Origin of the sequence: Streptomyces sp. NRRL F-5126, from assembly GCF_000721265.1 — a bacterium.
Lineage (GTDB): Bacteria > Actinomycetota > Actinomycetes > Streptomycetales > Streptomycetaceae > Streptomyces.
Genome location: NZ_JOFZ01000011.1, coordinates 171,640 through 226,176, shown reverse-complemented (window position 1 = coordinate 226,176; position 54,537 = coordinate 171,640). Strand labels below are relative to the sequence as shown.

59 protein-coding genes, 1 tRNA gene and 1 riboswitch (2 of these 61 cut by a window edge) are annotated in these 54,537 nt (G+C 72.0%); of the genes, 38 read left to right on the top strand and 22 right to left on the bottom strand.

Features of this window, described 5'->3' with window-relative positions:
• Together IH48_RS0124390 and IH48_RS0124385 are read left to right on the top strand one after the other, a co-directional pair.
• Positions 1–131, top strand: the 3' portion of a protein-coding gene (locus tag IH48_RS0124390) for an acetyltransferase (protein ID WP_030908560.1). Its footprint begins 655 nt before the window's first position; only the last 131 of its 786 coding nucleotides appear in the window; the start codon falls outside the window, past its left edge; the stop codon is at positions 129–131.
• A gap of 65 nt (positions 132–196) precedes the next feature.
• Positions 197–709, top strand: a complete 513-nt coding sequence (locus IH48_RS0124385) for a peptidylprolyl isomerase (protein ID WP_199809999.1) — start codon at positions 197–199, stop codon at positions 707–709.
• Positions 710–817: 108 nt separating this feature from the next.
• On the opposite strand, the gene IH48_RS0124380 is transcribed toward IH48_RS0124385, so the two are convergent.
• On the bottom strand, positions 818–1,030 hold the full coding sequence (locus IH48_RS0124380) for a DUF397 domain-containing protein (protein ID WP_030908555.1): 213 nt from the start codon (positions 1,028–1,030) through the stop codon (positions 818–820).
• A complete protein-coding gene (locus IH48_RS0124375; protein WP_030908553.1) occupies positions 1,012–1,854 on the bottom strand; it encodes a helix-turn-helix domain-containing protein in 843 nt (280 codons plus the stop codon). Before IH48_RS0124375 ends, IH48_RS0124380 begins: the two co-directional genes overlap by 19 nt.
• Before the next feature lie 208 nt (positions 1,855–2,062).
• On the opposite strand from IH48_RS0124375, the gene IH48_RS0124370 reads away from it, so the two are divergent.
• Both IH48_RS0124370 and IH48_RS35230 read left to right on the top strand, forming a co-directional pair.
• Entirely contained in the window at positions 2,063–2,347 is a 285-nt protein-coding gene (locus IH48_RS0124370) for a hypothetical protein (RefSeq protein ID WP_030908550.1), read from the top strand.
• A gap of 62 nt (positions 2,348–2,409) precedes the next feature.
• Positions 2,410–2,634 carry a DUF6480 family protein gene (locus IH48_RS35230; RefSeq protein ID WP_078850008.1) on the top strand — a complete coding sequence of 75 codons (225 nt, stop codon included), beginning with the start codon at positions 2,410–2,412 and terminating at the stop codon, positions 2,632–2,634.
• A gap of 25 nt (positions 2,635–2,659) precedes the next feature.
• Here the strand turns inward: IH48_RS35230 and IH48_RS0124360 are convergent, their stop codons facing one another.
• The gene (locus IH48_RS0124360; protein WP_030908547.1) at positions 2,660–3,427 is read right to left on the bottom strand and encodes a CDP-alcohol phosphatidyltransferase family protein; all 768 of its coding nucleotides are present in this window, start codon (positions 3,425–3,427) and stop codon (positions 2,660–2,662) included.
• A gap of 123 nt (positions 3,428–3,550) precedes the next feature.
• Positions 3,551–4,042, bottom strand: coding sequence for an SsgA family sporulation/cell division regulator (locus tag IH48_RS0124355; protein ID WP_030908544.1), 492 nt, complete (start codon positions 4,040–4,042; stop codon positions 3,551–3,553).
• Between the two features lie 318 nt (positions 4,043–4,360).
• Between IH48_RS0124355 and IH48_RS0124350 the strand changes: the two genes are divergently transcribed.
• Together IH48_RS0124350 and IH48_RS0124345 are read left to right on the top strand one after the other, a co-directional pair.
• Complete coding sequence (locus tag IH48_RS0124350) at positions 4,361–5,920, top strand: RDD family protein (RefSeq protein WP_030908541.1); 1,560 nt, start codon at positions 4,361–4,363, stop codon at positions 5,918–5,920.
• A 90-nt stretch (positions 5,921–6,010) separates the two neighbouring features.
• Positions 6,011–6,835, top strand: coding sequence for an RDD family protein (locus IH48_RS0124345; RefSeq protein WP_030908537.1), 825 nt, complete (start codon positions 6,011–6,013; stop codon positions 6,833–6,835).
• A 67-nt stretch (positions 6,836–6,902) separates the two neighbouring features.
• Here the strand turns inward: IH48_RS0124345 and IH48_RS0124340 are convergent, their stop codons facing one another.
• Complete coding sequence (locus IH48_RS0124340) at positions 6,903–7,247, bottom strand: hypothetical protein (protein ID WP_030908534.1); 345 nt, start codon at positions 7,245–7,247, stop codon at positions 6,903–6,905.
• Between the two features lie 487 nt (positions 7,248–7,734).
• Here IH48_RS0124340 and IH48_RS0124335 point away from each other — a divergent pair, with 487 nt between their 5' ends.
• Both IH48_RS0124335 and IH48_RS0124330 read left to right on the top strand, forming a co-directional pair.
• Complete coding sequence (locus tag IH48_RS0124335) at positions 7,735–10,158, top strand: immune inhibitor A domain-containing protein (RefSeq protein ID WP_030908531.1); 2,424 nt, start codon at positions 7,735–7,737, stop codon at positions 10,156–10,158.
• Positions 10,159–10,292: 134 nt separating this feature from the next.
• Positions 10,293–10,709 carry a hypothetical protein gene (locus IH48_RS0124330; RefSeq protein WP_234434367.1) on the top strand — a complete coding sequence of 139 codons (417 nt, stop codon included), beginning with the start codon at positions 10,293–10,295 and terminating at the stop codon, positions 10,707–10,709.
• Positions 10,710–11,281: 572 nt separating this feature from the next.
• Here IH48_RS0124330 and IH48_RS0124325 read toward each other — a convergent pair.
• Both IH48_RS0124325 and IH48_RS0124320 read right to left on the bottom strand, forming a co-directional pair.
• Positions 11,282–11,878 (bottom strand): isochorismatase family protein, encoded by a 597-nt coding sequence (locus IH48_RS0124325; protein WP_030908525.1) that lies wholly within the window; start codon positions 11,876–11,878, stop codon positions 11,282–11,284.
• Between the two features lie 72 nt (positions 11,879–11,950).
• Entirely contained in the window at positions 11,951–13,273 is a 1,323-nt protein-coding gene (locus IH48_RS0124320) for a nicotinate phosphoribosyltransferase (protein WP_030908522.1), read from the bottom strand.
• A 225-nt stretch (positions 13,274–13,498) separates the two neighbouring features.
• On the opposite strand from IH48_RS0124320, the gene clpS reads away from it, so the two are divergent.
• The 6 genes from clpS to IH48_RS0124290 all read left to right on the top strand — a co-directional run bounded on the left by clpS (position 13,499) and on the right by IH48_RS0124290 (position 16,517).
• Positions 13,499–13,804, top strand: coding sequence for an ATP-dependent Clp protease adapter ClpS (gene clpS / locus IH48_RS0124315; protein ID WP_030908519.1), 306 nt, complete (start codon positions 13,499–13,501; stop codon positions 13,802–13,804).
• The gene (locus tag IH48_RS0124310) at positions 13,804–14,436 is read left to right on the top strand and encodes a DUF2017 domain-containing protein (RefSeq protein ID WP_030908516.1); all 633 of its coding nucleotides are present in this window, start codon (positions 13,804–13,806) and stop codon (positions 14,434–14,436) included. The genes clpS and IH48_RS0124310 overlap by 1 nt, the downstream gene beginning before the upstream one ends.
• A 34-nt stretch (positions 14,437–14,470) precedes the next feature.
• Positions 14,471–14,884, top strand: coding sequence for a Mov34/MPN/PAD-1 family protein (locus tag IH48_RS0124305; RefSeq protein ID WP_030908513.1), 414 nt, complete (start codon positions 14,471–14,473; stop codon positions 14,882–14,884).
• Between the two features lie 100 nt (positions 14,885–14,984).
• Complete coding sequence (locus tag IH48_RS37510; protein WP_324604327.1) at positions 14,985–15,101, top strand: putative leader peptide; 117 nt, start codon at positions 14,985–14,987, stop codon at positions 15,099–15,101.
• Positions 15,102–15,264: 163 nt separating this feature from the next.
• Positions 15,265–15,567, top strand: a complete 303-nt coding sequence (locus tag IH48_RS0124295) for a MoaD/ThiS family protein (RefSeq protein WP_030908510.1) — start codon at positions 15,265–15,267, stop codon at positions 15,565–15,567.
• On the top strand, positions 15,567–16,517 hold the full coding sequence (locus IH48_RS0124290; protein ID WP_030908507.1) for a PLP-dependent cysteine synthase family protein: 951 nt from the start codon (positions 15,567–15,569) through the stop codon (positions 16,515–16,517). Before IH48_RS0124295 ends, IH48_RS0124290 begins: the two co-directional genes overlap by 1 nt.
• Before the next feature lie 23 nt (positions 16,518–16,540).
• On the opposite strand, the gene IH48_RS0124285 is transcribed toward IH48_RS0124290, so the two are convergent.
• Positions 16,541–17,005: a type II toxin-antitoxin system PemK/MazF family toxin gene (locus tag IH48_RS0124285; RefSeq protein WP_030908504.1), complete on the bottom strand. Its 465-nt coding sequence runs from the start codon at positions 17,003–17,005 to the stop codon at positions 16,541–16,543.
• Positions 17,006–17,238: 233 nt separating this feature from the next.
• Here IH48_RS0124285 and IH48_RS0124280 point away from each other — a divergent pair, with 233 nt between their 5' ends.
• On the top strand, positions 17,239–17,991 hold the full coding sequence (locus IH48_RS0124280; RefSeq protein WP_030908501.1) for an MBL fold metallo-hydrolase: 753 nt from the start codon (positions 17,239–17,241) through the stop codon (positions 17,989–17,991).
• Positions 17,992–18,052: 61 nt separating this feature from the next.
• Here the strand turns inward: IH48_RS0124280 and IH48_RS0124275 are convergent, their stop codons facing one another.
• Positions 18,053–19,354 (bottom strand): PTS transporter subunit EIIC, encoded by a 1,302-nt coding sequence (locus IH48_RS0124275; RefSeq protein ID WP_030908498.1) that lies wholly within the window; start codon positions 19,352–19,354, stop codon positions 18,053–18,055.
• A gap of 266 nt (positions 19,355–19,620) precedes the next feature.
• Positions 19,621–20,967, bottom strand: a complete 1,347-nt coding sequence (locus IH48_RS0124270; protein WP_030908494.1) for a PTS transporter subunit EIIC — start codon at positions 20,965–20,967, stop codon at positions 19,621–19,623.
• Positions 20,968–21,201: 234 nt separating this feature from the next.
• Here IH48_RS0124270 and IH48_RS0124265 point away from each other — a divergent pair, with 234 nt between their 5' ends.
• From IH48_RS0124265 to rdgB, 3 genes are all read left to right on the top strand, one after another.
• A complete protein-coding gene (locus tag IH48_RS0124265) occupies positions 21,202–21,438 on the top strand; it encodes a glucose PTS transporter subunit EIIB (RefSeq protein WP_030908491.1) in 237 nt (78 codons plus the stop codon).
• A gap of 98 nt (positions 21,439–21,536) precedes the next feature.
• Complete coding sequence (rph, locus tag IH48_RS0124260; RefSeq protein ID WP_030908488.1) at positions 21,537–22,274, top strand: ribonuclease PH; 738 nt, start codon at positions 21,537–21,539, stop codon at positions 22,272–22,274.
• A 135-nt stretch (positions 22,275–22,409) separates the two neighbouring features.
• Positions 22,410–23,012 (top strand): RdgB/HAM1 family non-canonical purine NTP pyrophosphatase, encoded by a 603-nt coding sequence (gene rdgB / locus IH48_RS0124255; RefSeq protein ID WP_030908485.1) that lies wholly within the window; start codon positions 22,410–22,412, stop codon positions 23,010–23,012.
• A gap of 56 nt (positions 23,013–23,068) precedes the next feature.
• Here rdgB and IH48_RS0124250 read toward each other — a convergent pair.
• The 4 genes from IH48_RS0124250 to bcp form a co-directional block, all read right to left on the bottom strand.
• Positions 23,069–23,143, bottom strand: a tRNA-Leu gene (locus IH48_RS0124250).
• Positions 23,144–23,188: 45 nt separating this feature from the next.
• Positions 23,189–24,496 carry an HNH endonuclease gene (locus IH48_RS37505; protein WP_324604326.1) on the bottom strand — a complete coding sequence of 436 codons (1,308 nt, stop codon included), beginning with the start codon at positions 24,494–24,496 and terminating at the stop codon, positions 23,189–23,191.
• Between the two features lie 537 nt (positions 24,497–25,033).
• The gene (gene proP, locus IH48_RS0124235; protein ID WP_030908479.1) at positions 25,034–26,536 is read right to left on the bottom strand and encodes a glycine betaine/L-proline transporter ProP; all 1,503 of its coding nucleotides are present in this window, start codon (positions 26,534–26,536) and stop codon (positions 25,034–25,036) included.
• 116 nt (positions 26,537–26,652) lie between these two features.
• Complete coding sequence (gene bcp / locus IH48_RS0124230; RefSeq protein ID WP_030908476.1) at positions 26,653–27,120, bottom strand: thioredoxin-dependent thiol peroxidase; 468 nt, start codon at positions 27,118–27,120, stop codon at positions 26,653–26,655.
• A 171-nt stretch (positions 27,121–27,291) separates the two neighbouring features.
• Here bcp and IH48_RS0124225 point away from each other — a divergent pair, with 171 nt between their 5' ends.
• From IH48_RS0124225 to IH48_RS0124215, 3 genes are all read left to right on the top strand, one after another.
• Positions 27,292–27,645 carry a DUF3618 domain-containing protein gene (locus tag IH48_RS0124225; protein ID WP_051840485.1) on the top strand — a complete coding sequence of 118 codons (354 nt, stop codon included), beginning with the start codon at positions 27,292–27,294 and terminating at the stop codon, positions 27,643–27,645.
• Between the two features lie 84 nt (positions 27,646–27,729).
• A complete protein-coding gene (locus tag IH48_RS0124220) occupies positions 27,730–28,068 on the top strand; it encodes a GroES family chaperonin (protein WP_030908470.1) in 339 nt (112 codons plus the stop codon).
• A 101-nt stretch (positions 28,069–28,169) separates the two neighbouring features.
• A riboswitch (guanidine-III (ykkC-III) riboswitch) is annotated at positions 28,170–28,248 on the top strand.
• Between the two features lie 32 nt (positions 28,249–28,280).
• A complete protein-coding gene (locus IH48_RS0124215) occupies positions 28,281–28,604 on the top strand; it encodes a DMT family transporter (protein ID WP_030908467.1) in 324 nt (107 codons plus the stop codon).
• A gap of 27 nt (positions 28,605–28,631) precedes the next feature.
• Here IH48_RS0124215 and IH48_RS0124210 read toward each other — a convergent pair whose 3' ends face one another.
• Entirely contained in the window at positions 28,632–31,019 is a 2,388-nt protein-coding gene (locus IH48_RS0124210) for a transglycosylase domain-containing protein (RefSeq protein WP_051840482.1), read from the bottom strand.
• Between the two features lie 236 nt (positions 31,020–31,255).
• Between IH48_RS0124210 and IH48_RS0124205 the strand changes: the two genes are divergently transcribed.
• The 4 genes from IH48_RS0124205 (at position 31,256) to IH48_RS0124190 (ending at position 34,928) form a co-directional block, all read left to right on the top strand.
• Complete coding sequence (locus IH48_RS0124205) at positions 31,256–32,056, top strand: ABC transporter permease (protein ID WP_030908461.1); 801 nt, start codon at positions 31,256–31,258, stop codon at positions 32,054–32,056.
• Positions 32,049–32,891 carry an ABC transporter permease gene (locus tag IH48_RS0124200; protein ID WP_030908458.1) on the top strand — a complete coding sequence of 281 codons (843 nt, stop codon included), beginning with the start codon at positions 32,049–32,051 and terminating at the stop codon, positions 32,889–32,891. Before IH48_RS0124205 ends, IH48_RS0124200 begins: the two co-directional genes overlap by 8 nt.
• Before the next feature lie 64 nt (positions 32,892–32,955).
• Entirely contained in the window at positions 32,956–34,014 is a 1,059-nt protein-coding gene (locus tag IH48_RS0124195; protein WP_078850005.1) for an ABC transporter ATP-binding protein, read from the top strand.
• A gap of 32 nt (positions 34,015–34,046) precedes the next feature.
• Complete coding sequence (locus IH48_RS0124190) at positions 34,047–34,928, top strand: DUF1707 SHOCT-like domain-containing protein (protein ID WP_030908452.1); 882 nt, start codon at positions 34,047–34,049, stop codon at positions 34,926–34,928.
• Positions 34,929–35,505: 577 nt separating this feature from the next.
• On the opposite strand, the gene IH48_RS0124185 is transcribed toward IH48_RS0124190, so the two are convergent.
• Positions 35,506–36,903: an SGNH/GDSL hydrolase family protein gene (locus IH48_RS0124185; protein ID WP_030908449.1), complete on the bottom strand. Its 1,398-nt coding sequence runs from the start codon at positions 36,901–36,903 to the stop codon at positions 35,506–35,508.
• Positions 36,904–37,315: 412 nt separating this feature from the next.
• On the opposite strand from IH48_RS0124185, the gene IH48_RS0124180 reads away from it, so the two are divergent.
• Entirely contained in the window at positions 37,316–38,527 is a 1,212-nt protein-coding gene (locus IH48_RS0124180) for a DUF445 domain-containing protein (protein WP_051840533.1), read from the top strand.
• A gap of 56 nt (positions 38,528–38,583) precedes the next feature.
• On the opposite strand, the gene IH48_RS0124175 is transcribed toward IH48_RS0124180, so the two are convergent.
• The 3 genes from IH48_RS0124175 to IH48_RS0124165 all read right to left on the bottom strand — a co-directional run bounded on the left by IH48_RS0124175 (position 38,584) and on the right by IH48_RS0124165 (position 40,760).
• A complete protein-coding gene (locus tag IH48_RS0124175; RefSeq protein WP_234434378.1) occupies positions 38,584–38,901 on the bottom strand; it encodes a hypothetical protein in 318 nt (105 codons plus the stop codon).
• 85 nt (positions 38,902–38,986) lie between these two features.
• Positions 38,987–39,742 (bottom strand): histidine phosphatase family protein, encoded by a 756-nt coding sequence (locus tag IH48_RS0124170; RefSeq protein ID WP_051840480.1) that lies wholly within the window; start codon positions 39,740–39,742, stop codon positions 38,987–38,989.
• Positions 39,743–39,746: 4 nt separating this feature from the next.
• Complete coding sequence (locus IH48_RS0124165; protein WP_030908438.1) at positions 39,747–40,760, bottom strand: SEC-C domain-containing protein; 1,014 nt, start codon at positions 40,758–40,760, stop codon at positions 39,747–39,749.
• Between the two features lie 115 nt (positions 40,761–40,875).
• On the opposite strand from IH48_RS0124165, the gene IH48_RS0124160 reads away from it, so the two are divergent.
• The 3 genes from IH48_RS0124160 (at position 40,876) to IH48_RS0124150 (ending at position 43,559) form a co-directional block, all read left to right on the top strand.
• A complete protein-coding gene (locus IH48_RS0124160; RefSeq protein ID WP_030908436.1) occupies positions 40,876–41,094 on the top strand; it encodes a DUF3311 domain-containing protein in 219 nt (72 codons plus the stop codon).
• Positions 41,091–42,602, top strand: a complete 1,512-nt coding sequence (locus IH48_RS0124155) for a sodium:solute symporter family protein (protein ID WP_030908433.1) — start codon at positions 41,091–41,093, stop codon at positions 42,600–42,602. Before IH48_RS0124160 ends, IH48_RS0124155 begins: the two co-directional genes overlap by 4 nt.
• Positions 42,603–42,701: 99 nt before the next feature.
• The gene (locus IH48_RS0124150; protein WP_030908429.1) at positions 42,702–43,559 is read left to right on the top strand and encodes a fumarylacetoacetate hydrolase family protein; all 858 of its coding nucleotides are present in this window, start codon (positions 42,702–42,704) and stop codon (positions 43,557–43,559) included.
• Here the strand turns inward: IH48_RS0124150 and IH48_RS0124145 are convergent.
• On the bottom strand, positions 43,546–44,646 hold the full coding sequence (locus IH48_RS0124145) for a Gfo/Idh/MocA family oxidoreductase (RefSeq protein ID WP_030908426.1): 1,101 nt from the start codon (positions 44,644–44,646) through the stop codon (positions 43,546–43,548). The two genes, IH48_RS0124150 and IH48_RS0124145, sit on opposite strands and share 14 nt — an antisense overlap.
• Positions 44,647–44,726: 80 nt before the next feature.
• On the opposite strand from IH48_RS0124145, the gene IH48_RS0124140 reads away from it, so the two are divergent.
• From IH48_RS0124140 to IH48_RS0124130, 3 genes are all read left to right on the top strand, one after another.
• The gene (locus tag IH48_RS0124140; protein WP_030908424.1) at positions 44,727–45,506 is read left to right on the top strand and encodes a GntR family transcriptional regulator; all 780 of its coding nucleotides are present in this window, start codon (positions 44,727–44,729) and stop codon (positions 45,504–45,506) included.
• Positions 45,507–45,644: 138 nt separating this feature from the next.
• Positions 45,645–46,775 (top strand): TIGR03364 family FAD-dependent oxidoreductase, encoded by a 1,131-nt coding sequence (locus IH48_RS0124135; protein WP_030908421.1) that lies wholly within the window; start codon positions 45,645–45,647, stop codon positions 46,773–46,775.
• Positions 46,769–47,503, top strand: coding sequence for an HAD family hydrolase (locus IH48_RS0124130; protein WP_051840478.1), 735 nt, complete (start codon positions 46,769–46,771; stop codon positions 47,501–47,503). Before IH48_RS0124135 ends, IH48_RS0124130 begins: the two co-directional genes overlap by 7 nt.
• A gap of 28 nt (positions 47,504–47,531) precedes the next feature.
• Here the strand turns inward: IH48_RS0124130 and IH48_RS0124125 are convergent, their stop codons facing one another.
• Positions 47,532–48,113 carry a TetR/AcrR family transcriptional regulator gene (locus IH48_RS0124125; RefSeq protein ID WP_107059358.1) on the bottom strand — a complete coding sequence of 194 codons (582 nt, stop codon included), beginning with the start codon at positions 48,111–48,113 and terminating at the stop codon, positions 47,532–47,534.
• Between the two features lie 198 nt (positions 48,114–48,311).
• Here IH48_RS0124125 and IH48_RS0124120 point away from each other — a divergent pair, with 198 nt between their 5' ends.
• A complete protein-coding gene (locus IH48_RS0124120; RefSeq protein WP_030908412.1) occupies positions 48,312–49,541 on the top strand; it encodes a cytochrome P450 in 1,230 nt (409 codons plus the stop codon).
• Between the two features lie 5 nt (positions 49,542–49,546).
• On the top strand, positions 49,547–49,777 hold the full coding sequence (locus IH48_RS0124115) for a ferredoxin (RefSeq protein WP_030908410.1): 231 nt from the start codon (positions 49,547–49,549) through the stop codon (positions 49,775–49,777).
• A 42-nt stretch (positions 49,778–49,819) separates the two neighbouring features.
• Here IH48_RS0124115 and IH48_RS0124110 read toward each other — a convergent pair whose 3' ends face one another.
• On the bottom strand, positions 49,820–50,599 hold the full coding sequence (locus IH48_RS0124110; RefSeq protein ID WP_030908407.1) for an HAD-IIA family hydrolase: 780 nt from the start codon (positions 50,597–50,599) through the stop codon (positions 49,820–49,822).
• 210 nt (positions 50,600–50,809) lie between these two features.
• Between IH48_RS0124110 and IH48_RS0124105 the strand changes: the two genes are divergently transcribed.
• From IH48_RS0124105 to IH48_RS0124085, 4 genes are all read left to right on the top strand, one after another.
• Positions 50,810–51,412, top strand: a complete 603-nt coding sequence (locus IH48_RS0124105; RefSeq protein ID WP_037843094.1) for a hypothetical protein — start codon at positions 50,810–50,812, stop codon at positions 51,410–51,412.
• 10 nt (positions 51,413–51,422) lie between these two features.
• A complete protein-coding gene (locus tag IH48_RS0124100; RefSeq protein WP_051840474.1) occupies positions 51,423–52,127 on the top strand; it encodes a class F sortase in 705 nt (234 codons plus the stop codon).
• A 384-nt stretch (positions 52,128–52,511) separates the two neighbouring features.
• Positions 52,512–53,909: a peptidoglycan-binding protein gene (locus tag IH48_RS0124095; RefSeq protein ID WP_030908399.1), complete on the top strand. Its 1,398-nt coding sequence runs from the start codon at positions 52,512–52,514 to the stop codon at positions 53,907–53,909.
• A gap of 18 nt (positions 53,910–53,927) precedes the next feature.
• Positions 53,928–54,537, top strand: the start of a protein-coding gene (locus tag IH48_RS0124085; protein ID WP_234434366.1) for an SPFH domain-containing protein. 1,346 nt of this gene lie beyond the right edge of the window; only the first 610 of its 1,956 coding nucleotides appear in the window; its start codon is at positions 53,928–53,930; its stop codon lies beyond the right edge, outside the window.

Here is a 54,537-nt window from a genome sequence, read left to right as displayed (position 1 = left end):
GGGCCCGGCTCGCCGCTGCCCGCGACGTCCCCTACGTCTACGTCGACGCCTCGGCCGACAGCGCCCCGATCCTCACCCGCCTCGGCCTGCACGCGGTCACCACGACGACCCCGTACGTCTGGTCGCCCTGAGCTCAGGCGGAGGCGGGGTGTCGAGACGATCATTGCTCCATCGGGGTGGCACAATTCCGCGCATGATGAATCCCCGTGTTTACTTCGACATGACCGTAGGCGATGTGGCCGCAGGCCGGATCACGTTCGAGCTGTTCGCCGACGTAGTACCCAAGACGGCGGAGAACTTCCGCGCCCTCTGCACCGGCGAGAGGGGCGTCGGGAAGTCCGGCAAGCCCCTCCATTTCGAGGGGAGTAAGTTCCATCGGGTTATTCCCCAGTTCATGTGCCAGGGCGGGGACTTCACCCGGGGCGATGGCACGGGCGGCGAGAGCATCTACGGGGGGAAGTTCGCAGACGAGAACTTCGACCTCAAGCACGACGTGCCGGGCATCCTGTCGATGGCCAACGCCGGCCGGAACACCAACGGCTCCCAGTTCTTCATCTGCACCGTGCCGACGCCATGGCTGGACGGCAAGCACGTCGTGTTCGGCAAGGTCATCGACAACATGGAGCTGGTCAAGACCATCGAGTCGGTCGGCTCGCAGAACGGCAAGACCACCAAGGACGTGGTGATCAGTGCCTGCGGACAGCTCTGACAGGTCAGCTCGAAAGGTCCCCGGCCTCCCGGTATGACGCCGTGATGACAGCCCCGCCGGGGATCCTTGGATCCCCGGCGGGGCCACCGGCGACGCCTGAGGCGGAGTTCAGACGGAGGCGGGCGCGTCCCCCTTGAGCGCGGTGACGAACGCCGTCCAGGCACGCCGGGGGAGAAGGAGCGCCGGGCCGTGGGGGTTCTTGCTGTCGCGGACGGGGAGGACGGCGGGGAGGTTGGTCGCGATCTCGACGCACTCGCCGCCGTCGCTGTTGCTGTACGAGCTCTTGCGCCAGGCAGCACTGGTCAGGTCGATGGACCGCATGGTTCTTCCTCCATCATCCGCACTATGAGCTTCACCGACTCGGTCGGAGACAGCGCCAGGTCACGCACGGCATCATAACGTCGTTGCAGGCGCTCAACAGCGGCCGATTCGCTGACCAGTTCGCCCCTGTGGTCGTTTTCGACGTACGCCACGGTCTCACCGTCGGCCATGCGCAGGAACATCACCGCCGTGTTGCGCAGGCCATGCAGTCCCACCTCCTCCGGGACCACCTGAAGCGTCACGTTCGTCTGCTCCGCAGCCCGTGACAGATGCTCCAGCTGCATCCGCTGCTCGGTGGCGTCCTTCAACCGGGTCCGGAGGACTGCCCCCGACAGGATGGTGCGGAAGTGCGGTGCGCGCTTGCCCTTCAGCAACTCGGCCCGACGTGTGCGCGCCTCGACCTGGCGTGCCAGGTCCTCGCCCTCTGCTCCGCCGCTGGCCAGAAGCTCGGTCGCGTACCCCGCGGTTTGGAGCAGGCCCGGCAGGACGCCAGGGGCGTAGTGCCACAGGCTCACCGCCTCCGCCTCCAGCGTCATGTACCGCCGGTACTGCTCCTTGAACTGCGTCGGGTCGCCGATCGCCAGCTCCCACAGCGTCAGCAGGAAGCCCGGTGTTCCGTAGTGCTGGTCGAGCGCCTCGACCACCTCAGGGCCGCCCAGCGTCTCGCCGCTCTCCATCTTGCCGAACAGCGACCAGTCCCAGCCCAGCACCTCGCCGAGCCTGCGCAGGCTGTCGCCCTGCCGCCCCCGTAACGTCCTCAGCTCCTCCGCGAACCGCTGACGCGGCTGCTGGCTCCTGCCCGTGACCACTCGCCTGTGCGGCATCGCGCCGGCCTCCCTCGCCGTCCGGTGGAAAGTGTGGAATTTCCCGTGCGGTGCGGCGGAAGCACAGTCTCCGGTGGGCTTCTGAGACCTGTTTCGGCTACATGCTGATACCGCTCGCACTACGCACGGTAGTTACATCCAGCGCCGGGCGGAAGGGAATTCACCAGATATGACGAAACGTCAGGATGAAGGTGTACGTACGGCGGCGGTGAGCCGGCCCGTCGTGCGTGACGAGGCGACCGGGCGCGTGGGGGAGTTGATGTTCCTGGGTGAGTGGGACGATTCCGATGCCCGGCCGCCTCGCAGCCGTCGGCTCGCGTTCATCCGGCCGCTGGGCGGCGGGTGCGAGTGGTGCACCGCGCCCGAGTGCGTCACCGAGCTTCCCGCGTACGAGCGTCCCGACGCGGGCGGTCAGTACTGCGCGCACCGCGCCATCGGGCAGCGCGACGGGAAGACGCACTGCCGGGACTGCGCGGCGCAGATCTACCTGTGAAGGCTGAGTGCGCCGTGGCCGCGCGGTGGGATGGAAACCGTGCGATGGGTACCCGGCCCGCCATGACTGCTTCGAACCCGTATCCAGAACCGCGCACCACGTCCGTACGCGCGCCCGCCGTCGGTGTGCCGCCCGGTGAGACGCCCCCTGGCGAGGACAGCATGTCCGAGGCCGGGCCTCGTCACGTACAGCCACCGGGATGGGCCACGGGTCCGCTCGTGACCATGCTCGTGTGCGGCCTGCTGCTGGCCCTCGCCCTCGGCTTCTCCTTCTGGTACGACGTGTGAGGAGGCCGCCCCGGCGGGGGCGGCGTCAGCGCAGGCGGGACGAGTTCATGATCGACGCGAGGTGTGCCACCACCATCACCCAGCTCACCGCCGCGATCGCCGCGACCGCTATGCGCGTGGGCTCCGTGCTGTTGATCGCCGCGTCCACGATCGCCACCGCGAGCAGCAGCAGCGACGCCTCGATGCCGTTGGTGATGCGGTGGATCTTGAACGCGGAGGCGATCCGGCGGGCGAACGCGATGGACTGTGCGCGCGGCGCCGTCGACTCCTCGCTCGCCACCGGGAGGCCGCGGCGCGCACGCGCCACGTCCACCAGGTCCGTCGAGGCCTTCAGCAGCACGATGCCGAGCGCCGCCGCAAGACCGACGGACACCCACAGCAGCGAGCCGCCGCGTGCGGCCCTGAATCCGGCGCCCACCAGGAGCGCCGCGTCCGCCAGGTAGGCGCCCAGGCGGTCGACGTAGATGCCGACCGCGCTGTTCTGGCCCTTCCAGCGCGCCACTTCGCCGTCCACGCAGTCGAAGAGCAGGAACAGCTGGAAGAGGATGGCCGCGAGCAGTGCGCCCCACAGGCCGGGAATGAGCAGCGCGACGCCCGCGAGGATTCCGCAGACCACCATCGTCCAGGTCAGGGCGTTGGGTGTGACGCGCGTGCGCACCAGCTGCCGCGTGGCGTGCAGGGACAGCGTGCGCATGTACATGCGGCCGGCCCAGTGCTCGCCGTTGCGGCTCGCGAGTTTCGCGTTCGGCTGGCAGACCTCGCGCAGTTCCGCCAGTGCCGGTGCAGTCGTCATCCCGGTGTTCCCTCTCGCCCTCCGCCGACCCGTGTCGCCGCAAGGGTAGATGACCTCCCGGTGTCCTCCTGCGGCCGCCTGTCGTTGACCGCGGGAGCTGAGTAACCAGCCCCTCGCGGCGCGTCACTCGCCGGCGTCGTGGCAGTCGGTACCGTCCGACGGCCACGGGTCCCGCAGCCACAGTTCGTCCGCCGGTGTGGGCGCGAGCAGCGCCGCCAGGCCGTCGTCGATCCCGAGCCCGGCGGACTCGGTGCCGGGCGGCGCGACCCGCAGCGTGCGCTCCAGCCACCCGTAGACGTCGTCGAGTGCCGCCTGGAGCAGCGCGTCCCCGTCCGGTGAGGTCAGCGCCAGGCAGATGAGGCCCTGCCCTTCGACGCGCGTGGGCCAGATCCGCACGTCGCCGTGGCCGCACGGCCGGAACACCCCCTCCACCAGCAGCTCGCGCGCGAACGTCCAGTGGACCGGGTTCGCCGAGTGGATGTGGAAGGCGATGTGGACCGCGTACGGATCCGACGTCCGGTAGGTCAGCCTGGCCGGCACGGCGACGCTGTGCTCGGGCGACAGGACCAGGTCGACGTCGAGCTCGTGTTCCACGACGGTGTTCGCCTTGGTCATGGTGTCCGTCCTCTCCCTCGTTCGGCCCCGGGACTGGTTGTCCGGGCGCCGTACTGGGGGAGAGCGGGGAACCACGCGGTCATGACGCGACTTTCCCCATGATTTTTTGGGTCCCACGCGAACGGGTGGATATACGAACGAATGCGCGACTCGCCTGGGTGTGCCCTGCGTGCTCGCGACATGGGCTCTGGTGACGTTGTGTGACAAACCCGTGACCGGAAAGTGGCGCAAACGAGAGGACCGGCCCTCGGGCGGCCGGTGTTCTGATAGATGTGATGCCTCGAAACAAGGCTCTTGAGGAGATACGGGACCACGGTGATGAGCGCCCCGACATCGGCAGCCGACGGCGGCGGCCCCGCGGCCGGCTACTACCCGGACCCATCGATCCCGGGCTACGTCCGGTACTGGAACGGCGCCGCCTGGGTGCCGGGCAGCAGCAGGCCCGCGCCGCCCGGGACGGTGGCCGCGGCAGCGTCCGAGGCGACCGCGCCCGCGGGCACCGCTCCCGCGCCCGGTGCCGGCCCCGTGCCGCAGGCGGCCGAGGAGACCGGACCGGTCTTCTTCGACGAGGACCCTTCCGCGGGAGTCGCGGACGGCCCCGACGCGGGCCCCGGCCAGGAGCCGGCGTCCGCGTGGGCGGCGGACACCGCGCGCCAGTCCGGCTTCGGCGGTGACCAGGACCACCGTGTCTCCTGGGGTGCCGGAGGCCCCCAAGGCCCCGGAGGGCCCGAGGGCGCCGCCTCGCCGTCCGACGCCTCCGCGCTGTCGGCAGCCCCCGCCACCGGCCTGACCGGCGCCGCGCCGCTGCCGTCCCGCACCGTCGACGAGGGCGGACGCCACGGCGCGCCGCCCGCGGACCGGGCCCCCGTCGACTCCACCGCGGCGATGCGCGCCCTGGCGGCGGCGCGTCGCGCCAAGGACGGGGACGGCAACGACGCTGCCCGGCCGGCCGGCGACGCGCCGGGCGTGCCAGGCCAGGCGCAGGGCGAGCTGCCCGCGCGAGCCGCACGCGCCGCCCTGCCGGGCGGCACGCAGGCAGCGACCTCGGCGCCCGCGTCTCCGGTGGCCGCGCCCCCGCCCGCCGATGCCCGCGTGGCAGGCGCCGACACCGTCCAGGGCCAGGCGGCACCCGCCCCGTCCGGGTACGCGCCGCCCCCGCAGCGGACGCTCCCGGCCCAGCCGGGCGCCGCGCCGCAGGACCCGGCGGCCGCCGCGCCGCCCTGGGCGCAGCAGGTGCACCGGCTCGCGCAGGGCCCGACGGCGGCCGCGGCGCAGGCGGGGCCCGCGGCAGGTGCGCCGGGCGCTCTCGCTGGTGGCGAGCCGCCCGTCGTGCCGTGGAAGCCGCCGACGGAGGATCCGTTCCAGGCCGCGGCCCGCGCCCAGGCGAGCGCCCGCCCCGCGGGGCTCGGCCGGCGGCTGCTGGCCCGGGTCATCGACACCATCGTCGTCGGCGCGGTCGTCGGCGCCGCCGCCGCACCCCTCGCGCTGCGGGCCCGTACACACATCGACGACAAGATCGAGGCGGCGCGGCAGAGCGGACGCCTGGTCACGGTGTACCTGATCGACGGGACCACGGGCGGCTACCTCGCGGTCGTGCTGGCCGCGCTGCTGGTCGTCGGGGTGCTGTACGAGGCGCTGCCGACCGCCAGGTGGGGGCGCACGCTCGGCAAGAAGGCCTGCGGCCTGAAGGTCCTGGACCTCGAGTCGTTCGAGCCCCCCGGGTTCGGCAGGGCGCTCGCGCGCTGGCTGCTCTACGGGGTCCTCGGGGCAGTCGTCGTCGGTGTGCTGAACGTCGTGTGGTGCCTGTTCGACCGGCCGTGGCGGCAGTGCTGGCACGACAAGGCGGCGCACACGTTCGTCGCGCGCCGAGCGGGCTGAGCCGCCGGCCTCTGAGCGGCCGGGTCCCCGCGTTCGCCCGAACGGCGCCGACCGTTGGCGGTGCTCCGTCACGCGCGGTGCACTGCCCCCATGAGCAACGATGAGCCGTCGTCCGGTCAGCCGCCCGAGGAAGACCCCTTCCTGAAGAGGCCGAGGCCTCCCCGGCAGCCGCCGCCCGGGGATTCGGTCCCGCCGCCGGGCGCGGGCGCTCCTGGCGAGGAGGGCCCGGGCGGGAGCGCGGGGAGCGGGCAGCCGCCGCCGTACGGCCAGCCCCCGCCGCCCGGCGCGGGGCCGGGAGAGGGCCCGTACGGCGGGGATCCGTACGGCGGCGGGCCACAGGGCCCCGGCGGTCCGTACGGCGGCGACCCGTACGGCGGAGGCGGCCGGTACGGTGGCGGTCCCTACAGCGGCGACCCGTTCCGTGGCGGCGAACCGCTCGCGGGCATGCCGCCACTCGCGCCGTTCGGCACCCGGCTCGCGGCCCGGATCATCGACGCCCTCATCATCGCGATCCCGCTGGCTGTCATCTCGATCGCCGTCAACGGCTTCGACTTCTCGACGTCGAACGGCCAGAGCGAGGCGGACGCCATCGGCGATCAGTTCAGCACGGGGCAGCAGTGGCTGTGGGCGCTCATCTCGCTGATCGCGTACATCGGCTACGACACCTGGATGACGCACACGCGTGGGCAGACGCTCGGGAAGCGGTGGCTCAAGCTGCGGGTGGGAATGCTGGCCGACGGCTCCCGCCCGAGCGTCGGGGCCTCGCTGGCGCGGGCGGTCGTGCTGTGGCTGCCGGCGCTGGTGTGCTGCTTCTGCGTGTGGTGGATCATCATCGCCATCACGATCGTCGCCGGCCGCCCGTACAAGCAGGGGCTGCACGACAAGGCGGGGAAGACGGTCGTCGTCCAGGCATGAGCGGGCCGCCGTCCTGAGCGGGCCGCCGTCCTGAGCGGGCCGCGTCCCGAGGGCCCGCCGGCCCCGGTCAGCGCCCCAGCGAGTGCTGCTCCACGCGTGCGGCGCGGGTCCGTGCGCCCGCATGGGGCCGGCGCGCGCGGGCGCCCGCCGGCGGTGCGGCCATGGCGGACTCCGCGGCCGTCTCCGCGAGGGCCGCCACGGCGGACGCGGACGCGGCCGCCTCGCGGGCCGCCCGCGCACGGTGCGGCATCGGCACCGTCAGGGCCACCAGCAGGCCCAGCCCGAGGGCCACGACGCCGATCACCACCACGCCCGCGCCCCTCGGGACACCGGTCAGCAGGAGCATGGCGAGGGCTGAGCAGATGACGGTGGCTGAACCATAGGCGAGCTGTGCGGCGTTCGGACGCGGCATGGCGTTTCCGTCCCTCGGAACATGTGCCGGCGCCTCGGGGTGCGGCCGGCGATCGACGGTGCAGGACATCGGCTTCTGGACGGTGCTGAGGTCAGGGTGGATGCGCGCGGGTCGCACGTGTCGGGCGACTCTACGACGGTGAATGCCCCGAGGGACGTGCGGTAAGCGTGACCTCACCCACGGTGCCGATGCACGGGGGGCGCACAGGTTCATGCGGACGCCCGCAAGTCCGTGCGGTGCGCCCGCCGCTCGGCGCGGGGCCCGCCCTGTGGCGCCGAAGACCAACGGATGATCAGCCGATCTTCCGCTTTCCTTAGCGGAATCGTCGTGAACAAGTCAAGACTGTCATTTTTTCGTCAACTCCGGTCCAATGGCGCCACTTGAACCGCGTACAGAACGCGCACAGGTCGCGTAAAGGCGCGCACCGGCCGAACGGACGCCCACAAGGACGGTCCTCAGGCGCGGGCGCGGGGGAGGACACCAGCGAGTGATCAGGACAGGACGGGCGAGACGTGCGGCGGCGGTGATCGTGGCGGTCGCCGCGACCGCGGCGACGGCCTCCGCCTTCAGCACGGCGCAGGCGCAGGAGAACCCCGCGGCGGGGTCGCGTTCGGGTGCCGCCCAGGTGCAGCGACGCGACCCGGCGCCGCAGGCGGGCGATGTCGAGCACAACCTGCCGGGCCCCTTCACCAAGGAGCAGACGAAGGAGCGCAAGGCGGCGCTCGACCAGGTGCTCTCCGGGCACCGCAAGGCCGTCGAGCGCGGCGGCTCCAGCGTGGTGAAGCTCGGCGGCGGCAAGTACGTCGAGCTCGGCAGGGAGAAGACCGACCGGATCTTCACGATCCTCGTCGAGTTCGGCGACAAGGTCGACAACACGACGAAGTACGACCCGGACGGCCCGGGCCCGAAGCCGCCCGTGACGCAGTACGGCGGCAACCCGGGACCGTCGCACAACCAGATAGCCGAGCCGAACCGCAAGGTCGACAACTCCACCGCCTGGCAGGCCGACTACAACCAGCAGCACTTCCAGGACCTGTACTTCGGCACGGGCAAGGACAAGACCGGCAAGCAGCGGGAATCGCTGAAGACGTACTACGAGAAGCAGTCCTCCGGCCGCTACTCCGTCGACGGCGAGGTCACCGACTGGGTCAAGATCCCGTACAACGAGGCCCGTTACGGCTCGGACTACTGCGGCAGCACCACCTGCCCGTCCGTCTGGGACGCGGTGCGCGACGGCGTCAACGCCTGGGTGGCGGACCAGAAGGCCAAGGGCGAGTCGAGCGCCGAGATCAAGGCGGACCTGGCGCAGTACGACAAGTGGGACCGCTACGACTACGACAACGACGGCAACTTCAACGAGCCCGACGGCTACATCGACCACTTCCAGATCGTGCACGCCGGAGAGGACGAGTCCGCCGGCGGCGGCGTCCAGGCCGACAACGCGATCTGGGCGCACCGCTGGTACGCGTACGGCTCGGACGCGGGCGCCACGGGCCCCGCGGACAACAAGGCGGGCGGCACGCAGATCGGCGACACCGGCATGTGGGTCGGCGACTACACGATGCAGCCGGAGAACGGCGGACTCGGCGTCTTCGCCCACGAGTACGGCCACGACCTCGGCCTGCCCGACAACTACGACACCGCGGGCGGCGACAACTCGACCGCCTTCTGGGACCTGATGTCCTCGGGCTCGTGGCTCGGCACCGGCAAGAACGCGATCGGCGACATGCCGGGCGACATGACCGCGTGGGACAAGCTGCAGCTCGGCTGGCTCAACTACGCGCAGGCCAAGGCCGCGACGAGGTCCACGGTGAGGCTCGGGGTCTCGGAGTACAACACGAAGAGGCCGCAGGCCCTGGTGGTGAACCTGCCGAAGAAGGAGAAGACCACGACCGTCGTGGAGCCCGCGCAGGGATCCACGCAGTGGTGGAGCGGCATGGGTGACAACCTCAAGAACACCCTGACCCGTTCCGTCGACCTCACCGGCAAGTCCGCGGCCTCGCTGACGCTCGACGGCTGGTGGGACATCGAGAACGGCTACGACTACCTGTACGCCGAGGTCTCGACCGACGGCGGCGCCGACTGGACGCCGCTGGACGGCACGGCGGACGGCGCGGCCATCCCGAGGGACGGCGGCGACAAGCCGGCGCTGACCGGAACGTCGGGCGCGTACAAGAAGCTCGTGTACCCGCTGGACGCCTACGCCGGCAAGAAGATCGACCTCCGCTTCCGCTACCTGACGGACGGCGGCGTGGCGCAGAAGGGGTTCGCGGCCGACGAGATCAGCGTCGTCGCCGACGGCACCGCGCTGTTCACCGACAACGCGGAGAGTGCGGACGCCGGTTGGACCACGGACGGCTTCTCGCGCATCGGCGGGTCCTTCAGCAAGGACTACAACCAGTACTACATCGTGGAGAACCGCGAGTACACGAGCTACGACAAGACGCTGCGCACCGGCCCGTACAACTTCGGCTTCACGGCGCCCAACGATCTCAAGGTCGAGCACTTCCCTTACCAGAACGGCATGTTGATCTGGTACTGGGACACCTCGCAGGCCGACAACAACACGAGCGTGCACCCGGGCGAGGGCCTGATCCTTCCCGTGGACGCGCACCCGAAGGCCCTGAAGTGGTCCGACGGGACGGTCATGCGCAACAGGATCCAGGCGTTCGACGCGCCGTTCAGCTGGTGGCCGACGCCGGCGCTCACGCTGCACAAGGCGGACGTGCCGACGCGGATCAAGCCGCAGCGCGGGGTCATCGCCTTCGACGACCACCGGGGCTCCTACTGGGACCCGGCGAACCCCGAGGGAAGCGTCAAGGTTCCTGACACCAACACCAGGATCACCCTCGTCGGCCAGCCCATCAGTGGCGCGAGCATGACAATTCATGTGGGGCCGTCGACTCGTTAAGGATTGAATCCGCAGGTCAGAGCAGTGATCGGCCGTCGCCCTCTAGCGGGCGGCGGCCGATCGTGTTTAGGTGCAGCTGTGCATTTCTTATTGACACGACGTCTCGCGGGGGGAGCGGGGGGAGAGGAACGATCATGGCAGGCGGAGGCTTCAGCAGGCTCCCCAATGGCAGAGTGGTGGTGGCGCTGACCGTGCCGAGACCCGCTGCCGAGGGCGGCAGCACGGTACGAGTCCTGGTCCACGCGGAGAACCGGGCGCGCGCCCTGACCAGGCTGCGCAACCTCGGTCTTCGTGCGGTCTACCTGCGGGGGAACGCCGAACCACCCAGCCCGGACGAGGTCACCGCGGTCCTGCACCACCCCGAGGGGCTGCTCTGGCGGCCCACCCCGCAGTGCCCGGGGGACGCGAGCGCGCTCTGGCAGCCCATCCGCTCGCTCGTCCGCCCAGGCCGCGCGTGGCAGCCGGCCCCTGCGCGCCCCGGCCTGGCACGCAAGCCCATGGCCCCCTGGCGCCACCTCCCGGCCACACCACGGGTCCGCACCAGCGGCTGACGCGCCCGCCGCCCAGCACCCCTGGGCACCCGCTCAGGGGGCGCCGGCCGCGTGAGCCTGTGTTCGCCCGCCGAGGGTCTCGGCGCCCGCCCCGAGCTCCGGGAGCGCCCGCCCCCGTCGGGGCCCGAAGCCCCGCTCGGCGGGCCGTTGACGCCCCCCGCGCGGGCCCTGTGGCGGCTCGCCATGGCAGCGTCGGCCGTTTGGGCCTGTGTCCCCCGCTCCTGCCGGGGGCCGAGCCTCGCTCGGCGTGCTGTTGACGCCTCCCGCGCGGGCCGCGCAAGCCTCTGGGCACCCCCTCAGGGGGCGCCGGCCGTGTGAGTCTGCGTTCGCCCGCCGAGGGCCTCGGCGCCCGCCCCGTCGGGGCCCGAAGCCCCGCTCGGCGGGCTGGGGCACTTGCCGCGGGACGTCGCGCCCGGCCCTGGCCCCGGGAACGCCCGCCGGCACCGCCCCACCCGGGGCACGCGGCCACGCCGCTCGCTCGGCCCCCACGGGGCGGAGGCTTCCGGCGGGGCCGGAGGGGCCTGCGGGCGGTGGCCGGCCTAGGTCAGGGCCGGCGCTCCCGGGCCCGGGGGCTAGCGGACCACCGGCTTGCCCGTGAGTTCGATGCCCGCCGCGCGCATCAACGTGAGCGCCTCGTCCGTCGTGTCGCGGGCCACGCCCGCCGTCAGGTCGAGCAGGACGCGGGTCCTGAAGCCCTCGCGCGCCGCGTCCAGGGCCGTGGCGCGTACGCAGTGGTCCGTGGCGATGCCCACCACGTCGACCTCCGTGACCTCGCGCGCCCGCAGCCAGTCGGCCGGCGCCGTGCCGTTCTCGTCGCGGCCCTCGAAGCCGCTGTACGCGGCCGCGTACTCGCCCTTGCCGAAGACCGCGCCGATCCCGCCCGACGCGACAGCGGGCGCGAAGTTCGGGTGGAAGCCCACGCCCTCCGTGCCCGCCACGCAGTGCACCGGCCAGCTGTGCACGTAGTCCGGCGTCGCGGGGGGCTTCGCGAAGTGGCCGCCCGGGTCGATGTGGTGGTCGCGGGTGGCCACGACATGCCGGTAACCCGCCGTGGCCTGCCCGATCAGCTCCGTGATCGCGGCGGCCACGTCCGCGCCGCCGGACACCGCGAGGCTGCCGCCCTCGCAGAAGTCGTTCTGTACGTCGACGACGATCAGTGCGCGATGCATGGCCGCAGTTCCCCCATCCGTCCCCACTCATCTCTTCCCGGGCACTCTCTGTTCATGCCATAGCGCATATCGTCACACGAATTCCGTCGGAATCACCGGTTCGCCCCGCGACAACTGCATCGCGGACATCGGCAGCCCCGCACGTGCCGCGATGTGCCGGTCGCGCGCCGCGTCGAGCGGCTCACGCGTGACGATCTCGCCGCCCTTGACCAGTTGCACAAGCAGCTGCCTTTCGGCCAGGTCGCGCGGCACAGGACCGGTGCCGACGACCTCGGCCTCCGCCGCGCCCTCGCCGTCCAGCCTGCGCGCCGCCCACTTGCGTCCGCCGATGGACGTCTTCCCGCCCAGGGACTTCTTCGCGACGGGCTGCAGCGGCCCGTCGGCCGACCGGCCGCGCGCGACGATCTTGTAGACCATCGAGCACGTCGGGTGCCCGCTGCCGGTGACCAGCTGCGTGCCGACGCCGTACGCGTCCACCGGCGCCGCCGCGAGCGACGCGATCGCGTACTCGTCCAGGTCGGAGGTGACGACGATCTTGGTGTTCACCGCGCCCAGGTCGTCGAGCTGCTGGCGCACCCGGTGCGCGACGAGCAGCAGGTCGCCCGAGTCGATCCGGACGGCGCCGAGCTCGGGCCCCGCGATCTCCACGGCCGTGCGCACGGCCTCCGCGACGTCGTAGGTGTCGACGAGCAGCGTCGTTCCGCGCCCCAGCGAGTCGACCTGCGCCTGGAACGCGTCACGCTCCGAGTCGTGCAGCAGCGTGAACGCGTGGGCGCTCGTGCCGACCGTCGGGATGCCGTACCGGAAGCCGGCCGCGAGGTCGGACGTGGAGTCGAAGCCGCCGACGTACGCGGCGCGCGCCGCGGCGACCGCGCTCAGCTCGTGCGTGCGCCGTGCGCCCATCTCGATCAGCCCGCGCCCGCCCGCCGCCGCCGACATCCGCGAGGCGGCCGCCGCGATCGCCGAGTCGTGGTTGAGGATCGAGAGGATCACCGTCTCCAGCACCACGCACTGGGCGAACGACCCCTCGACGCGCAGGATCGGCGAGCCGGGGAAGTACACCTCGCCCTCGGGATAGCCCCAGATGTCGCCCGTGAAGCGGTAGCCGGCCAGCCAGTCCAGCGTCTGCTCGTCCACGATGTGCTGCTCGCGCAGGAAGCCGAGGACGCCCGGGTCGAAGCGGAAGTTCTCCACCGCGTCGAGCACGCGGCCCGTTCCCGCCACCACGCCGTAGCGCCTGCCCTCCGGCAGGCGCCGGGTGAACGCCTCGAACACCGAGTGGCGGTCGGCCGTGCCGCCGCGCAGCGCGGCCTGCAGCATCGTGAGCTCGTACTGGTCGGTGAACAGGGCGGTGGAGGGCACGTCCACCGGCAGCCCCAGGTCCGGAGTGGTCATATGACGATGCTACCCCCATTACTCGTCAGAGTGACGATTTCTAGGGGCCGGTCACGGCCGGTCGCAGCCGGTCACCATCGGCCGCGGGGCAATCGGCTTCGGCGGGTCACCGGGCCGTTTGTGCGGCGAGGCCCCCCGGGTGGCAGCATGGGTACCCGAGGCTGTGAATCGCGGCACACCGTGACCGCAGGGCATCCGGCATGGAAGAGAAGGTCGTCCCGAACCGTGAGTGTTGCTCCGACCGAGATCACACGACCAGAGTCGGCAGAGGAGACCGCTGCCGTTCCCGAACCGGACGTGCCCTGGGTGACCATCGTCCACAATGACCCGGTCAACCTGATGAGCTACGTCACGTACGTCTTCCAAACGTACTTCGGCTACTCGAAAGAGGTCTCGAACAAGCTGATGCTCGACGTCCACCACAAGGGCCGCGCCGTCGTCTCCAGCGGCACCCGCGAGGAGATGGAGCGCGACGTGCAGGCGATGCACGGGTACGGCCTGTGGGCGACCCTCTCCCAGGACCGCGACTGATGGCCGGCCACTTCGACCCGGTGCCCGGCGGCGGGGCGGCCGTCGAGCTGGACGAGGTCGAGATCTCGATCCTCCGCTCCCTGACGCTGCAGCTCGCCGAGCTGATCGGCCCCGGCGAGGACCCGGCGCAGAGCGACGACCCGCTCGCCTCGCTGTTCACCGAGGGCCCGAGCGAGCCGCCGTCCGACCCCGCGCTGCGGCGCCTGTTCCCCGACGCGTACGGGGCCCCGGAGGAGGACGGGAAGCCCGGGGAGTCCGGCACGTCCGGGAAGACGGGCAAGGAGGCCGACGAACTGCGCGACTACTCCGCCGAGTTCCGCCGCTTCACGGAGAACGACCTGCGCGGACGCAAGCGCACCGACGCGCTCGCCGTGATCAGGACCCTGGACGGCGTGTCCGACGACGGTTCGGGCGGCGGCATGCTGAAGCTGACGCCCGACGAGTCGCAGCAGTGGCTCGGCACGCTGAACGACCTCAGGCTCACCATCGGCACCCGCCTGGAGGTGACCGACGAGGACGAGGGCGGCGAGCTCTACCGGCTGCCCGACTCCGACCCGCGCAAGCCGATGGTCATGGCGTACCTGTGGCTCGGCGCGCTGCAGGAGACGCTCGTCGAGACGCTGATGCCCTGATGGGCTGCCCAGGGGGCCCGCTTATATTTCCCCCATGCTGACCATCACCCAGGATCTGCACGACCGTATCGTCGAGCACGCGCGGCGCGACCACCCCGACGAGGCGTGCGGCGTGGTCGCGGGCCCGGCCGGCAGCGGCAGGCCCGAGCGGTTCATCCCCATGCTGAACGCCGCACGCTCGCCCACGTTCTACGAGTTCGACTCCGGTGACCTGCTGAAGCTGTATCGCGAGATGGACGACCGCGACGAGGAGCCGGTGATCGTCTACCACTCGCACACCGCGACCGAGGCGTACCCGTCGCGCACGGACATCTCCTACGCCAACGAGCCGGGCGCCCACTACGTCCTCGTCTCCACGGCGGACGCCGACGACGCGGGAGCCTTCCAGTTCCGCTCGTACCGCATCGTGGACGGCGAGGTCACCGAGGAGGACGTCGAGGTCGTCTGAGATGGCGCGAGTGGACGCCATGTCCGCATCGCGAACGCTCACTGTCCGCGATGCGGGATCACACGCGGGAACCGGGGCCGGGAATCGATACGATGACCGCATGGTTCCCCCTGACGTGAGTGACAAGACGCCGAGCACGCCGCTGCTCGTGGCGCGGCTGCACGTCGACCTGTGCCGCCTGGCGAGCGCCATCTGTCCCGCCGGCGCGGCCGGCTGAGTCCGGCTCCCCGCGCGGGTCGCTCACCCACCACGCGCACCCAGTGCGGCCACGCCACCCGTACGGGAGGCGGCGGCGCCGCGCGTCACCACCGGGACACCCCGGAACCCCAGGAACGCCCTCCAGCAGGTACCGCCCGACAGGACGACAGGAGACCGACGCCATGGCCATCGAGGTCCGCATCCCGACCATCCTCCGCACGTACACCGGTGGAGCCAAGGCCGTGGAGGGCAGCGGCTCCACCCTCGCCGAGCTCTTCGCGGACCTCGACACCCGCCATGCGGGCATCCGGGACCGCATCGTGGACGCCGACAAGGGCGACCAGCTGCGCCGCTTCGTCAACGTGTACCTCAACGACGAGGACGTCCGCTTCCTCGACGGCATCGAGACGAAGGTCGGCGACGGCGACAGCATCACCATCCTCCCGGCCGTGGCCGGCGGAGCGCTCGAAAAGCGCATGGCCTGATGCGGTACGACGCCCCCCTCGCGGCCGTCGGCAACACGCCCCTCGTGCGGCTGCCGCGCCTCTCGCCCTCCGCCGACGTGCGGATCTGGGCCAAGCTCGAGGACCGCAACCCGACCGGCTCCGTCAAGGACAGGCCCGCCCTGCACATGGTGGAGCAGGCCGAGAAGGACGGCAGGCTCACCCCGGGCTGCACGATCCTCGAACCGACCAGCGGCAACACCGGCATCTCCCTCGCCATGGCGGCCAGGCTCAAGGGCTACCGCATGGTGTGCGTCATGCCGGAGAACACCTCGCAGGAGCGCCGCGACCTCCTCGGCATGTGGGGCGCCGAGATCGTGCCGTCCCCGGCCGAGGGCGGCTCCAACACCGCCGTGCACGTCGCCAAGGAACTGGCGGAACGCAACCCCGACTGGGTGATGCTCTACCAGTACGGCAACCCCGACAACGCGGGCGCGCACTACGCGACCACGGGCCCCGAGATCCTCGCCGACCTGCCGTCCGTCACCCACTTCGTCGCCGGGCTCGGCACGACGGGCACGCTGATGGGCGTCGGCCGCTACCTGCGCGAGAAGAAGCCCGACGTCAAGATCGTCGCGGCCGAGCCGCGCTACGACGACCTCGTCTACGGGCTGCGCAACCTCGACGAGGGGTTCGTGCCCGAGCTGTACGACGCGTCGGTGCTGACCACCCGGTACTCCGTCGGCTCCGCCGACGCCGTCACCCGCACCCGCGAACTCCTCCAGCAGGAAGGCATCTTCGCGGGCGTGTCGACCGGAGCGGCGCTGCACGCGGCGCTCGGCGTCGGCAGGAAGGCCGCCGCCGCGTCACAGAGCGCCGACATCGTGTTCGTCGTCGCCGACGGCGGCTGGAAGTACCTCTCCACGGGCGTCTACACGGCCGCCACCACGGAAGAGGCGATCGAGACCCTCCAGGGCCAGCTCTGGGCGTGAGGCGCCGGCAGCCCTGACACCCGTCACACGAGGCGGCGCACCCGGTCCCACAGGGCGGGGTCCGCCGCCCCGGCGCGCCTGCGGAACGCGCTCGCACGCACCTCGCGCACCTCGTCCGTCTCCAGGAAGCTCGGCCGCCCCCGGCTGTCGCCGACCGTGCCCGCCGGCAGCGGGATCACGCCCGGCCTCTCGGCGTGGTGCTTCGTGGTGATCTTGGCGACCTTCACGCTCGACCCGCGCACCGCCAGCACCAGGCACGGCCGGTCCTTCGAGCCGGGACCGTCCTCGTAGGGCACGTCGGCCCACCAGATCTCCCCGGGCCGCGGCCTGCCCGCGCGCCGGACCTCGCTGCGGCCCGGCGGCCGCGACCGCATGCGCTCGCGCCGCTGCCTGCGGCTCTCGGCCGCCCGTACCCGCCCGTCCACCACCGAGGCGACGAACGCGACGGCCACCACGGCGATCAGGGCCACCCACCACCACGACGTCATGGCCCGACGGTACCCGGACACCGGGAAGAGTGGTCTTGCCGGTGACTTCCCCCACAACGCGCCGCTGTGGGGAAGCGACCGCTCTCTTCGCGCCTTACGCTCGACAGATCGAAAGGCCCCCGCACGACCCCTGTTGAACAGCGCGACCCGCACGGGACGTCACCCTACGCGTACGCTCCGTGACAGATCGACCCCCGTCGCCCACCACTGAACGCCACGGAGGTTCACGCTCCATGAAGCTCACCGTCGTCGGCTGCTCGGGCTCCTTCCCCGCCGCGGGATCGGCCTGCTCCAGCTACCTCGTAGAGGCCGACGGCTTCCGGCTGCTCCTCGACATGGGCAACGGAGCCCTCGGAGAGCTGCAGCGCCACATCGGTCTCTACGACCTCGACGCGATCTTCCTGAGCCACCTGCACGCCGATCACTGCATCGACATGTGCGCGTACTTCGTCGCCCGCTACTACCGGTACGAGGGCGGGCGCTGCGACGCCATCCCCGTCTACGGCCCCGAGGGCACGGAGCAGCGGCTGACCACCGCCTACGACGACACCCCGAGCGAGAAGTCGATGAGCGAGGTCTTCGACTTCCGCACCCTGAAGCCGGGCGTGTTCGACATCGGCCCGCTGACGCTGCGCACCGAGCGGATGGCCCACCCCGTCGACACGTTCGGCGTCCGCGTCGAGCACGGCGGCACGTCCCTCGCGTACTCCGCGGACACGGGAGCCGACGAGGCGCTGGTCGAGCTGGCGCGCGACAGCGACCTGTTCCTGTGCGAAGCGGCCTTCACCTACGGCAAGGAGGACATCGAGGGCCTCCACCTCAACGGCAGGGAAGCCGGCGAACACGCCGCGCGCGCCGGTGCGAGGCGCCTGGTGCTGACGCACGTACCGCCGTGGACGGACGCGCGGCGCAACCTCGCGGACGCGCGCGAGGCCTACGACGGTCCGTCGGAGCTCGCGGTGCCCGGCGCGGTCTACGAGATCTAGCGCACTGGGGGGCTACGCGCCGGCGCGTAGCCCCCCAGTGCGACCGGCGGCTCGGCTGCCGCTACTTGGTGAGGTCCTCGACCTCGTCGTCCGGCTCGCGACCCGGGGTCTTGAGGTCGAACTTCACGATCACGAAGCGGAACACCACGTAGTACACGACGCCGAACACCAGCCCGATCGGGATGATCAGCCAGGGTTTGGTCGCGAGATTCCAGTTCAGCGCGTAGTCGATGACGCCCGCGGAGAACGTGAAGCCGTCGTGCACGCCCAGCGACCAGGTCACGAACATCGAAATGGCCGTCAGCACCGCGTGCAGCCCGTACAGCAGCGGCGCGATGAACATGAACGAGAACTCGATCGGCTCGGTGACGCCGGTCACGAACGACGTCGCGGCGAGCGACAGCATCATGCCGAGCACGGCCTTGCGGCGCTCGGGGCGCGCGGTGTGCGCCATCGCGAGCGCGGCCGCCGGCAGGCCGAACATCATGATCGGGAAGAAGCCGGAGGTGAACAGGCCGGCGCTCGGGTCGCCCGCGAGGAAGCGGTTGATGTCGCCGTGCGAGACGACGCCCGCGTGGTTGGTGAAGTCGCCGAGCTGGAACCAGGCAACCGTGTTGACGAACTGGTGCATGCCGATCGGGATCAGGCCGCGGTTGACGAGGCCGAAGATGCCGGAGCCCACGGCGCCGAGTCCGGTGATCCAGTCGCCGAAGCTGGTGATCGCGTCACCGATGGGCTGCCAGCCCACCACGGCGACGACGCCGAGCGCCGTGCCGACGAACGCCATCATGATCGGTACCAGGCGCCGGCCGTTGAAGAAGCCGAGCCACTCGACCAGCTTGGTGCGGTGGAACCGCTGCCAGATCACCGCGGTCAGCAGGCCGAGCACGATGCCGCCGAGCACGCCCGGGTTCTGGAAGGACGCGTTGGTGACGACGGAGCCCTTCTGCCACTCGCCGGACAGCAGGCCGTTGGATATGTAAGTGGCCCCGCCCATCCCGTCCTTGATCGGGAACTGGTGGATCACGGCGTAGTACGTGAAGAAGCCGACTATCGCGGCGAGGGCGGTCGAGCCGTCCGACTTCTTGGCGAAGCCGATGGCGACGCCGATGCAGAACAGCAGCGGCAGGCCGAGCGACGCGTCGAGCAGCATGCCGCCCGCGCCCGCGAAGACCTTGGCGACGTTGTCCCAGCCGAGGCCGTCGGCGCCGAAGACGTCCGGCTGGCCGAGGCGGTTCAGGATGCCGGCGGCGGGCAGCACGGCGATCGGCAGCTGGAGGCTGCGGCCCACCTTCTGGAGCCCCTGGAACAGTCCGGAGCCCCGCTTCTTCGCGGGGGCCGCCGGGGCGGTGGCCGTACTCATCAACTTCCTCCATGCACAGGGAACGCGGCGCACACACCCGCCCCATGAAAAACAGGTCTAAACCATTCAGTGGTTTAGACCTGTTGTAACACGGGGTGGCTCCGTCGTGGAACCCTCGCATATGGACTGCATAAAGATCTCTGCTGAAGCGTAACCGGACGAAGCCGCCGCAGGTCAGCGGGGTCGTGAGGCGTTCGCCACACGCGGAGGGGAGCCCGCGCGGACCCCGCCGTAGCACCGGACGCGCCGCCGAAATGTGGCCCGGCTCACGCCTTCTCGGAACCCTCGGAACTCTCTGGATCCTCGGGATCGTCGGGCTCGCGCCCGGGAGTCGGCAGGTTCAGCTTCGTGATGAGCACACGGAAGAGCGTGTAGTAGACCACCCCGAAAGCCAGCCCGATCGGGATCAGCAGCCAAGGCTTCGTCGCCAGGCCCCAGTTGATGACGTAGTCGATCAGCCCCGCCGAGAAGCTGAAGCCGTCCTTCGCGCCCAGCCGCCAGCTCACGAACATCGACACACCGGTCAGCGCCGCGTGGACCGCGTACAGCAGCGGCGCGACGAACAGGAACGAGTACTCGATCGGCTCGGTGACGCCCGTCACGAACGACGTCAGCGCCACCGACAGCATCAGGCCGCCCACCGCCTTCCTGCGGTGCGGCCTGGCGCAGTGGTAGATCGCCAGCGCCGCCGCGGGCAGCGCGAACATCATGATCGGGAAGAAGCCCGTGGTGAACTGGCCCGCCGTCGGATCGCCCGCGAGGAACCGGTTCACGTCACCGTGCACCACCGTCCCGTTCGGCTCCGTGTAGCTGCCGAACTGGAACCAGACGAACGTGTTCAGGAACTGGTGCAGCCCGAACACCAGCAGTCCTCGGTTGGCCACGCCGAAGATCCCCGAGCCCCACGAGCCCGCGTCCACCAGCCACTTGGAGAACGCCGTCAGCCCGTCGCCGATCGGCTGCCACGCCCCCACGGCGAGCGAGCCGACCGTGAGACCGACGAACGCCATGATGATCGGCACGAGGCGGCGGCCGTTGAAGAATCCGAGCCAGTCCACCAGCTTCACCCGGTGGAAGCGGCGCCACAGCCACGCCGTCAGCAGGCCCATCACGATCCCGCCGAAGACGCCCGGGTTCTGGTATGCCGCCTGCGTCACCGCCGTGCCGCGCGGGTCCACGCAGACACCCGACCAGATGCCGGCTCCCGAGTACGCCGCGCCACCGGGGCAGCCGGCGGGGAACGCGTGCAGCACGGCGTAGTACGCGAGGAAGCCGGTGACCGCGGCCAGCGCCGTCGAACCGTCCGCCTTGCGCGCCATGCCGATCGCGACACCGACGCAGAACAGCAGTGGCAGGCCGAGCGACGAGTCGAGCAGCGCGCCGCCCCCGGCCGCGAAGACCCTGGCGACGCTGTCCCAGCCGAGGCCGTCGGCGCCGAAGACGTCCGGCTGGCCGAGCCGGTTCAGGATGCCGGCGGCCGGCAGCACGGCGATCGGGAGCTGCAGGCTCCTGCCCATCTTCTGCATGCCCTGGAACAGGGTGTTCCACCAGGGCGCGCGCGGCGGCGTCCTGGGGGTGGACGACGGCGCCAGTGCCGCCCCGTCGACACTCATGGAATCCCTCCCGGCAATAATGGTGTAGACCAGTTGTGGAACGCTCGCGATCCGCCGATGATCGACATCCTTCGGCACCAGGCGGTGACGCGCCCGGAGAGATGGGCCAACCGTGCGTTACCGTGCGGGAATATCCAAAATGGTGATACGTCAGTACGAAGGCATGCGGGCGCGTGCACGCGCCGCCGGTACGCCGCCGGTACGCCGGCACCTCAGTGACTCAGGGAGAAGCCAATGGCCAGCAAGGCTGAGAAGATCGTCGCCGGACTCGGCGGGCTCGAGAACATCGAGGAGGTCGAGGGGTGCATCACCCGCCTGCGTACCGAGGTCAAAGACGCCTCCCTCGTCAACGAGGCCGCGCTCAAGGCCGCGGGCGCCCACGGAGTCGTCAAGATGGGCACCGCCATCCAGGTCGTCATCGGCACCGACGCCGACCCCATCGCCTCCGACATCGAGGACATGATGGACTGACAGCGGCCACGCCGCTCCCCGGGCGCCCGGGGAGCGGCGGCCCCCGGCCCCCTCGCACCCGGACGAAACGCCCCCACGCGCCCGATAGGCTCGGCGCCATGTCTCGTATCGACGGCCGAACCCACGAACAGCACCGCCCCGTCACCATCGAACGCGGATGGAGCAAGCACGCGGAGGGCTCCGTCCTCGTCGCCTTCGGCGACACCAAGGTCCTCTGCACCGCGAGCGTCACCGAAGGCGTGCCGCGCTGGCGCAAGGGCAGCGGCGAAGGCTGGGTCACCGCCGAGTACTCGATGCTGCCGCGCTCCACCAACACCCGCGGCGACCGCGAATCCGTACGCGGCAAGATCGGCGGCCGCACCCATGAGATCAGCCGCCTCGTCGGCCGCTCGCTGCGTGCCGTCATCGACTACAAGGCACTCGGCGAGAACACCGTCGTCCTCGACTGCGACGTCCTCCAGGCCGACGGCGGTACCCGCACCGCCGCCATCACCGGCGCCTACGTCGCCCTCGCCGACGCCGTCGCATGGGCCCAGGGCAAGAAGATCGTCAAGGCCGGCCGCAAGCCCCTCACCGGCACCGTCGCCGCCATCAGCGTCGGCATCGTCGACGGCGCGCCCCTCCTCGACCTCTGCTACGAGGAGGACGTGCGCGCCGAGACCGACATGAACGTCGTCTGCACCGGCGACGGCCGCTTCGTCGAGATCCAGGGCACCGCCGAGGCCGAGCCCTTCGACCGCAAGGAACTCAACTCCCTGCTCGACCTCGCCACCGCGGGCTGCGCCGACCTGGCACGCATTCAGAACGAGGTGCTCGCCGCCCCGCTCGCAAGGTAAAGCGGGAACCAAGAAGGGCTCCCAAGCGTCGTACAGGGTACGGGCGCACGGCGAAAGCGGTGCGCCCGTCCAAACGTGCAGGCCGGGCGGGACGGGCCGCACGGGGCATGGCGGGCGGCGGATAGGTTGGACCGCATGACCCGCCTGATCCTCGCCACCCGCAACGCCGGAAAGATCACCGAACTCCGCGCCATCCTCGCCGACGCCGGCCTCCCCCACGAGCTCGTCGGCGCCGACGCCTACCCCGAGGTCCCCGACGTCAAGGAGACCGGCGTCACCTTCGCCGAGAACGCCCTGCTCAAGGCCCACGCCCTCGCGCAGGCCACCGGCCACCCCGCCATCGCGGACGACTCCGGACTCTGCGTCGACGTACTCGGCGGCGCCCCCGGCATCTTCTCCGCCCGCTGGGCCGGCCGCCACGGCGACGACCAGGCCAACCTCGACCTGCTCCTCGCCCAGCTCGGCGACATCTCCGACCCCCACCGCGCCGCTCACTTCGCCTGCGCAGCCGCCCTCGCCCTCCCCGACGGCGCGGAACGCGTCGTCGAAGGCCAACTCCGCGGCACGCTCCGCACGGCCCCCGCGGGCACGCACGGCTTCGGCTACGACCCGATCCTCCAGCCCGACGGCCACGACCGCACCTGCGCGGAACTATCCCCGCGGGAGAAGAACGAGATCAGCCACCGCGGCAAGGCCTTCCGCGCCCTGGTCCCGGCGATCGCGGAGCTGGCGGGCTGACCGCGCAATAGAGCCCTCCGCCTTCGAAGCGAGGGCCGAGGGCTCTATTTACCTTGTGCGCCTGCTCGGATTCGAACCGAGAACCCCTAGTTCCTAGGACTAGTCTCTCTAACCAGTTGGAGTACAGGCGCCCGCTGCGCAATGGTAGCGGTAGACGCTGTCCAGCGATCGTCGGGTCACGGCGCCAGGCCGTGCTTCTCCAGCATCCTGCCCAGAGCCTTCCGTGACCGGGTGTCGTCCGAGATGCCCAGTCGGCGTGCGACCTCCCGCACACTGCGACGGGAATCAGCGACTGACCTCAGCTCCTCCCTGGTGAACGGCAACTCCTGCGCGCCGTCCCGGAGGTCCGCGAGGTGACTGGTGTCGATGCCCATGGCTTCGATGCGGCGTGCAATGTGAGCGAGCGCGCCGACACTGATCCGGACGCACAGCTTGTCGATCACTTCTCGCATCGACTCCGATGACGCCACCGCCTCGGCGATCGAGTCGTCGGCATAGGTGCGCCAAGCGCTGCGCTGTTTGAAGTGGCTCGTGTCCAAACCCAGGTCGGCAACACGCTTCTGCAGCGTCCGCCTCCTGCCCGTGCTGGCCCGCAGCCCGAGCCTCCGTACGAGGTCTGCCCAGCCGGCGGAGTCGGCGACGGCAGCCTTCAGCTCGGCTCGTTCCTCCTCGGTCGGTTCCGGCTTGCGAGGCCGCGGTACGGCAGGGGCGGCAGCCCGCCGCCTCGCCGGGCGGTGTTGCGGCGCGACGGCGGCTTTGGAGCGGCGAGGCGTTTTGTTACCACCGTAGGTGACTGTCTGCGTGTGGCACGAAGGGCACAGATAGCGCAGGTTCTCGATGCGATTGTCGAGTCGGTCGCCATTGATGTGGTCGATCTCCAGGACGAGCCTCCTGCCCCGCCACCTGTCCCCGAGCCCGCACATCACGCACACCGCTTCGACGCCGAGCTCACTCAATGCCCTGCGCAACATGTAAGTCTTCCGGCGGGGAGTGCCCGGTCGGGAAGGGCTGAGGATCGCCTTCGCGGACAGGCGGGCACGCGACCGTCCCCTGTGAGTGCCTTGACCGGCGAAGTGCGAGGCGTCCAGGCCATGTGTGGCGATGTCGCGTCGTACCCGCGCCCGAGCCGCTTCCGAGTCCGGGACGCGCAGGATCCGGAGAAGCTCCACCATGCTGCCGGCGTCGGACACGGCCTCTGCGAGGGCCGCGCGGGCCAGGGGAGGCCGGCGCTCCGTGGAGCCGGACCGGCGACGGCCGCGAAAGGTGTCCGTGACCGCGTGGCAGTTGGGGCAGAGGAGGCGCAGGTTCTCGGGTCGGTTGTCCCACCAGTGACCGTCCCTGTGGTCCACCTGGAGACGCAGCGGCCTGCCGTTCCATTCGCCGGCCGTTCCACACATCGCGCATGTCTCCGGTCTGCCGGACAGCAGAAGCCATCGCCGCAGCGCTTCCCCAGGTGTGCGCCCGGCGGCGGCCGAGCTCAGCACCAGCCTCTCCTTCGGGGGCCTATTGCCGCGCTTCCTGGGTCCTCGTGCGAAGTGACTCGTGTCGATGCCGAGCGCCCTGATCCGTCGGCCTATGTGCGCCTGGTTGCCGCCCACCGGACTGATGCCCAAGCGCCGTACGACCTCCGCCACGCTCGTGGACTCCGCCGCGAGTCTCCTGAGCGTCGCTTCGCTGTGCCGGACCCGGTTACTGGGGAAGTGAGACGTGTCGATGCCCTCGGCGGCCATCCGCGACCGGAGGTGACGCCTGCTGCCACGGGTGGGGACGCCGCCGCACCAGCGGACGGCGTCGTCCCATGTCTTCGTGGCCCGAGCCGCCTGCGTCAGCAACTCGCGGGTCAATCTGCGGGGCGCCATGTCCTCACTCCGTTCTCGGGCGCACGTTCGGCGCCTCGTACTGGAGAACGAGGTCGGAGAGGGCCGGGTCACTGCGACCTGGGGTGCGGCGCACAGCCGTACGCCCCGGCGTGCGCTGGGTGGCGCGCCGGGGCGTACGGGAATAGCTGGCGGAGGGGCCGGTCAGAAGCGCGGCTCCGGGGCCTGTTCGTGGGCCAGTTCCGCGGCCTCCTCCGCCGTGGAGACCGAGGGCGGGGAGCCGTCCAGGGGGCGCTGGGCCGTTTCCTTCATGCAGAGGACGGCGATGACGCCCACGATGGCGGCGGCCGTCGAGTAGTACGCCGGCATCAGGTTGGTGTGGCCGATGTCGATCAGGGCCGTGATGACCAGCGGTGTCGTGCCGCCGAAGAGGGACGTCGAGACGTTGTAGCCGATCGACAGGCCGCCGTAGCGCACCTGGGTCGGGAAGAGCGCCGGGAGCGCCGCGGACATCGTGCCGAGGAGGCACAGCAGGGAGAGGCCCAGCATGGCGAGGCCGATGATGATGAAGATGATGCTGCCGTCCCTGATCAGCAGGAACGCGGGTATGGACAGCACCAGGAACCCGAGCATGCCCCCGAGCAGCAGCGGTTTCCTGCCGAACCGGTCGTTGAGCCGGCCCACCTGGTTGATCAGCAGCATCATCGCCACCATCACGCCCAGCAGGATGACGAGGCCGTGGGTGGTGCCGTAGCCGAGTTCGTCCGAGAGGTACGTCGGCATGTACGACAGCAGCATGTAGTCCGTGATGTTGTACGCGGCGACGAGCGCGAGGCACAGCACCAGCGGCCGCCAGTAGTTGCGGAAGATCTTTTTCAGGTCGCCCCTGGTGGTGGTCTCGACGGTGTCCGCCGCCTCCGAGGCCCTCACTTGTGTGTTCTCGCTGGCCAGCTTCTGGAACGCGGGGGTCTCGTCCAGCTTCAGCCGCAGGTAGAGGCCGATGATGCCGAGCGGGGCCGCCAGCAGGTACGGCAGACGCCAGCCCCAGCTCTGCAGGCCGCTGTCGCCGAGCGTGACCGTGAGCAGCGTGACGAGGCCGGCCGCGCCCACGTAGCCGGCGAGCGTGCCGAACTCGAGGAAGCTGCCGAAGAATCCGCGGCGCTTGTCGGGCGCGTACTCGGCGATGAACGTCGAGGCGCCGCCGTACTCGCCGCCGGTGGAGAAGCCCTGCACCAGGCGCAGCAGGATCAGCAGCGCCGGCGCCCACAGGCCTATGGAGTGGTACGAGGGCAGGACACCGATGAAGAACGTGCCGAAGGCCATCATCAGCATGGTCAGCGCGAGGATGCGCTGCCTGCCGACCTTGTCACCCAGCGGGCCGAGCACGACGCTGCCGAGCGGCCTGACCAGGAAGGAGATGGCGAAGGTCGCGAACGTCAGCAGCAGCTGGACGGTGCCGCTGCCGCCGGGGAAGAAGACCTTGCCGATCGTCCCCGCCATGTAGCTGTAGATACCGAAGTCGTACCACTCCATGGCGTTACCGAGAGCGGCCGCTTTCACGGCGCGTTTGACGGCGCGCTCGTCCGTGACGGTTATGTCTGATCTGCGCAGACGCGGGTTGCGTCGTTGTTTGATCGTGCGGAAGAGAGTGGGGTGGCGCCGGACCGCAGCCGGGTCGGCCGTTTCCTGGTAATCCTGGCCGGCCATGCGGGTTCCTTTCTGCGTACAACAGAGTCCAATGGAACCTTCTGCGCGCTTGAAGCGTTCGCAAACCCGGGTCGTACACAAGTGCGACCCCGGTCACATGCCGCGGGCAGGACCCGTCAGATTCCCAGGTCCTTGATGATCTTCGCCACGTGGCCTGTGGCCCGCACGTTGTACAGGGCGCGCTCCACTTTTCCCTCCTCGTCCACGACGATCGTCGAACGAATGACCCCCGTCACCGTCTTTCCGTACATTTTCTTCTCGCCGAACGCTCCGTACGACTCGAGGACGCCTTTCGAGGGATCGGCGAGGAGTGTCACTTTCAGGTTCTCCTTGTCCCGGAACTTCGCAAGTTTCTCCGGCTTGTCCGGAGACACACCGATCACGTCGTAACCGGCCCCGGCCAGCACTTCGAGGTTGTCCGTGAAATCGCACGCCTGCTTCGTGCAGCCGGGGGTCAGCGCTGCCGGGTAGAAGTAGACGATGACCTTGCGGCCCTTGTGGTCGGCGAGCGAGACGTCGTTGCCGTCCGCGTCGGGGAGGGTGAAGTCGGGGGCGGTGTCGCCGGGTGCGAGGCGTTCGGTCATGGGTCTCTCCGTATTCGGGCCGGGGCGGGGAAGCCGAGGCGGGGAAGCGGTAGTCGTACACCGCGCCGCGCGTGTCGTCGCGCCGGGGCGTACGCCGCCGAGCGTAATAGGGGGTGCCGCCGGGTGCGGATGCGGTTGTACTGACAGACTGTCGACGAAGGTGAACCGGATATGACGAGGGACGACGGAGGCGGCGCGGTGTCGGATGCCGATGCGAGGACCCCTGCGCAGATCGAGGCGGACATCGTCCGCCGGCGGGGCAAGCTTGCCGAGACGCTCGACGAGATCGGGGTGCGCGTGCACCCCAAGACGGTCATGGGCGACGCCAAGGCCCGGGTGGCTTCCACCGTGGATCAGACGGCGGGCCGTGCGTTCGTCGCCGTCAACCGGACGGTCTCGGACGTGAAGGCGCAGTTCGTCGGCGACGACGGTGCGCCGCGGCTGGCGCGTGTGGTGCCGGTGGCGCTTGTGGTGGTCGGCGTGGTGGGCCTGCTCACCGTCTCGGCGCGGCGCCGCCGTAAGTGACCTGCCGCGGCGTGCCGGGTGCGGCGGGAGGGCCTGCCACCCCTGTGGCGCCGGGTGGCGGCCGCGCCAGGTAGGTTCGTGGCCGTGAGCGACAACACCCACGAGAAGCTGCCCATCCGGATGCTCCATGACCGTGTGCTGGTCACGACGGACATCCCGGAGGGCGAGCGGCGTTCCTCCGGCGGCATCGTGATCCCGGCGACCGCGGCGGTCGGCCGGAGACTGGCCTGGGCCGAGGTGGTCGCCGTCGGGCAGAACGTGCGGACGGTCGAGCCCGGAGACCGGGTGCTGTACGACCCGGAGGACCGCGCGGAGGTCGAGGTGCGCGGCGTCCCCTACGTCCTGATGCGGGAGCGCGATCTGCACGCGGTGGCCGCCGACCGGTTCGAGGGCGCGGTGGACGCCACGGGGCTGTATCTGTAGGTCGCGACTCGCGACTCGCGACCCGCGAGCGACGATCGGGCGAGGGCCCGGTGACCGAGGTCACCGGGCCCTCGTGCTCGGCTCAAGGCCCTGCCCGGGCGGATTTGCTACCGTCGGGAGCAGCCCCGACGAGACGCGCCGTACCGGGCCCCGAAGGCGAGAACGCAAAGACGACGCACCTGTCCTTGTGTGCTCCTCCCGGAGGTGTCGTCGTGGCGTGGGTTCTCCTTTTCGTGGCCGGGCTGCTGGAGATCGTCTGGTCCATCGGCCTGAAGTTCAGTGACGGGTTCACCCGGCTGTGGCCGAGTGTGATCACCGTCGCCGGGGTCGTCGCGAGCATGCTGCTGCTGGCGCAGGCCGCGAAGTCGCTGCCGATCGGTACCACGTACGGCGTGTGGGTGGGGATCGGCGCGGTCGGCGCGGCGGTGGTCGGCATGGTGGCGCTGCACGAGCCGGTGACCGCGGCGCGCATCTTCTTCGTGTGCCTGCTGGTGGTGGCGGTGGTGGGCCTTGAGGCCACGTCAGGGGGCAAGTAGCAGCTGCGGGTGGCTACTTGACCCCTGCTATGTGCCGGTCTGGCCGCCGCCGTCTGTCGTGCCCCCGCCGTCACCGCCGTCCGTCGTGCCCCCGCTGTCGCCGCTGTCACCGCCGTCCGTGCCGCCGGTGTCCCCGGTGCCCCCGGTGCCGCCTCCATCGGTGTTTCCCGCGGTGTCCCCGCCGGTGGAGTCCCCGCCCGTGGAGTCCGCGCCGGTGGTGCCGGTGTCGCCGCCGGTGCCACCCGTGCCGCTGGGCCCGTCGGAGGGTGCGCCCGAGGACGGTGCGCCCGAGGGCTTGTGGTGCTGCTCGGCGTCCGGCAGGAGGTGCAGGTCGAAGCTGCGCACCGGGGCGTCCTTCAGCGCCGCCGCCGTGTACTGGGCCCAGATCTGCGCGGACGGGCCGCCGCCGTTGACGCGTCCCAGGCCGAGCGCCCCGTACAGCGGCTCGTGCCGTGCGCTCTTCGGGTCGGCGCCCATCAGCGCGACGACGGTCGTCAGGTCCGGTGTGTAGCCCGCGAACCAGGCGGCCTTGTCGTTCTCCGCCGTGCCCGTCTTGCCCGCGGCCGGCCTTCCCGCCGCCCGCGCCGCCGTGCCGGTGCCGCCCTTGCTGTCGACGACGGTGCGCAGGACCGCCGTGGTGGTGTCGGCCGCCTGCCTGCTGACGGCCTGCGCCGGCGGCCGCTTCGGCAGCGCGACCGCCGTGCCGTTCTTCGTGATCCGCGCGACGAGCGTGCAGTCCTGGCGCACGCCGTGGTTGGCGAGCGTCGCGTACGCCTGCGCCATGTCGAGGACACTCGCGGTGGCGGGTCCGAGCGCGATGGACGGGGTGGCGGTGAGGTCGGGGGTGGACGCGGGCAGGCCGAGGCTGATCGCCGTCTGCTCGACGGTGGACGGGCCGACGTCCTCGGCCATCTGGGCGTAGACGGCGTTGACGGACTTGTTGGTGGCCGTGCGCACGTCGATGTCGCCGTAGTCGTGGTCGTCCTCGTTGGCAGGGGCGTAGCCGGTGGGGCCGTTCGGACCCTGCACCATGCGGTGGTTGTCGCCGTTGTAGGTGGTGTTGGGCGTGATGAGGTCGCCGCTTTGCGTGTGCGAGCCGTTCTGGAGCGCGGCGGCGAGCACGAACGGCTTGAACGTCGAGCCGACCTGGAAGTCACGCCGGGTCGCGTTGTTCACGAACTGCTTGGTGTAGTCGATGCCGCCGTACATCGCCACGACGTCGCCCGTGGCCGGATCGACGGACGCGCCGCCCACGCGGACGTCGCGGTCGGCGTCCCGGTCCTTCGACAGCTTCGAGTTGACGTTGTCGTCGACCGCTTTGACCAGCGCGTCCTGCCGGGGCTTGCGCAGTGTGGTGGTGATCCGGTAGCCGCCGCTCGCGAGGGTGTCCTCGTCGAGGATCCTGCGGCCTGCGAGGTAGTCCTTGACGGCGCGGACGATGTAGCCGCGCTGCCCCGTCAGGCCCGCGGTCGAGGGGCCCGAGCGCGTCGGGGTGGGGAAGGACAGCTTGGCGCGGGCCGCCTCGCTCAGCCAGTGCTCCTTGACCATGCCGTCAAGCACGTAGTTCCAGCGGGCCTTGGCGGCAGAGGTGTTCTCCGGGTGCGCGATCACGTCGAACTCGCTGGGCGCGTTGAGCAGGGAGGCCAGGTAGGCGCCCTGCGCGGTGTCGATCTTGTCGATGTTCTCGCCGTAGTAGGCTTGCGCGGCCGCCTGGACGCCGTACGCGTTGCGGCCGAAGTAGCTGGTGTTCAGGTAGCCCCGCAGGATCTGCCGCTTGGACTGCTCGCGGCCCAGCTTGACCGCGATGAAGAACTCCTTGGCCTTGCGGACGACGGTCTGCTGCTGGCCGAGGTAGTAGTTCTTGACGTACTGCTGCGTGATGGTCGAACCGCCCTGCGTGCCCTTGCCGGTGACGGTGTTCCAGGCGGCGCGCACCATGCCGGGCGGGTCGACGGCGGGTTCGCTGTAGAAGCCGCGGTCCTCGGCGGCGAGCACCGCGCGCCGCACCGTCCTGGGCACCTGGGAGAGTGGCACGTTCTCCCGGTTGATGTCGCCGTCGCGCGCGATCTGCGTGCCGTCCGCGTACAGGTAGACGTTCGACTGCGCGGTGGCGGCGGCGTTGGCGGGCGGGATGTCGACGAGCTTGTAGCCGGCGATGAAGCCGCCGACCACGAGCACGACGACCGCGACGACGGTGTAGAGCACCATGCGCCACGTCGGGACGAGCCTGCGCCAGCCGGTGCGCCGCGGACGGCGGCGCCTGGACCTGCCCGGCGGGTTGGCGTCCGCGGCGGGCGATGCCCCGACGGGCGTCCCGCCTGCCTGGCCGGCTCCCGAGGGCGTGGCCCGGGAGGGGCCGCCGCCCTCGCGCGCGTCGTCCGGGTCCCCGTCCTGCCGTGACGGCTCGTCACTCATCTGCGGCGGCCTCCTCGGCAGGCTCGTGTCGCGTGGGCGTGTGGGCGCTTACTCGTATGTATCCCGTGTATATCCCGTGAACGCTGCGGATTCCCATGAAACACGGTCGGAACGGTCGATATCAGGCAGCCGGTCCGCGCCGGTTATTCGGTCGCCGCCGCCCACTCCGTTGGGCTAGGGTCGTGCGCTCGCTCGGATGTCCCGGGACCGTTCGCGACGTGGTGGAAAGGGCTGCCGTGCGGCTGTACGTCCTCGTGGCCACCGGCGCGTTGCGCCGGTACGCGACCTACCGGGTGGCCACCGTGGCGGGCCTGTTCACGAACATCGTGTTCGGCCTGATCATCGCCTACACGTACGTGGCCCTGTGGCACCTGCGCCCGCACCTCGGCGGCTACACGCTCCCGCAGGCCGTCACGTACGTCTGGGTAGGCCAGGGGCTGCTCGCGGCCACGGCCATCATGGGCGGCGGCTTCGAGGACGAGCTGGCGGAGCGCATCCGCACCGGCGACATCGCCATCGACCTGTACAGGCCCGCCGACCTGCAAATGTGGTGGCTGGCCCAGGACCTCGGCAGGGCGGTCTACCAGGTGGCCGCGCGCGGGGTCGTCCCGCTGTTCGCGGGCGCGTTCTTCTTCGACCTGGCGCTGCCCGCGAACCCGCTGGTGTGGGCCGCCTTCCTGGTGGCGGTCCTGCTGGGGCTCGTGGTGAGTTTCGCGATCCGCTATCTCGTGGCGCTGGCGGCGTTCTGGCTGCTCGACGGCAAGGGCGTGGCGCAGGTGGCGGGGTTGGCGGCCACGTTCTGGTCCGGGATGCTGCTGCCGCTGAACGCCTTCCCCGGGCTGCTCGGCCAGATCGCGCGCGCCCTGCCCTGGTCGTCGATGCTGCAGCTCCCGGCGGACGTGCTGCTCGGCACGCGCAGCGGCTGGGGGACGCTGGGCGCGTACGCCTTCCAGGCCGGCTGGGCGGCCCTGCTGCTGGCGCTCGGCCGCCTGCTCCAGTCGGCCGCGACGCGGAGGGTGGTGGTCCAGGGTGGCTGACGGCGCGCCCCGCGCCTCGGCGTGGCGGCAGCTGGACGACGGCATACGGGCGTACCGGCTGATCGCGGTGATGGGCATCAGGTCGCAGCTGACGTACCGGGTGTCCTTCGCCGTCACGGCCTTCGGCAACTTCGCCGCCACCGCCTTCGACTTCGTGACGATCCTGCTGATGTTCACGCAGGTCGACGCGCTCGGCGGGTTCTCGCTGCCCGAAGTGGCCTTCCTGTACGGCACGTCGGCGACGGCCTTCGGCCTCTGCGACCTCGTGATGGGCTCGGTGGACCGCGTGGGCGCGCGCGTGCGCGACGGCACGCTCGACGTGCTGCTGCTGCGGCCCGCCCCGGTGCTCGCGCAGGTGGCGGCGGACCGCTTCGCGCTGCGGCGGGTCGGCAGGGTCGTCCAGGGCGGTGCCGTCCTGGCGTACGCGCTGGGTGCGGCGGACATCGACTGGGACGTGGCGCGCGTGGTCCTGGTGCCGGTGATGCTGGTGTGTGGCGGGCTGATCTTCGCCGCGGTGTTCGTCGCGGGCGCGGCGTTCCAGTTCTGGGCGCAGGACGCGGCCGAGGTGCAGTCCGCTTTCACGTACGGAGGTACGGCGCTGCTCCAGTACCCGCCGGGGCTGTTCGCCAAGGACCTGGTGCGCGGTGTCGTCTTCGTCGTGCCGCTGGCGTTCGTCAACTGGCTGCCCGCGCTGTACGTGCTGGGCCGTCCGCTGCCGCTGGGGATGCCGGGCTGGGTGGGCTTCCTGGCGCCGGCGGTGGGCGCGGCGTGCTGCGGGGCGGCGGGGCTGGCGTGGCGCAAGGGCGTCAGGGCGTACCGGAGCACGGGCAGTTGACTCGCGGCGGTACGGGTGAGGTAGGGCCGAGGCAGGCACGGAAGGGAAGCCGATGGAGGACGCGATGCATGATCCGGTGGAGGTTGCCGTCCCGGCCGGAGCCACGGACTCGGCCGACCCGGCGGACCCGGCCGACGGGTTCATCGCGCTTGACGGCCTGGAGAAGGTGTTCGACGTGCGCCGGCGCGTCGGCGCCTTCCGCCGCGAGAAGCGGCGCGTGCGTGCGGTGGACGGCATCAGCTTCCGCGTGGCGCGCGGCGAGATGGTCGGGTACATCGGCCCCAACGGCGCGGGCAAGTCGACGACGATCAAGATGCTGACGGGCATCCTGACGCCCAGCGGCGGCCGGGTGCGTGTCGCGGGCATCGATCCTTCGCGGGAGCGCGCCCGGCTGGCCTCGCGCATCGGCGTCGTGTTCGGCCAGCGCACGACGCTCTGGTGGGACCTGCCGCTGATCGACTCGTACCGGCTGGCCCAGCGCATGTACCGGGTGCCGGACGCCCGCTACCGCGCCAACCTGGAGCGCTGCGTCGAACTGCTCGACCTGGGCGCGCTGTTGGACGTACCCGTCAGGCAGCTCTCGCTGGGCCAGCGGATGCGCGGCGACATCGCGGCCGCCCTGCTGCACGACCCCGACGTGCTGTACCTGGACGAGCCGACCATCGGGCTCGACGTCATCTCCAAGGCGAAGGTGCGGGAGTTCCTGCGCGACCTGAACGCGGAGCACGGCACGACGGTGCTCCTCACGACGCACGACCTCCAGGACATCGAGCAGCTCTGCGGGCGCGTGATGGTGATCGACCACGGCAGGCTGCTGTACGACGGCACGCCCGCGGGGCTGCACGAGGTCGGCGGCAGCGAGCGCACGCTCGTGGTCGATCTCGAGCGCGAGACGGCGCCGATCGAGCTGCCGGGCCTGCCGGACGTGCGGGTGGTGCGCGTGGAGGGGCCGCGCCAGTACCTGGCGTTCCCCGCGACGCGGTCGGCGGCGCCGCTCGTGGCCCGGGTGGCGGCCGACTACCCGCTGGTCGACCTGTCGGTGCGGGAGCCGGACATCGAAACCGTGATCGCGAAGATGTACGGGGAGGGCTCGGCCGCCGCTGAGGACCGTACGACCGTATGACGGGGTCGTCGCGGTTGGATACGCTGACAGGTATGACGAGCGAACTGCCCGACCGCCGTGCCTCAGAGGCCCATTCGCCTGACACCAGGGCGTCGGACGCGGAGCGCGAGCAGGTCGCGGAGCGGCTCCGCGAGGCGATGGCCGAGGGCCGGCTCGACATGGAGGAGTTCGACGAGCGGCTGGGCCTCGCGTACCGGGCGCGTACACAAGGTGACCTGGTGCCGCTGGTGCGCGACCTGCCGCTGCCCGCCGCCGCGAAGGCGGCGGGCGTCGCCGCGTCGACGGCACACGGAGTCGACGGCGCGTGGGCGGACCGGGTGGGGCGCGGACCCGCCACGTCCACGGGCGCGTTCGGATTCATGGGCGGCTTCGGACGCAAGGGCAACTGGACGGTCGGGCGCCGGTTCCTCGCGGTGGTGTTCATGGGCGGCGGCGAGATCGACCTGCGCGAGGCGCGGTTCGAGGAGCCGGTGACGATCATCCGCTGCTTCGCGATGATGGGCGGGGTGCAGGTCACCGCCCCGCCGGACCTCGACATCGAGGTGCGCGGCTTTGGATTCATGGGCGGCTTCGGTGAGGTGCCGGGCAAGGACGACGTGGCGGGTGCCGACCCGGACCCGGGCTCCCCGAAGGTCATCGTGACGGGCTTCGCGCTGATGGGCGGCGTCGGCGTCGAGCGCAAGCTCCGCAAGGAGGAGCGCCGCCGCCTCAAGGAGGAGCGCAGGCGTGAGCGCCTGGAGGCCGGCCGGGAGGCGTACGAGGACAGCATGGCCCGTCACGAGGACGTGCGGGCGCGCGAACGGGCCCGCAGGGACGAACGCAGGGCGCTCGCGGAGCGACACCGCGAGGAGCGCAGGGCCGCGCACCGCGAGCGGCACGGCCGCGGCCGTGGCCGCCTGGACAAGGACCTCTGACGGCGGTCCGCGGCCCGCACTCCGCCGCCGGGCGGGGCGTAGGCGCGTGCCGCGTGGCGCTTCCGGGGCGCCACGCCCTGGGCGGGGCGTGACGTCCCGGCCGGGCAGCGCAGGGCCGTGGTGCCCTGCGGGTCGCTGGCCGGACAAGGGCCTTTTGAGGGCGCGCGCCCCACGCCCGCCGTCGCCGTGCCGGGCGGGCGGGTATGCGCCGCCGGGTCGGTGGCGGCGGATCGCCATGCCTGCGCAGCAGCGGGGCGGTGCCCCCGGCCGCTGTTGCGGCCGGGACAAGGCCTTTTGCGGGCAGCTCCCTGCCGTCACCGCGCGGGGGAGCGCCGCCCGCGCGGTGCTTGCGGGCCGTAACGCCTGGGGGCGGGGTGATCCGCTCGCCGAGGCGGCGCTGGGCCGCGTCACACCCGCGGGGCGGCGCACGTGCCGCGCGGCCGGCGTCGTTGGGACCGCGATGCCCGCGGAGCGGCGGGGGCCGCGCCCCGTGGCCGTGGGGGGCTGCGCGCGGCCGGGCGGGGGCACGCCCCGGGGCGGGGGGCTCACGCGGCGGAAGCCGCGCACGCGGTGGGCGCTACGTCGCTGCCGGTGCGTGGCTGCCCAGCAGTGCGCGCAGGTTCACCGCCGACGCCATCGCCCGGTAACCGGCGTCGCTCGGGTGCAGGCCGTCGCCCGAGTCGTAGCGCGGCCGCAGCCGGTCGGGGGCGTTCGGGTCGCGCAGCAGCCGGTCGAAGTCCACGACCGAGTCGAACACGCCGCCGTTCCTGATCGCCGCGTTGACCTGGTCACGTGCGCGCTCCTTGACCGCGTTGTACCCCGCGTGCGAGCCGAACGGGGTGAGGGTCGAGCCGATCACCCGTATCCCGTGCGCGTGAGCCTGGCGCGTGAGCTGCTTGAGCCCCGCCACTATCCGCGCGCCGGTGTGCTCGTGACCGTGCAGGATGTCGTTCACCCCGAGGTCGACGAAGACGGCGCGCACGTCCGGCCGTCCCAGCGCGTCCTCGCCGAACCTGGTGATCGCGGCCCGCCCGCTGCGGGTGGCGGACGCGTCCCTGAGCACCTGGTTGCCGCCGATGCCCTCGTCGACGACGCCGTAGTGGCCGTACGCGCTGTCGCGTACCCGGGCGGCGAGGAAGTCGGGCCACCGGTGGTTGCTGCCGGCCGACGATCCGACACCGTCGGTGATCGAGTCGCCGAACGCGACGACCGTGCCGGACGACTGCCTGTTGCGCACGTCGACCGCGGTGACGTACCGCCAGTACGGTGTCGGCGTGGCGTACGCGGTGCCCGACGCGTCCTCCGTGCGGTCGCCGCGCGCGAGGTACGACGTCTGCCGCGTGTGCGAGTGGTACGTGACGGCGCCGCCGACCGACGGCGTGTACAGCGTCAGCAGCAGGTCGGCGCCGGCCGGCACCTGGAGCGTCACCGGGTCGCTCACCACCTCCCGGCCCACCGGGACGCGCCGCGACAGGGCCCGCTCGCCGCCGAAGGTGAGCCGCCGCATCGTGCCGGGCACCGCGGCGGGCCCGCCGGAGTCGGCGACCGCCACCGACGCGTGCCCGATGAACAGGGGAGCCGTGCCGTACAGGTTGGAGAACGTGACGCGCGCGGCCGTCCCCCCGATGCTCGTGTGCACCACGTTGCGTATCGAGCGGCCGGGCAGGCCGTGGGGGGCGCCGGGCTCCGCGCCGACGGCGCCCGCGGCCCACGTGCCCGTCCAGGCCCCGGCGGCGGCCGGCGCCGCCTCGTGCGCGCCCGCGCGGCCCTGCGCGTCGCCGCCCCGGCCGTCCGCGGCGGCGCCGTCCCCGCTGCCGCCCCCGCTCCCGTCGCCCTTGCCGTTCCCGAGGAGGCTCCCGGCGACATCGTCGGCAAGACCCTTGCCGGGGCCGAGGCCGGCGAAGATCCCGGCACACACCAGGCCCACGACCGCGATCATGGCTCCGAAAAGGGCCAGGCCACGCTGTCTTGTCATGTCCCGGTTTCACCTCATCTTTCTGTACAAACATCATCCGCCACGGCGAGGGAACTTGGCACACGCCCGGGGAGTCACCTCTCAAGAGGGACAATGCGCACAGGAGGTTCCCTGGCAGTCGGCTCACCGGGAGTCGTACGGCGGTCGCGGACGGGTGGAGTGAATGGAACACGGTGAAGCGGGGCGCGGGGACGGGGAACGCCGCGCGCAGGAGACGAATGCCACCGACGCGGACGCCGAAACGGCCGCGGCGCCCACGCACACGGAGCAGCACCACGCGAACACACCGGGCGACGCATCGGGCAGCACGCCGGGCAACCCCCCGCGCGCCCGGTCGCGTTCCACCGGATCCGGGCTCCCCTCCTTCTCGTACACCGCGGCCGACGAGGAGAAGCGCCGCGGCGTGCGGCGCATGAAGACCACGGCCACCACCCTGCTCGTCCTCGTCGCGGGCATCTACGCGCTCGCCACCTGGGCCGGGCACAGCGGCGCAGGCGCCTGGAGCGGCTACGTGGCCGCCGCGGCGGAGGCCGGCATGGTCGGCGCGCTCGCCGACTGGTTCGCCGTGACCGCCCTGTTCCGCCACCCCTTGGGGATCCCCATCCCGCACACGGCGATCATCCCGAACAAGAAGGACCAGCTCGGCGCCTCCCTGGCCCAGTTCGTGGGGGAGAACTTCCTCTCCGCCGACGTCGTGCGCGCCCGGCTGCGTGCCCTCGCCATCGGCCGCCGCGTCGGCGCCTGGCTGGCCGAGCCCGAGCACGCCGACCGCGTCACCGCGGAGTTGGCCACCGCCCTGCGCGGCGCGATCACCGTCCTGCGGGACTCCGACGTGCAGGCGGTCGTCGGCGAGGCGATCACCCGGCGCGCCGACGCCGCCGAGATCGCGCCCGGCATCGGCAAGACCCTCGACAAGGTCGTCGCGGACGGCGCGCACCACCGGGCCGTCGACCTCGTCTGCGTCCGCGGCCGCGAGTGGCTCGTCGCCCACGAGGACTCGGTGATGGACGCCGTCCAGGGCGGCGCGCCCGGCTGGACGCCGCGCTTCGTGGACCGCCGCATCGGCGACCGCGTGTACAAGGAGCTGCTGCGCTTCGTCACGGAGATGCGGGACATGCCGTCCCACCCCGCGCGCGGCGCCATCGACCGCTTCCTCAAGGACTTCGCCTCCGACCTCCAGTCGGACACGCAGACCAGGAGCAAGGTCGAGCGGATGAAGTCGGACCTGATCGCGCGCCCCGAGGTGCAGGACATCATCGCCTCGGCCTGGTCGTCCGTGCGCGCCATGATCATCTCCGCCGCCGAGGACGAGCGCAGCGAGCTGCGTCTGCGGGCTCGCGCCTCGCTGCTCAGCCTGGGCCGGCGGCTCGCCACCGACGACCGGCTGCAGGCCAAGCTCGAGGGCTGGATCGAGGACGCCGCGGCGTACGTGGTGTCCACGTACCGGAGCGAGATCACGTCCTTGATCACGGACACCGTGAAGAGCTGGGACGCGGACGACACCTCGAAGAAGATCGAGGCGCACATCGGCCGCGACCTGCAGTTCATCAGGATCAACGGCACGGTGGTCGGCGCGCTCGCCGGTGTGCTGATCTACACCGTCTCGCACGCGCTCGGCGGCTGACCGCCGCGTGCGCGGGCGGCCTGCGCACCCGGCCGCGGGCGGTCACCGCGAGGCGTTCAGCGACGCGTCACCGCGTACGACGCGGCGGCCACCCCGCCCGCGACCGAGAAGACCGACGGCCACGCGCCGATCTTCTTGGCCAGCGGATGCGAGCCGCCGAACGCCGCCAGGTACGCCGCGCCAAGGCCGGCCGCCGCCTTCGTGCCCGAGGCCTGCCGCCACTGCCACGCCGCCGCCGTGCCCGCTGCGAGGAGCACGGCCCCGCCCAGCTGCCGCTTCTTCGTCCACCGTGCGACGGCGAACCCGCCGACCAGCCCGCCCGCGGCCGCGGCCGCCGCCGGCGCAGCCGCCGGGATCCTCGCCAAAGCTGCCAACTTCGCCACTTCTGCCGTCCTTGCTGACGCGCCGCCGGCACGACGCCGGCCGGCGACCGATCTTCACACTTCGAACATGACGAGCCTAACCAAGCGTGCCGGGCTCCCGGTCGCCGCCCGTCCCGGTGAGGTGGCTCACGCTCGCGAACTCCACGAGCCGGGCCGCAGCGCCGCCCGGCCCCAGGTCCTCCCACCACGAGACCGAGGCGTTCGGCACCGGAACGTCCGCCGGCACCGGGTCGCCGATCCCCGCCAGCACGTGCCGGACGGCGACCACCACGGAGTCGTGCGCGACGAGCAGCACGTGCCCCTCGGCGCCGCCCGAGCGAAGCTCCGTGAGGAAGTCGCGCACACGCAAGGTCACATCGGCGAGCGACTCGCCGCCCGGCGGCCGGTAGAACCACTCACCGAGCCGCTTGCGGCGCGCCGCCTCCTGAGGCGCCCGGGCCCGCAGCGCAGGCGGCGGCAGCAGCTCAAGCACCCCCATCTCCCGGTCCCGCAACCGCTCGTCCACCGTGCAGGCGGGGAGCGTGTGTCCCGACTCCCTGGCCACGGCGGCCATGGCGTCCCACGTCTGCCGCGCCCGCAGGTAGGGGGAGCAGACGACGAGTCCTGGCCGCCCTTCAGGACCCCCGTCCGCCAGCCTGCGCCCCAGCGCCTCCGCCTCGCGCAGGCCGCGCGGGGACAGCGGCACCTGGGCGTCGCTCCCGCCCACGATCAGCTCGGTGTCCTGCGCGGCCACCGCACGGCCGAACACGACATTCGCCGTGCTCTCGCCGTGGCGTACCGCGGTGAGCCTGCCGAGCGTCCCCTTCGAACCCCCGCCTGCGGGCTCGGACATGCGGTCAGGCCGCCCCGTGGCACTGCCGGTACGGCGATCCCGAGCCGCACCAGCAGGTGGCGTTGCGCGGCGGCGGCCAGGCGAGGGCGCGGCCGCGGGCCGCCAGGGTGGTGGCGTAGAGGGGCAGCAGCGCGGTGGTCGTCGGGGGCGCGGCCTCCGAGGCCGCGAACGCCTCGTAGGAGGGGACGGTGCCCGTGACGACGCCCAGGTTCGGTGTGCCCGCGGCGGCGAGTTCGCGCAGGGCGGTCTCGACGCGGGCCAAGTGGGCCTCGTGGGAGTGGTACTCCTCGGCGAGCGGCGGGTACGCGGCGATGAGCTCGCTGAGTTCCGCCTCCGGCCAGTGCAGCACGGCGACGGGGAAGGGGCGGGACAGAGCGGTGCGGTACGAGCCCAGTTCGGCGCGGAGGCGGTTGATCTCGGCCTGGAGCTCGTCCGGGTTGTCGGAGCCGAGGGCCCACAGGCGCTTGGGGTCGTGCAATTCGTCCAGCGTGACGGACGCCGGGTTGACCTGGTCGGCGAGGGAGTCCCACGCGTCGTGCTCGAGACCGAGCAGGCGGCGGGTGCGGTGGCGGCCGATCAGCAGGGCGTGGGTCGCGTACGGGACCTCCTCGCCCGGCGTGAGCAGCAGGTTCAGCCCGGCGGTGAAGGTGTCGTGGGCGGCCTCGGGCTCGTCGTGCCGCTCCAGCGTCTCCGCGATGATCTCCCAGGGCGCCGGTTCCAGCGGCGACGCCAGCCGGACGCCGTCGATGATCGTGCGTGCCTCGGGCTCGTGGCCGAACTCCCACAGGTTGGCCGCCTTGAGCGCCTTCACCAGCTGGGGGTGTTCGGCGCCCGGGTGGCCGGGGCTCGTCGACAGCAACTGGTCGTAGAGGCCGGAGGCCCGGTCTCTGGCGCCGGCCAGTTCGAGATGGGCCGCCGCCTGGAGAAGCAGGGGCTCTTGGTCCTCCGGGTACCGGGCCGCGGTGCGCAGCAGGCGCTCGGCTTCCGTGGTGTGGTCGGCAGGCATGTCGGGGCGCATGGCCACACCGTACTGCGATCACCCGGGTCGGGCATGGGAGGAACGCTTCCGCACCAGGCGGTGAGCGCCGTGCGGCAGGCCGTAACGGTCTGGTGGGAGGTCGTAAGGTCCTTGGGTGCTTCGACAACGGCCGCATCTGCTCTGGCTCCTCGTGCCCTTCGTGCTCTTCCTCGTCGCCCTGCCCTGGGTGAACAGGGTCGATCCGGTGGTCGCGGGGCTGCCGTTCCTCACGTTCTGGATGCTGCTCTCGACCCTGGTCACGCCCTTCGCGGTCTGGGCCGCCTACCGCGGGGACCGCAGGCTCGCCGCGAAGGGCCGGGGTGAGGGCCGGTGAACGCGGCGGTGGCGACGTCCGTCTTCGGCGCCTTCATGGCGGTGACCGTCGTGCTCGGGCTGCTCGCCGTGCGCGGCCGGGGCGGTGGCGGCGGGGGCATCACGGAGTGGTCCGTGGGCGGCCGCGGCCTCGGGACCGTCTTCATCTGGGTGCTGATGGCCGGCGAGGGCTACACCAGCTTCAGTTACCTCGGCGGCGCGGGCTGGGGATACGACTTCGGTGCGCCCGTCCTGTACGTCGTCGCCTACCTGTCGTGCGGCTACGCGGTCGGGTACGTGGTCGGGCCCATGCTCTGGTCGTACGCGCGCCGCCACGGCCTGGTCTCCATCACGGACATGGTCACCCACCGTTACGGCCGGCCCTGGCTCGGTGCGCTGACCGCCGTGCTGGCGACGGTGTTCCTGCTGCCGTACATCCAGCTGCAGATCACCGGCATGGGCGTGGTCGTGTCGACCATCTCGTACGGCACGATCAGCCTGAACTGGGCGTACTTCATCGGCTTCGCCGTCACCACCGCGTTCGTGGCCGTCAGCGGCCTGCGCGGCAGCGCATGGGTGTCCGTCCTGAAGGACCTGCTGGTCATCGGCACGCTGATCTTCCTCGTCGCGTACGTGCCGCTGCACTACTTCGGCGGGTACGGCGACTTCCTGCACCGTGTCGTGCACGAGAAGCAGTCCTGGCTGACCCTGCCGGGCCACGGCCACAGCGAAATGGGCACAGGATGGTTCATCTCCACCTCCGTGATGAACGCGCTGACGATCGTCATCTTCCCGACGACCGTCGCCGGCTACCTCGGCGCCCGCTCCGCCGACACCCTGCGGCGCAACGCCGTCTTCCTGCCGGCGTACAACGTGCTGCTGTTCGTGCCGATGCTGCTGGGACTCGCCGCCGCGTTCGTCGTCCCCGGCCTGACGGGTTCCGACACGAACCTGGCGCTGTTCAAACTCGTCGTGGACGCGCTGCCGGCCTGGGCCGTGGGGGTCGTCGGGGTCGCGGCCGCCCTCTCCTCGATCGTGCCGATGGCCGTGTTCATGCTGGTCATCGGCACGATGTGGGGCCGTAGCGTGCTGTCGCTCGTGCCGCGGCTGAGCGGCGACGCCCGGCAGAAGGCCGCCGCCCAGTGCGTCGTCGTCGTCGCCGGCGCGCTGGCGCTGGTGCTGACGTACGCGGCACCCGGCACGCTCGTGCGGCTGTCGCTCGTCAGCTACGAGGGGATGGCGCAGCTGCTGCCGATGCTGCTGCTGGGCCTCGTGTGGCGGCGGCTCACGACGGCCGCCGCGCTGAGCGGCCTCGCGGTCGGGGTGGCCCTCGTGTGCACGCTCGTCTTCGGCGGGCACGACCCCGTGTGGGGCGTGAACGCGGGGCTCGTGGCCCTCGCCGCCAACCTGATCGTCACGCTCGCCGTGACGTACGCGGGCGCCGGCGCGGCCCGCGAGCGTGGGGACATACGGCCCGACGAGGAGGTACTCGCGGACGACGCCCTGCGCGACGATCCGGCACCCGCGTGAGCGGGCGTCGTGCCCGATGGGCGAGAAGGGTCTTGCCGGGAGATCCGGTGTACGGCGAGTATCGATCGCCGGAAGCTCGACGAGAGGGAGCCAGGGACCATGAAGTTGCTGCGTGTCGGTACACCGGGTGCGGAGCGCCCGGCACTGCTCGACGAGGACGGTACGACGCTGCGCGACCTGTCGGGGATCGTCACCGACATCGACGGGGCACTGCTCGCCGACGACGCCGCCCTCCAGCGCGTCAGGACGGCCGCGGCGGGCGGAGAGCTGCCTGTGCTCGACGCGGGACAGCGCGTCGGCGCCCCGCTCGCCCGTGCCGGCAAGGTCGTCTGCATCGGGCTGAACTACCACGACCACGCACGGGAGACGAACGCGCAGGCGCCGTCCGAGCCGATCATCTTCTTCAAGGCGGCGGACACGGTCGTCGGCCCCGACGACACGGTGCTCATCCCGCGCGGGAGTGTGAAGACCGACTGGGAGGTCGAGCTCGCCGTCGTCATCGGGCGCACGGCGCGCTACCTGGACTCCCAGGAGGAGGCGCTCGCGCACGTCGGCGCGTACGCCGTGTCCAACGACGTCTCGGAGCGAGCGTTCCAGCTGGAGCGTGGCGGCCAGTGGGACAAGGGGAAGAACTGCGAGACGTTCAACCCGCTCGGCCCCTGGCTCGTGACGTCCGACGAGGTGCCCGACCCGCAGGCCCTGGCGATGAGGCTCAGCGTCAACGGCGAGACCAAGCAGGACGGCACCACCGCCGACATGATCTTCCCGGTCGCGGAGATCGTGCGGTACGTCAGCCAGTTCATGACGCTCTACCCCGGGGACGTCATCAACACCGGCACGCCGGCGGGCGTGGCGATGGGCAGGCCCGAGCCCAAGCCCTACCTGCGCGCGGGTGACGTGGTGGAGCTGGAGATCGAGGGCCTCGGCACCCAGCGCCAGCAGCTCAAGGACGCCTGAGGTCGAGCTCCACGGTGACGCCCTCGCGCGCCGAGCGGCGTGCCGCCTCCAGGACGTCGAGGGCGGCCGCCGCCTGGCGCGCCGTGACCGGCGGGGCCGTGCCGTCACGCAGCGCCGCCGCGATCGCCGCGTAGTAGGCGGGGTAGTCGCCGGGGAGCGTCGGCACCGGTGTGCCGCCGCCGGTCAGCGGCGACTCGCCGGCGCCGAGCCTGCCCCACAGCGACTCGGGCTCGACGCCCCACGGCTCGCCGGCGGTGCCGGGCCGCCTGCCGTCGCGCAGGTCCGCCTCCTGGGGGTCGAGGCCGTACTTCACGTAGCCGCCCGCCGACCCCAGGACGCGCAAGCGTGGGCCGAGCTGCGCGGTGATCGCGCTGACGTGGAGGTGGGAGCGCACGCCGTTCGCGTGCGTCAGGGCGAAGAACGTGTCGTCGTCGGCCTCGGCGCCGGCGCGGCGCACATCGGCCTCCGCGTAGACGCTCGTCACCGGACCGAACAGCGTGAGGGCCTGGTCGACCACATGGCTGCCCAGGTCGTACAGCAGCCCGCCGAACTCCTCAGGAGCCCCGGACTCGCGCCAGCCGCCCTTCAGCCGGGGGCGCCACCGCTCGAACCGCGACTCGAAGCGCAGCACCTCGCCGAGCTCGCCCGCGTCGAGCAGGCCCCGCAGGGTGAGGAAGTCGTTGTCCCAGCGCCGGTTCTGGAAGACCGAGAGCAGCAGGCCGCGCTCCTCGGCCAGGCCGGCGAGGCCCCTGGCCTCGGCCGCCGTTCCCGCCACGGGCTTGTCGACCACGACGGCGAGACCGGATTCCAGGGCGGCGGTGGCGATCGGGACGTGCGTCTTGTTGGGCGACGCGACGACGACCAGGTCGAGCGCGTCCGCCCGCTCCCACAGCTCGCCGGGGGAGGCCGCGAACCGCACGGACGGGAACGCTCCGCGCGCCTGGCCGCGGCGCTCCTCGCTCGAGGTGACGACCGTGTCGAGGACGAGGCCTTCGGTCGCGGCGATCAGCGGCGCGTGGAAGACGGAGCCCGCGAGGCCGTACCCCACGAGTGCCACCCTGAGGGGCCGGTCGGCTGTGCCAGTCATGGCGCTCACTAAAGCAAGGCGGCTCGGTAAGCGCAAAGCCGCGTACACCGCGCCCCGGCGCCGCGTGCGAACATGCCCGCGTGGATCACTCGCAGGGCCACCCCCACCCGCGGGCCCCCGGCGCGCCCGTGCGCGCGGGCGTCCCCGAGCACGGCCGCGTGCCCAAGTACTACATGGTGAAGACCCGGATCGCCGCTCTCGTCGAGGAGCTGGGCGAGGGCAGGGCGCTGCCCACGGAACGTGACCTCGCCACGCGGTACGAGGTGGCGCGGGAGACGGTGCGCCAGGCGCTGCGCGAGCTCATCCTCGAAGGGCGGCTGCGGCGGCAGGGGAGGGGGACGGTCGTCGCGGGCCCGAAGCTGGAGCAGCCGCTCTCGCTCGCCAGCTACACGGAGGGTGTGCGGCTCTCGGGCCACACGCCGGGGCGGCGCCTCGTCTCGCTCGAACGCTTCCCGTGCACTGCGGCGCTGGCGGCCGCGACGGGCGCCGCGGAGGGGGAGCCGGTGTGGCACATGGAGCGGGTGCTGCTCGCCGACGACGAGCGGGTCGGTCTTGAGAGCACGTACGTGTCGGTGGCGCGGGCGCCCGCCCTTGACGGCGACTTCGATCCGGACTCGTCGTTCTACGCCTACCTGCGCGAGCGGCTCGGCGTCTCCTTCGGCGAGGCGGACGAGCGGATCGAGACGGTGCTCGCCACGCCGCGCGAGGCGCTGCTGATCGGCACTCCGCCCGCGCTGCCGATGCTCCTGCTGCACCGCGCGTCGAACGACACGGACGGGCGGCCGCTGGAACGGGTGCGGACGCTGTTCCGCGGGGACAGGTTCAGTTTCACGGCACGCCTGGGCGGCGGGGAGCACTGAGAGGCGGACCCAGCGGGTCAAAGGCACCGGCATTTGATATCAAAATGATAACGGGTCTAGTCCATGGGCCGAGGACGGACCACCATCTGAGGCCGGGGGACCATCCGCGAAACACCGTGCCCGAGGAGTGTCCGGAACGTGAGAGTCATCGTCGTGGGAGGCGGCGTGCTGGGCACGATGCACGCCTGGCAGGCGACGGCCCGTGGCCATGAGGTCGTGCAGATCGAACGCGAACCGGAGGCGCGCGGCGCGTCGCTGCGCAACTTCGGCCAGATCTGGATCAGCGGCCGGGCGGGCGGCCAGGAGCTGGAGACGGCCCTGCGCGCACGTGAGTTGTGGGAGGAGATCGGCGGCCGGGTGCCCGGGCTCGGGTTCCGCGCCAACGGCTCGCTCACACTCGTGCGCACGGAGCGGGAACTCGCGGTCGCCACCGCGGCCACCGAGCGCGCCGACGCCGCCGCGCGCGGGTACCAGCTGCTCACACCGGAGGAGGCGCGCGGGATCAACCCCGCGCTGCGCGGCGACTTCACGGCCGCGCTGTGGTGCCCCCGGGACGCGGCGGTCGAGCCGCGCGTCGCGCAACTCGCCCTGCGCGAGGCGCTGTCGGCGAGTGGACGGTACACGTTCCTCGGCGGCCGCGAGGTCCGCGACGTCGCGTCGGCGGCCGGCGGTGCCTCCGTGCGCGACGACCACGGCGACACGCACACCGCGGACACCGTCGTGGTGTGCACGGGCGCCCGGCTGGGCGGCCTCGTCCGCGAACTGGCACCCGAACTGCCCGTGCGGCGCGTGCGGTTGCAGATGATGCAGACCGAGCCGCTCGGCGAGGAGCTGCCGACCTCCGTCGCCGACGCCGACAGCTTCCGCTACTACCCGGCGTACGGGGGTGACGCGCTGCGCGCGTTGTCACAGGGCCGGCCGCAGGCGCCGGTCGCCGCCGAGCACCGGATGCAACTGCTCATGGTGCAGCGCCTCGACGGCGGCCTGACCATCGGCGACACGCACGCCTACGACGAGCCGTTCCCCTTTGACGTGCTCGAAGAGCCGTACGACCACCTGACGGGCGTCGTCGAGACCTTCCTCGGCAGGCCGCTGCCGCCCGTCAGGCGGCGGTGGGCCGGTGTGTACGCGCAGTGCCTCGACACCGCGCGCGTGGTGCACAGGGAGCAAGTGCGCGACGGCGTGTGGCTGGTGACAGGGCCCGGCGGACGCGGGATGACATGCTCACCCGCGATCGCCGAGACGACGGCGAACGAACTGGGATGGTGAGGGAATTGACCGGCGGTACACACCGCGCGGGGCGCCGCGGCCTCAAGCTGGTGGTCCTCGACATGGCCGGGACGACGGTCGCCGACGGCGGCCTCGTGGAGCGGGCGTTCTCCACCGCCGCACAGGCGCTGGGGGTGACGGCCGGGTCCGATCGGCACGAGCGCCAACTCTCTTACGTGCGCGAGACGATGGGCGAGTCGAAGATCTCCGTGTTCCGGCACCTGTTCGGCGACGAGCAGAGCGCACAGCGGGCGAACGCGGCCTTCGAGGAGGCGTACGGCGAGCTTGTCGGCGGCGGCCTCGTGGCGGCCGTGCCCGGCGCGGCGGAGGCGATCGCGCGGCTGCGGGACGCGGGCCGCACGGTCGTCCTGACGACGGGGTTCGCGCGGGCCACCCAGGATGCCATTCTCGACGCGCTCGGGTGGCGCGACCTCGTGCCGCTCACGCTCTGCCCCGCCGACGCCGGCGGGCGCGGACGCCCGTACCCGGACATGGTCCTCGCCGCCTTCCTGCGCACCGGCGCCGCCGACGCGGTCGACGAGGTCGCGGTCGTCGGCGACACGTCGTACGACATGGCCGGCGGCCTGCGGGCGGGGGCCGGGGCGGTCATCGGCGTGCGGACGGGGGCGCACGCCGAGCCCGCGCTGCGCCGCGCGGGCGCCGACGACGTGCTGCCGTCGGTCGCGGAGCTGCCCGAGTCCCTCGCCGCCCGGGAGCGCCCGCGCTGAGAGGCGGCGGCCGTGCGTGCCGGGAGAGTCAGCGCGCACCTTCGAGCAGCGTGCGCGCCGCCGTGAGGACCAGGCCGGTCACCTCGTCCGCGTCCGCGCCCGAGAGCGGCTCGCCGCGGCTGACGTCCCGTACGAGGCCGATGCCGATCAGCCACGCGAGGACCAACTGGGCGCGCAGGCGCGCGTTCGGCGCGTCGGAGAGGGTCGCGAGCGCCGTCGCGTAGTCGTCGCCGAGCTGCTCCGCGATGTCCGCCGCGGGCCCCTCGGTCCCCAGCGAGCGCAGGAACGTCACCATCGTGTGGTCGCGGCGCCTGCCGGGCTCGTCCCGCAGCATGCTGCGCAGCGTGGTCTCCAGCAGCCGCTCGGCCGGCGTGCGTTCCAGTTGCTCGTGGCCGAGGCGGGCGGCCACCGCCTCGAAGACCGCGGCTTTCGAGCCGAAGTAGCGGAAGATCAGCGACTGGTTCGCGCCCGCGCGGCCGGCGATGTCGCGGACCGTGGTCCGCTGGAACCCGCGCTCGAAGAAGAGCTCGGCGGCGGCGTCGAGCAGCGCCTTCCGCGTCGCCGCCGCGTCCCTGGGTCTCGGCCCCGCGGGGCGTTCGATTCCGGCCACATGTCCTCCCGGGCACACCGTATCGCCCACCTCGCGGACAGGGGCGCCCTTGACTGCCGGTAAGGGCCTGCCTAGCTTGTAAGCGCATGCTTGCAAGACGTTCGGTCCACCCGGGGCCACGCAGAGTGCGCAGGGCCGCACCGCGCTCCGGTGACGACCGGCCACCCCCCGTCGGCCACGTTTCCGTGGGAGAGACCCTTGACGAGCGCCACACCCCCCACCTCCACCTCCCTCTCGCTCCCCGCCCCCGTCCCGTACCCCTTCAACGACCAGAACGGGCAGGGTGACGGCCTGGGCCTGCACGCCGCGTACGCGGACGCCCGCGAGGGCGCGGGGATGGTCCGCGTCCGGCTGCCGCACGGCGAGCCCGCGTGGCTCGCGACGCGCTACGAGGACGCCCGCCTGGTCCTCGGCGACCTGCGGTTCTCGCGGGCCATGGCGCTGGAGGGCGACGAACCGCGCTACAACGCCGCCAGGTCCAAGCCGAGCATCCTGTCCATGGACCCGCCGGACCACACCCGTCTGCGCACCCTCGTGTCGCGCGCCTTCACCCGCCACCAGGTGGAAGGACTTCGCCCGTGGGTACGGGAGCTGACGTCCCGCCTGCTGGACGGGATGGTCGCGGCCGGCCCGCCCGCCGACCTGGTGGAGAACTTCGCGCTGCCGCTGCCCGTGCAGGTCATCTGCGAGCTGCTCGGCGTGCCGGCCTCGGACCGCGGCCGGTTCCGGGTGTGGAGCGACGCCCTGCTGTCCACGACGCGGCTCACCGCGGACGAACTGCGCGAGAACCAGGACCAGCTGACCGACTACCTCGCCGGGTACGTCGCCGAGCGCAGGGCCGACCCGCGCGACGACCTGATGTCGGGCCTCATCGAGGCCCGGGACGCCAAGGACCGTCTCAGCGAGGACGAGCTGGTCAGCCTGTGCGTGGCGATCCTCGTCGCCGGGCACGAGACGACGGCCTCGCAGATCCCCAACTTCGTCTGGGTCCTGCTCGGACAGCGAGAGGAGTGGCAGCGACTGGTCGACGACCCCGAGCTGGTGCCGGGCGCTGTCGAGGAACTGATGCGCTACATCCCGCTGGGCGCCGGCGCGGCGTTCCCGCGGTACGCGAAGGAGGACGTGGAGGTCGGCGGGGTGCTCGTGCGCAAGGGCGAGCCGGTGGTCGTCTCGCTCGGCTCGGCCAACCGCGACCCGGCCAGGTTCGAGGACCCCGAGACGCTGAGGTTCGACCGGCCCGCCAACCAGCACCTGGGTTTCGGCCACGGCGTGCACCACTGCCTGGGCGCGCAGCTGGCCAGGATGGAGCTGCAGGAGGCGCTGCGCGCGCTGGTCACCAAGGTGCCGGGGCTCAGGATCGCGGGCGAGCCCGAGTGGAAGCGTCAGATGCTCGTACGGGCTCCGCGGGTCCTCCCGGTGGGGTGGTGAGCGCGATGGGGGCGTGGCACATCGAGGTGGACGGGGACGTGTGCGTCGGCTCCGGCATGTGCGCGGCGCTGGCGCCCGAGCGGTTCGTGCTGGAGGGCGCGGCGGCGAGTGTGGCGCCCGGCGCGGCGGACCCGGACGCCGACGAGGTCCTGCTCGACGTGGCCGACTCGTGCCCCGCTTCGGCCATCACGGTGACGGACGGTGGATCGGGGAAGGTACTGGGTCCGAGGCCCTGAGCCCCGCTCGTCTCGTCGAGCCGGTCCGGGCCCCGGACAGGCTCAGACCAGCTCGACGAGGTCGGCGATGGACTCCACGACCCGTGTCGGGCGGAACGGGTAACGCTCGACATCGCCCGGCCCGGTCAGCCCCGTCAGCACGAGGAACGTCTCCATGCCGGCCTCGAGACCGGCCAGGACGTCCGTGTCCATCCGGTCGCCGATCATCGCCGAGGATTCCGAGTGCGCCCCGATGGTGTTGAGGCCGGTGCGCATCATGAGCGGGTTCGGCTTGCCCACGAAGTACGGCTCCTTGCCGGTGGCCTTGGTGATGAGGGCCGCGACGGAGCCTGTGGCGGGCAGGTCGCCCTCCGGGGACGGCCCGGTGGAGTCGGGGTTCGTGGCGATGAACCGCGCCCCCTTGTTGATCAGCCGGATCGCCTTCGTCAGCGCCTCGAACGAGTAGGTGCGCGTCTCGCCGAGGATCACGAAATCGGGGTCCACGTCGGTGAGGATGTAGCCCGCGTCGTGCAGCGCCGTGGTCAGCCCGGCCTCGCCGATGACGTACGCGGTGCCGCCGGGGTGCTGGTCCTCCAGGAACCTGGCGGTGGCCAGCGCGGAGGTCCAGATGTTCGAGGCGGGCACGTCGAGGCCGATCCGGCTGAGCCGTGCCGACAGGTCGCGCGGCGTGTAGATCGAGTTGTTCGTCAGGACGAGGAACGGGCGCTCGGACTCCCGCAGGCGCTTGACGAAGGCGTCGGCGCCCGGCACGGGGACACCTTCGTGCATGAGCACGCCGTCCATGTCCGTGAGCCAGGATGCGATGGGCTTGCGGTGCGTCATGGGGCCAGTCTCCTGCGGGTGTGCGGCCGTCAACAGCGCCGATCATCCCATAGGCGCGGAAGCCGGCCGCGGGGTCGGGCGGCCGGGGCGGCGGGGCGGGGTACCGGCAGGTCACCGCCGCGCCCGCGGGGCCGAACAGGTGACACGGAAGGGCCCCTGCGGATGCGGAAAGGCCCCGCGCGGGTGAGTCTTCCTGACAGGAGGTTCACCATGCGTTCAGGATTGCTCGCTCTGCGTGCCGCCGGTGCGGCCGCCATACTCGTCGCGGCTCCGGTCTACGGGGCCACGGCCGCCCAGGCGCAGGACAACGTCACCGCCACCATCAGCTCCACCGTCATCGCGGCGCAGGGCCACGTGCAGGTCAAGGTCGAGGGGTGCAGGCACGGCCGCGCGCGCGTCTCGTCCAGCGCCTTCGTCCAGGCGGTGACCATCAGCAGCGGATCCGGTGACGCGCTCTACGGCGATGTCTCCATCAAGTCCTTCATGGCGGCGGGCAGCTATGACATCAGCGTCAGCTGCGACGGGCACGACCACGGCCATGTGGGCCGCTTCCAGGTCGTGGACCACGGCCACGACCACGGTGGCTACGACCACAGGAGGCCGTACGCCCCCGTGCACGCGGGCGGCGGTGGCACGGCGGTGCTGGCCGCCGACGCGAAGAACGCGGCCGTCCCGGCCGAGCAGTCGGGCCCCGGCACCCCCTACACCGTTGTCGGCCTCGTGCTCGCGGGGGTGGCGGCGGTGACCGTGGCGTACCGGAGCAGCCGGCGCAGGCGCGCGGCGGCCGTCTCCGCGTCGCGGGAAGCGGACTGAGGCGGCCACCGTGTCCGAGGGGAACGACGCCGCGGGCTCCGGCCGGGGCTCGGGCAAGCTGACCACGGGCGTCGCCTGGGCCGTGCTGCTGCTCGGCCTCTGGCTCTGGGGCCGCGGCACGGCGGACGGGACGGCGGGCGGCGCCCACGCGCCCGCCACGGGCGACATCGCGGCCGTCGGCCGTCCGCTCGGAGTGCCGCTGCCGCCCGCGCACGCCCCCCTCTCGCCGTCGAAGCCGCGGCGCGTCGAGATCCCCGCGCTCGGGATCACCGCGCCCGTCACCGGCCGCGGCCTCGACGGGAAGGGTGCGGTCGACCCGCCGCCGTTCTCCACGCCCGGCACGGTCGGCTGGTACGACGGCGGCACGCAGCCGGGCGCGGCGGGGACGTCCATCCTGGTCGGTCACGTGGACACCAAGACGAAGGCCGCGGTCTTCTACGGGCTCAGCGCGGCCAAGGCAGGCGAGAAGGTGCGCGTGGCGCGCGCGGACGGCTCCGTCGCCGAGTTCACGGTCGACGACGTGGAGGTCGTGAGCAGGAAGCATTTCGACGCCGACAAGGTCTACGGCGTCAGCCAGCACAAACGCGCCGAACTCCGGCTGATCACCTGCGGCGGCACGTTCGACCGCGCGGCCCAGGAGTACACCGCGAACGTCGTCGTCTCGGCCTACCTGACAAAGGTCGTGGGCGGCGGGACGGACACGGCCGACAGCTGACCCGGACCCGACCCGACCCGACCTGACCTGACCCGATCCGGCCCGGCCGGCGACCCGTCCCCCCGAGGGTCGCCGGCCGGACCGGTCCTCGACCGCGCCGGGGCAGGGCGCCACGACAGGGCGCCCTGCCCGCGCGGGAGCTCGCCGGCGGTCATGTCCCCGTCATAGTACCGGGCAATTGTCGATTTAGCGCTCTGGTTTTCGCGGCCGGGACTCTACGCCGTTTCCCGGGTGAATCGCGACATTCGCGGTACGCCACGCCCTGGCATAAGTGTATTTACTACCTATGATCGGTCAGAATGCGACCTACAGGGACAGTTGAGACACTGGCGCCTTGACACCACGTCAGGAACAACGTGATGAGCGCGTGGAGGGGATCGCAGCATGACCGTCCCGGTCTTCGAAGAGTACGAACCCGCTCTCGACTGCCCCTGTGCCGGATGTGCGCAGCGGCGGCACGAGGCGGCACAAGGCCTCGCCGTCCGGCAGCGAGGATCCGGCGGGCGGCGTGCGCTGGCGCTCGCCGCGGCGGCCGGGCTCGCCTGGGGCTGCGGGGTGACGGCCGCCACCGCCGCGCCCGCGCACATCGCGGGCGGTACCGCGCCACTGGGCCACGCCGGTGCGGCGGGGCATGCGGCGCTGACGGCCGCTCCGCCCGTCACCGACGGCTACGCCGAGCCGAGCCCGGCAACGCCGCAGGGCGGCAGCGGCCCAGTGCACGGCAAGCCGGGCGGCGGATCGGCCGACCTGCCGAAGACGACACGCGCGCAGATCATCAGCCGCGCGAAGACGTGGGTCACCGCGAAGGTGCCCTACAGCATGACCAAGTTCTGGACCGACGGCTACCGGCAGGACTGCTCCGGCTACGTCTCCATGGCCTGGCACCTGCCGAAGAACGAGTGGACGGGCAGCCTCGCGCGATACGGCGTGAAGATCGCCCGCGCCGATCTCCGGCCGGGGGACATCCTGCTGTTCCACAACCCCGCCGACCCCGACAAGGGTTCGCACGTCACGATCTTCGGCGGCTGGGCGGACGCCTCGCACCGCACCTACCTGGCGTACGAGCAGACGCCGCCGCACACGCGTGCGCAGGTGACGCCCATGGCGTACTGGACCAACTCCGACAAGTACGTGCCGTACCGCTACAAGGGGCTGGCCGACCAGGGCGCGCCCGGCGCCGCCGCCACCGCGTCGTACACGTACCCGGGCGCGTCCCGCTTCGGGCCGGGCGCGCACAACCGTTACGTCACGCAACTCGGCAGGATGCTCGTGGCGCGCGGCGGCAAGCGCTTCTACACGAGCGGTCCGGGACCGAGCTGGGGCGAGGCGGACCGCAGGGCGACGCAGGCGTTCCAGCGCGCGCAGGGGTGGCGCGGCAGCGAGGCGGACGGTCTGCCGGGCCCGGACACGTGGCACCTCCTGGTGTCGGGGCGCGGCAAGGACATCCCGCCGGCGGGCAAGCCTGCCGCACACGCGGCGCCGGCCGCCGCCACCCACACCGGGGCGGCCGCGGCCCCCGCGGCCCCGGCCACGGCCGGGAAGGCGCCCGCGTACCCGGGCGAGGAGTACTTCGGGCCGGGCCGGTCCAACGTGTACGTGGAGCGGCTCGGCAAGCAGCTCGTGAAGAAGGGTTTCGGCAGGTACTACACGCGGGGCCCGGGCCCGGCGTGGGGGGAGGCGGACCGCAGGGCGACGCAGGCGTTCCAGCGCGCGCAGGGCTGGACGGGCAGTGCGGCGGACGGCTACCCGGGCCGGGAGACATGGCGACGACTTTTCGCATGACGGAGGTAACCACACACCATGACAGCGACGACCCCGCCCCACGACGCCCCGCTGCCGCGGGCCTCCTCCGGAGAGGCCGGCACGTCTGAGCTCCCGTCAGGGGCTGGATCGCCGGCCGACGCGGTCCTCACGCCGGACGCGCACGCCGGACCGGAGGCGGCCGGGCGCGCCGGCGACACCGGTGACACCGGTACGCGGGCGGAAGCCGGCGCCGTGGGGGAGGGCGAGTCCGCCGGGGAACCCGACACGTTCGTACACGCCGAACCGGCCGGGGAAGGCGACGCCCTCCCGCGGCCCGATGCCGTCGGCGGCGCAGGCGCGGCCGTGCGGGACCATCCCTACGGGGCACACCCGTCCCGGCCGGGGGCTGAGTCCGAGGCGGCCGGATGCTCCGGCGACGAGGTCGTGCGAGCAGGGCTGGTCGAAGACGACGAGGACCTGCCGCGACCTGGCGCCGGGGACGACGCCGATGGCGTCGGCGGCGCAGGGACAGTCGTGCGGGGGGACCCCGACGGGGCACCCGCTCCCGGCCCGGACGGCGCGGCCGCGCCGTCCGGTGCGCTCCCGGCGGCCATGGCGGGCGGCGCCGTCGGCGTGGCGGAAGCGCCCGGGGCAGCCGAGCCACCCG

Excerpts from the sequence above, each read along its gene's own strand:
- IH48_RS0124385 (WP_199809999.1), top strand. The coding sequence starts at position 197 with ATGAATCCCCGTGTTTACTTCGACATGACCGTAGGCGATGTGGCCGCA.
- IH48_RS0124380 (WP_030908555.1), bottom strand. The coding sequence starts at position 1,030 with ATGCGGTCCATCGACCTGACCAGTGCTGCCTGGCGCAAGAGCTCGTAC.
- IH48_RS0124375 (WP_030908553.1), bottom strand. The coding sequence starts at position 1,854 with ATGCCGCACAGGCGAGTGGTCACGGGCAGGAGCCAGCAGCCGCGTCAG.
- IH48_RS35230 (WP_078850008.1), top strand. The coding sequence starts at position 2,410 with ATGACTGCTTCGAACCCGTATCCAGAACCGCGCACCACGTCCGTACGC.
- IH48_RS0124360 (WP_030908547.1), bottom strand. The coding sequence starts at position 3,427 with ATGACGACTGCACCGGCACTGGCGGAACTGCGCGAGGTCTGCCAGCCG.
- IH48_RS0124355 (WP_030908544.1), bottom strand. The coding sequence starts at position 4,042 with ATGACCAAGGCGAACACCGTCGTGGAACACGAGCTCGACGTCGACCTG.
- IH48_RS0124350 (WP_030908541.1), top strand. The coding sequence starts at position 4,361 with ATGAGCGCCCCGACATCGGCAGCCGACGGCGGCGGCCCCGCGGCCGGC.
- IH48_RS0124345 (WP_030908537.1), top strand. The coding sequence starts at position 6,011 with ATGAGCAACGATGAGCCGTCGTCCGGTCAGCCGCCCGAGGAAGACCCC.
- IH48_RS0124340 (WP_030908534.1), bottom strand. The coding sequence starts at position 7,247 with ATGCCGCGTCCGAACGCCGCACAGCTCGCCTATGGTTCAGCCACCGTC.
- IH48_RS0124330 (WP_234434367.1), top strand. The coding sequence starts at position 10,293 with ATGGCAGGCGGAGGCTTCAGCAGGCTCCCCAATGGCAGAGTGGTGGTG.
- IH48_RS0124325 (WP_030908525.1), bottom strand. The coding sequence starts at position 11,878 with ATGCATCGCGCACTGATCGTCGTCGACGTACAGAACGACTTCTGCGAG.
- IH48_RS0124320 (WP_030908522.1), bottom strand. The coding sequence starts at position 13,273 with ATGACCACTCCGGACCTGGGGCTGCCGGTGGACGTGCCCTCCACCGCC.
- IH48_RS0124310 (WP_030908516.1), top strand. The coding sequence starts at position 13,804 with ATGGCCGGCCACTTCGACCCGGTGCCCGGCGGCGGGGCGGCCGTCGAG.
- IH48_RS0124305 (WP_030908513.1), top strand. The coding sequence starts at position 14,471 with ATGCTGACCATCACCCAGGATCTGCACGACCGTATCGTCGAGCACGCG.
- IH48_RS37510 (WP_324604327.1), top strand. The coding sequence starts at position 14,985 with ATGGTTCCCCCTGACGTGAGTGACAAGACGCCGAGCACGCCGCTGCTC.
- IH48_RS0124295 (WP_030908510.1), top strand. The coding sequence starts at position 15,265 with ATGGCCATCGAGGTCCGCATCCCGACCATCCTCCGCACGTACACCGGT.
- IH48_RS0124290 (WP_030908507.1), top strand. The coding sequence starts at position 15,567 with ATGCGGTACGACGCCCCCCTCGCGGCCGTCGGCAACACGCCCCTCGTG.
- IH48_RS0124285 (WP_030908504.1), bottom strand. The coding sequence starts at position 17,005 with ATGACGTCGTGGTGGTGGGTGGCCCTGATCGCCGTGGTGGCCGTCGCG.
- IH48_RS0124280 (WP_030908501.1), top strand. The coding sequence starts at position 17,239 with ATGAAGCTCACCGTCGTCGGCTGCTCGGGCTCCTTCCCCGCCGCGGGA.
- IH48_RS0124275 (WP_030908498.1), bottom strand. The coding sequence starts at position 19,354 with ATGAGTACGGCCACCGCCCCGGCGGCCCCCGCGAAGAAGCGGGGCTCC.
- IH48_RS0124270 (WP_030908494.1), bottom strand. The coding sequence starts at position 20,967 with ATGAGTGTCGACGGGGCGGCACTGGCGCCGTCGTCCACCCCCAGGACG.
- IH48_RS0124265 (WP_030908491.1), top strand. The coding sequence starts at position 21,202 with ATGGCCAGCAAGGCTGAGAAGATCGTCGCCGGACTCGGCGGGCTCGAG.
- rph (WP_030908488.1), top strand. The coding sequence starts at position 21,537 with ATGTCTCGTATCGACGGCCGAACCCACGAACAGCACCGCCCCGTCACC.
- rdgB (WP_030908485.1), top strand. The coding sequence starts at position 22,410 with ATGACCCGCCTGATCCTCGCCACCCGCAACGCCGGAAAGATCACCGAA.
- proP (WP_030908479.1), bottom strand. The coding sequence starts at position 26,536 with ATGGCCGGCCAGGATTACCAGGAAACGGCCGACCCGGCTGCGGTCCGG.
- bcp (WP_030908476.1), bottom strand. The coding sequence starts at position 27,120 with ATGACCGAACGCCTCGCACCCGGCGACACCGCCCCCGACTTCACCCTC.
- IH48_RS0124225 (WP_051840485.1), top strand. The coding sequence starts at position 27,292 with ATGACGAGGGACGACGGAGGCGGCGCGGTGTCGGATGCCGATGCGAGG.
- IH48_RS0124210 (WP_051840482.1), bottom strand. The coding sequence starts at position 31,019 with ATGAGTGACGAGCCGTCACGGCAGGACGGGGACCCGGACGACGCGCGC.
- IH48_RS0124195 (WP_078850005.1), top strand. The coding sequence starts at position 32,956 with ATGCATGATCCGGTGGAGGTTGCCGTCCCGGCCGGAGCCACGGACTCG.
- IH48_RS0124190 (WP_030908452.1), top strand. The coding sequence starts at position 34,047 with ATGACGAGCGAACTGCCCGACCGCCGTGCCTCAGAGGCCCATTCGCCT.
- IH48_RS0124185 (WP_030908449.1), bottom strand. The coding sequence starts at position 36,903 with ATGACAAGACAGCGTGGCCTGGCCCTTTTCGGAGCCATGATCGCGGTC.
- IH48_RS0124180 (WP_051840533.1), top strand. The coding sequence starts at position 37,316 with ATGAAGACCACGGCCACCACCCTGCTCGTCCTCGTCGCGGGCATCTAC.
- IH48_RS0124170 (WP_051840480.1), bottom strand. The coding sequence starts at position 39,742 with ATGTCCGAGCCCGCAGGCGGGGGTTCGAAGGGGACGCTCGGCAGGCTC.
- IH48_RS0124165 (WP_030908438.1), bottom strand. The coding sequence starts at position 40,760 with ATGCGCCCCGACATGCCTGCCGACCACACCACGGAAGCCGAGCGCCTG.
- IH48_RS0124150 (WP_030908429.1), top strand. The coding sequence starts at position 42,702 with ATGAAGTTGCTGCGTGTCGGTACACCGGGTGCGGAGCGCCCGGCACTG.
- IH48_RS0124145 (WP_030908426.1), bottom strand. The coding sequence starts at position 44,646 with ATGACTGGCACAGCCGACCGGCCCCTCAGGGTGGCACTCGTGGGGTAC.
- IH48_RS0124130 (WP_051840478.1), top strand. The coding sequence starts at position 46,769 with ATGGTGAGGGAATTGACCGGCGGTACACACCGCGCGGGGCGCCGCGGC.
- IH48_RS0124115 (WP_030908410.1), top strand. The coding sequence starts at position 49,547 with ATGGGGGCGTGGCACATCGAGGTGGACGGGGACGTGTGCGTCGGCTCC.
- IH48_RS0124110 (WP_030908407.1), bottom strand. The coding sequence starts at position 50,599 with ATGACGCACCGCAAGCCCATCGCATCCTGGCTCACGGACATGGACGGC.
- IH48_RS0124105 (WP_037843094.1), top strand. The coding sequence starts at position 50,810 with ATGCGTTCAGGATTGCTCGCTCTGCGTGCCGCCGGTGCGGCCGCCATA.
- IH48_RS0124095 (WP_030908399.1), top strand. The coding sequence starts at position 52,512 with ATGACCGTCCCGGTCTTCGAAGAGTACGAACCCGCTCTCGACTGCCCC.